Annotated in this window: 51 protein-coding genes and 1 pseudogene (2 of these 52 only partly in view); 18 read left to right on the forward strand and 34 right to left on the reverse strand. The window is 64.3% G+C overall.

The window, feature by feature from the left end; genetic code table 11:
* Positions 1-632, forward strand: partial view of a tetratricopeptide repeat protein gene (locus OSH05_RS15695; RefSeq protein ID WP_104219015.1) — the 3' portion only. Its footprint begins 2692 nt before the window's first position; 632 of the gene's 3324 nt are visible here — the last part of the coding sequence; the start codon falls outside the window, past its left edge; the stop codon is at positions 630-632.
* A gap of 9 nt (positions 633-641) precedes the next feature.
* Here OSH05_RS15695 and OSH05_RS15700 read toward each other — a convergent pair whose 3' ends face one another.
* The 12 genes from OSH05_RS15700 to OSH05_RS15755 form a co-directional block, all read right to left on the reverse strand.
* On the reverse strand, positions 642-1886 hold the full coding sequence (locus OSH05_RS15700) for an MFS transporter (RefSeq protein ID WP_323181459.1): 1245 nt from the start codon (positions 1884-1886) through the stop codon (positions 642-644).
* A gap of 15 nt (positions 1887-1901) precedes the next feature.
* Positions 1902-2891 carry a thiamine-phosphate kinase gene (gene thiL, locus OSH05_RS15705; RefSeq protein WP_104219017.1) on the reverse strand — a complete coding sequence of 330 codons (990 nt, stop codon included), beginning with the start codon at positions 2889-2891 and terminating at the stop codon, positions 1902-1904.
* 2 nt (positions 2892-2893) lie between these two features.
* Entirely contained in the window at positions 2894-3409 is a 516-nt protein-coding gene (gene nusB / locus OSH05_RS15710; RefSeq protein ID WP_104219018.1) for a transcription antitermination factor NusB, read from the reverse strand.
* A 1-nt stretch (position 3410) separates the two neighbouring features.
* Entirely contained in the window at positions 3411-3860 is a 450-nt protein-coding gene (gene ribH, locus OSH05_RS15715) for a 6,7-dimethyl-8-ribityllumazine synthase (RefSeq protein ID WP_104219019.1), read from the reverse strand.
* A 79-nt stretch (positions 3861-3939) separates the two neighbouring features.
* On the reverse strand, positions 3940-4551 hold the full coding sequence (locus OSH05_RS15720) for a riboflavin synthase (protein WP_104219020.1): 612 nt from the start codon (positions 4549-4551) through the stop codon (positions 3940-3942).
* A gap of 3 nt (positions 4552-4554) precedes the next feature.
* Entirely contained in the window at positions 4555-5694 is a 1140-nt protein-coding gene (gene ribD / locus OSH05_RS15725; RefSeq protein ID WP_104219021.1) for a bifunctional diaminohydroxyphosphoribosylaminopyrimidine deaminase/5-amino-6-(5-phosphoribosylamino)uracil reductase RibD, read from the reverse strand.
* A 56-nt stretch (positions 5695-5750) separates the two neighbouring features.
* Entirely contained in the window at positions 5751-6224 is a 474-nt protein-coding gene (gene nrdR / locus OSH05_RS15730) for a transcriptional regulator NrdR (protein WP_104219022.1), read from the reverse strand.
* A 12-nt stretch (positions 6225-6236) separates the two neighbouring features.
* Positions 6237-7544, reverse strand: coding sequence for a serine hydroxymethyltransferase (gene glyA, locus OSH05_RS15735; protein ID WP_407660399.1), 1308 nt, complete (start codon positions 7542-7544; stop codon positions 6237-6239).
* Positions 7545-7694: 150 nt separating this feature from the next.
* Positions 7695-8990, reverse strand: a complete 1296-nt coding sequence (locus OSH05_RS15740; RefSeq protein ID WP_104219023.1) for a L,D-transpeptidase family protein — start codon at positions 8988-8990, stop codon at positions 7695-7697.
* Between the two features lie 372 nt (positions 8991-9362).
* Positions 9363-9875, reverse strand: a complete 513-nt coding sequence (ldtR, locus tag OSH05_RS15745) for a transcriptional regulator LdtR (RefSeq protein WP_104219024.1) — start codon at positions 9873-9875, stop codon at positions 9363-9365.
* A 199-nt stretch (positions 9876-10074) separates the two neighbouring features.
* On the reverse strand, positions 10075-10497 hold the full coding sequence (locus tag OSH05_RS15750; RefSeq protein ID WP_104219025.1) for a DUF6163 family protein: 423 nt from the start codon (positions 10495-10497) through the stop codon (positions 10075-10077).
* Complete coding sequence (locus tag OSH05_RS15755; RefSeq protein ID WP_104219026.1) at positions 10494-11540, reverse strand: enoyl-CoA hydratase/isomerase family protein; 1047 nt, start codon at positions 11538-11540, stop codon at positions 10494-10496. Before OSH05_RS15755 ends, OSH05_RS15750 begins: the two co-directional genes overlap by 4 nt.
* Positions 11541-11792: 252 nt before the next feature.
* On the opposite strand from OSH05_RS15755, the gene OSH05_RS15760 reads away from it, so the two are divergent.
* From OSH05_RS15760 to OSH05_RS15775, 4 genes are all read left to right on the forward strand, one after another.
* Positions 11793-13097, forward strand: a complete 1305-nt coding sequence (locus OSH05_RS15760) for a hemolysin family protein (protein ID WP_104219027.1) — start codon at positions 11793-11795, stop codon at positions 13095-13097.
* Between the two features lie 68 nt (positions 13098-13165).
* Positions 13166-14188 (forward strand): porphobilinogen synthase, encoded by a 1023-nt coding sequence (gene hemB, locus OSH05_RS15765; RefSeq protein WP_104219028.1) that lies wholly within the window; start codon positions 13166-13168, stop codon positions 14186-14188.
* Positions 14189-14216: 28 nt separating this feature from the next.
* Positions 14217-15587 carry a branched-chain amino acid ABC transporter permease gene (locus tag OSH05_RS15770; RefSeq protein ID WP_104219029.1) on the forward strand — a complete coding sequence of 457 codons (1371 nt, stop codon included), beginning with the start codon at positions 14217-14219 and terminating at the stop codon, positions 15585-15587.
* Between the two features lie 16 nt (positions 15588-15603).
* Positions 15604-16839 carry a threonine ammonia-lyase gene (locus tag OSH05_RS15775; RefSeq protein WP_104219030.1) on the forward strand — a complete coding sequence of 412 codons (1236 nt, stop codon included), beginning with the start codon at positions 15604-15606 and terminating at the stop codon, positions 16837-16839.
* A gap of 12 nt (positions 16840-16851) precedes the next feature.
* Here OSH05_RS15775 and OSH05_RS15780 read toward each other — a convergent pair whose 3' ends face one another.
* Positions 16852-18741, reverse strand: coding sequence for a hypothetical protein (locus OSH05_RS15780; RefSeq protein WP_133163106.1), 1890 nt, complete (start codon positions 18739-18741; stop codon positions 16852-16854).
* A 301-nt stretch (positions 18742-19042) separates the two neighbouring features.
* Between OSH05_RS15780 and OSH05_RS15785 the strand changes: the two genes are divergently transcribed.
* Together OSH05_RS15785 and OSH05_RS15790 are read left to right on the forward strand one after the other, a co-directional pair.
* On the forward strand, positions 19043-19540 hold the full coding sequence (locus OSH05_RS15785) for an RDD family protein (protein ID WP_104219032.1): 498 nt from the start codon (positions 19043-19045) through the stop codon (positions 19538-19540).
* Positions 19541-19643: 103 nt separating this feature from the next.
* Entirely contained in the window at positions 19644-20393 is a 750-nt protein-coding gene (locus tag OSH05_RS15790) for an arginyltransferase (protein ID WP_104219033.1), read from the forward strand.
* A gap of 9 nt (positions 20394-20402) precedes the next feature.
* Here the strand turns inward: OSH05_RS15790 and OSH05_RS15795 are convergent, their stop codons facing one another.
* From OSH05_RS15795 to puuE, 4 genes and pseudogenes are all read right to left on the reverse strand, one after another.
* Positions 20403-21491 carry a hypothetical protein gene (locus OSH05_RS15795; protein WP_104219034.1) on the reverse strand — a complete coding sequence of 363 codons (1089 nt, stop codon included), beginning with the start codon at positions 21489-21491 and terminating at the stop codon, positions 20403-20405.
* Positions 21488-23746: a DNA topoisomerase IV subunit A gene (gene parC / locus OSH05_RS15800; protein ID WP_104219035.1), complete on the reverse strand. Its 2259-nt coding sequence runs from the start codon at positions 23744-23746 to the stop codon at positions 21488-21490. Before parC ends, OSH05_RS15795 begins: the two co-directional genes overlap by 4 nt.
* Positions 23747-23953: 207 nt before the next feature.
* Positions 23954-24535 (reverse strand): annotated as a pseudogene (locus OSH05_RS15805) (DJ-1/PfpI family protein); the annotation flags it as partial.
* A gap of 111 nt (positions 24536-24646) precedes the next feature.
* A complete protein-coding gene (gene puuE, locus OSH05_RS15810) occupies positions 24647-25558 on the reverse strand; it encodes an allantoinase PuuE (RefSeq protein ID WP_104219037.1) in 912 nt (303 codons plus the stop codon).
* Between the two features lie 181 nt (positions 25559-25739).
* On the opposite strand from puuE, the gene OSH05_RS15815 reads away from it, so the two are divergent.
* The gene (locus OSH05_RS15815; RefSeq protein WP_104219038.1) at positions 25740-25955 is read left to right on the forward strand and encodes a hypothetical protein; all 216 of its coding nucleotides are present in this window, start codon (positions 25740-25742) and stop codon (positions 25953-25955) included.
* Here the strand turns inward: OSH05_RS15815 and pssA are convergent.
* The 4 genes from pssA to OSH05_RS15835 all read right to left on the reverse strand — a co-directional run bounded on the left by pssA (position 25952) and on the right by OSH05_RS15835 (position 31360).
* Positions 25952-26776 carry a CDP-diacylglycerol--serine O-phosphatidyltransferase gene (gene pssA / locus OSH05_RS15820; RefSeq protein ID WP_104219039.1) on the reverse strand — a complete coding sequence of 275 codons (825 nt, stop codon included), beginning with the start codon at positions 26774-26776 and terminating at the stop codon, positions 25952-25954. The two genes, OSH05_RS15815 and pssA, sit on opposite strands and share 4 nt — an antisense overlap.
* Positions 26776-27477 carry a phosphatidylserine decarboxylase gene (locus tag OSH05_RS15825; RefSeq protein ID WP_104219040.1) on the reverse strand — a complete coding sequence of 234 codons (702 nt, stop codon included), beginning with the start codon at positions 27475-27477 and terminating at the stop codon, positions 26776-26778. The genes pssA and OSH05_RS15825 overlap by 1 nt, the downstream gene beginning before the upstream one ends.
* 66 nt (positions 27478-27543) lie before the next feature.
* A complete protein-coding gene (locus tag OSH05_RS15830) occupies positions 27544-29487 on the reverse strand; it encodes an ABCB family ABC transporter ATP-binding protein/permease (RefSeq protein ID WP_104219041.1) in 1944 nt (647 codons plus the stop codon).
* A 124-nt stretch (positions 29488-29611) separates the two neighbouring features.
* Positions 29612-31360, reverse strand: coding sequence for a LysM peptidoglycan-binding domain-containing protein (locus tag OSH05_RS15835; protein ID WP_104219042.1), 1749 nt, complete (start codon positions 31358-31360; stop codon positions 29612-29614).
* A gap of 221 nt (positions 31361-31581) precedes the next feature.
* On the opposite strand from OSH05_RS15835, the gene OSH05_RS15840 reads away from it, so the two are divergent.
* Positions 31582-32193, forward strand: a complete 612-nt coding sequence (locus OSH05_RS15840) for an LOG family protein (protein ID WP_104219043.1) — start codon at positions 31582-31584, stop codon at positions 32191-32193.
* Positions 32194-32270: 77 nt separating this feature from the next.
* Here OSH05_RS15840 and OSH05_RS15845 read toward each other — a convergent pair whose 3' ends face one another.
* The 3 genes from OSH05_RS15845 to OSH05_RS15855 all read right to left on the reverse strand — a co-directional run bounded on the left by OSH05_RS15845 (position 32271) and on the right by OSH05_RS15855 (position 34650).
* Positions 32271-32612, reverse strand: coding sequence for a hypothetical protein (locus tag OSH05_RS15845; protein WP_104219044.1), 342 nt, complete (start codon positions 32610-32612; stop codon positions 32271-32273).
* 86 nt (positions 32613-32698) lie between these two features.
* Entirely contained in the window at positions 32699-34303 is a 1605-nt protein-coding gene (gene cimA, locus OSH05_RS15850; RefSeq protein WP_104219045.1) for a citramalate synthase, read from the reverse strand.
* A complete protein-coding gene (locus OSH05_RS15855) occupies positions 34300-34650 on the reverse strand; it encodes a hypothetical protein (protein ID WP_266352576.1) in 351 nt (116 codons plus the stop codon). Before OSH05_RS15855 ends, cimA begins: the two co-directional genes overlap by 4 nt.
* Positions 34651-34777: 127 nt before the next feature.
* On the opposite strand from OSH05_RS15855, the gene OSH05_RS15860 reads away from it, so the two are divergent.
* From OSH05_RS15860 to OSH05_RS15870, 3 genes are all read left to right on the forward strand, one after another.
* Positions 34778-36223 carry an MFS transporter gene (locus OSH05_RS15860; protein ID WP_104219047.1) on the forward strand — a complete coding sequence of 482 codons (1446 nt, stop codon included), beginning with the start codon at positions 34778-34780 and terminating at the stop codon, positions 36221-36223.
* A gap of 162 nt (positions 36224-36385) precedes the next feature.
* Positions 36386-37393, forward strand: coding sequence for an aromatic ring-hydroxylating dioxygenase subunit alpha (locus OSH05_RS15865; RefSeq protein WP_104219048.1), 1008 nt, complete (start codon positions 36386-36388; stop codon positions 37391-37393).
* 181 nt (positions 37394-37574) lie between these two features.
* Positions 37575-38420 (forward strand): hypothetical protein, encoded by an 846-nt coding sequence (locus OSH05_RS15870; protein WP_104219049.1) that lies wholly within the window; start codon positions 37575-37577, stop codon positions 38418-38420.
* A gap of 34 nt (positions 38421-38454) precedes the next feature.
* Here the strand turns inward: OSH05_RS15870 and OSH05_RS15875 are convergent, their stop codons facing one another.
* Together OSH05_RS15875 and OSH05_RS15880 are read right to left on the reverse strand one after the other, a co-directional pair.
* Positions 38455-39207, reverse strand: coding sequence for an RlmE family RNA methyltransferase (locus OSH05_RS15875; protein ID WP_104219050.1), 753 nt, complete (start codon positions 39205-39207; stop codon positions 38455-38457).
* The gene (locus tag OSH05_RS15880; RefSeq protein ID WP_104219051.1) at positions 39204-40589 is read right to left on the reverse strand and encodes a Ppx/GppA phosphatase family protein; all 1386 of its coding nucleotides are present in this window, start codon (positions 40587-40589) and stop codon (positions 39204-39206) included. Before OSH05_RS15880 ends, OSH05_RS15875 begins: the two co-directional genes overlap by 4 nt.
* Before the next feature lie 241 nt (positions 40590-40830).
* On the opposite strand from OSH05_RS15880, the gene OSH05_RS15885 reads away from it, so the two are divergent.
* Positions 40831-42372 carry a tryptophan halogenase family protein gene (locus OSH05_RS15885; RefSeq protein ID WP_165801579.1) on the forward strand — a complete coding sequence of 514 codons (1542 nt, stop codon included), beginning with the start codon at positions 40831-40833 and terminating at the stop codon, positions 42370-42372.
* A 12-nt stretch (positions 42373-42384) separates the two neighbouring features.
* On the opposite strand, the gene OSH05_RS15890 is transcribed toward OSH05_RS15885, so the two are convergent.
* Complete coding sequence (locus OSH05_RS15890) at positions 42385-43491, reverse strand: DUF3616 domain-containing protein (RefSeq protein ID WP_165801580.1); 1107 nt, start codon at positions 43489-43491, stop codon at positions 42385-42387.
* 119 nt (positions 43492-43610) lie between these two features.
* On the opposite strand from OSH05_RS15890, the gene OSH05_RS15895 reads away from it, so the two are divergent.
* Positions 43611-44204, forward strand: a complete 594-nt coding sequence (locus OSH05_RS15895) for a LysE family translocator (RefSeq protein ID WP_104219054.1) — start codon at positions 43611-43613, stop codon at positions 44202-44204.
* A 2-nt stretch (positions 44205-44206) separates the two neighbouring features.
* Here the strand turns inward: OSH05_RS15895 and OSH05_RS15900 are convergent, their stop codons facing one another.
* From OSH05_RS15900 to OSH05_RS15910, 3 genes are read right to left on the reverse strand one after another with little or no spacing between them, the layout of a single operon-like run.
* Positions 44207-45310 (reverse strand): M20 family metallopeptidase, encoded by a 1104-nt coding sequence (locus OSH05_RS15900; protein ID WP_104219055.1) that lies wholly within the window; start codon positions 45308-45310, stop codon positions 44207-44209.
* Entirely contained in the window at positions 45307-47085 is a 1779-nt protein-coding gene (locus OSH05_RS15905) for an NAD(P)/FAD-dependent oxidoreductase (protein ID WP_104219056.1), read from the reverse strand. The genes OSH05_RS15900 and OSH05_RS15905 overlap by 4 nt, the downstream gene beginning before the upstream one ends.
* A gap of 59 nt (positions 47086-47144) precedes the next feature.
* Positions 47145-48101 carry a MurR/RpiR family transcriptional regulator gene (locus OSH05_RS15910; RefSeq protein WP_104219057.1) on the reverse strand — a complete coding sequence of 319 codons (957 nt, stop codon included), beginning with the start codon at positions 48099-48101 and terminating at the stop codon, positions 47145-47147.
* Positions 48102-48371: 270 nt separating this feature from the next.
* On the opposite strand from OSH05_RS15910, the gene OSH05_RS15915 reads away from it, so the two are divergent.
* The 4 genes from OSH05_RS15915 (at position 48372) to OSH05_RS15930 (ending at position 52452) form a co-directional block, all read left to right on the forward strand.
* Entirely contained in the window at positions 48372-49199 is an 828-nt protein-coding gene (locus OSH05_RS15915; RefSeq protein WP_104219058.1) for an ABC transporter ATP-binding protein, read from the forward strand.
* Positions 49200-49209: 10 nt separating this feature from the next.
* Complete coding sequence (locus OSH05_RS15920) at positions 49210-50055, forward strand: ABC transporter permease (RefSeq protein ID WP_266352581.1); 846 nt, start codon at positions 49210-49212, stop codon at positions 50053-50055.
* Between the two features lie 79 nt (positions 50056-50134).
* A complete protein-coding gene (locus OSH05_RS15925; protein WP_104219060.1) occupies positions 50135-51295 on the forward strand; it encodes an ABC transporter substrate-binding protein in 1161 nt (386 codons plus the stop codon).
* Positions 51296-51366: 71 nt separating this feature from the next.
* The gene (locus OSH05_RS15930) at positions 51367-52452 is read left to right on the forward strand and encodes a Gfo/Idh/MocA family protein (RefSeq protein WP_104219061.1); all 1086 of its coding nucleotides are present in this window, start codon (positions 51367-51369) and stop codon (positions 52450-52452) included.
* A 68-nt stretch (positions 52453-52520) separates the two neighbouring features.
* On the opposite strand, the gene melA is transcribed toward OSH05_RS15930, so the two are convergent.
* The 4 genes in view from melA to OSH05_RS15950 are tightly spaced (at most 40 nt apart) and all read right to left on the reverse strand, a layout consistent with a single transcriptional unit that may run on beyond the window.
* Entirely contained in the window at positions 52521-53888 is a 1368-nt protein-coding gene (gene melA, locus OSH05_RS15935; protein WP_104219062.1) for an alpha-glucosidase/alpha-galactosidase, read from the reverse strand.
* Between the two features lie 40 nt (positions 53889-53928).
* Complete coding sequence (locus OSH05_RS15940) at positions 53929-55596, reverse strand: ABC transporter ATP-binding protein (RefSeq protein WP_104219063.1); 1668 nt, start codon at positions 55594-55596, stop codon at positions 53929-53931.
* 10 nt (positions 55597-55606) lie between these two features.
* Positions 55607-56719, reverse strand: a complete 1113-nt coding sequence (locus OSH05_RS15945; protein WP_104219290.1) for an ABC transporter permease — start codon at positions 56717-56719, stop codon at positions 55607-55609.
* A 29-nt stretch (positions 56720-56748) separates the two neighbouring features.
* Positions 56749-57671: the 3' portion of an ABC transporter permease gene (locus OSH05_RS15950; protein ID WP_104219064.1), read on the reverse strand. It continues 88 nt past the right edge of the window; the window shows 923 of its 1011 coding nt (coding positions 89-1011); the start codon falls outside the window, past its right edge — the gene reads right to left on this strand; the stop codon is at positions 56749-56751.

Raw genomic sequence — 57671 nt, forward strand, 5'->3', positions numbered from 1 at the left:
ACAATACAGACCTTCTCTTGTCGCGGGCATGGGTTTTCAGACTCAAAGATCAGTTTCAGCAGGCACTCGCAGACACTGACCGCGCCATAGCTATCGACGGGAACAATTCATGGGCCTACTTCGAACGCGGAGCCTCGCTCGAAGGTCTAGAGAGACCGGACGACGCTGCGGTCGCTTATGATCGAGCCATTGAGATCGATCCCGACTATGTGGCTGCACTTCGCAATCGCGGCAATCTCCGCGGCCGTCTCGGAGATCTCCCAGCGGCGTTGGCTGATCTAGACCTAGCAATAGCCAAGGATCCCGAAGATGGGACGGCCTACGCATTCCGCTGTTGGGCGCGATTCAGTGCATATCGTCACACCGAGGCGCTTGCTGACTGCGAGCATGCCATCACAATTGATCCAAATAACGCGGAGGCCCAATATGGCCGCGCGCTGACGCTGCTCAGCCTCGACCAATTCGAAGAAGCTTATGCCAGTGTTGACGATGCCATCCGGCTTGATCCCAATGCTCCTCAGCCCCGACTGCTGCGGTTGGTCTTGAGCATAATTATGGCGGACTGGACCACTGCCGGCTTCGACGCCATCCACCTCTTGACCGTCCGGACGGGAAATGTGGGGAAGGGCTGACCCCTGCCCCTACCCCGCCCGTCGCGACCCGATCAGTGTCGTCCATGCCAGCGCCGCGAGGCAGAGGATGGCGACGGGGAAGACAATCGAGTTGATGAAGCTCCAGCCGGGTCCGTTGATGAGCAGGCCGGCTGCGAGCGAGCTCAAGGCCGATGTGGTGAAGACGAGGAAATCGTTGAGGCCCTGCACCTTGCCCTTTTCCTGCGGCAGGTAGGTTTCGGTCAGCATGGCAGTCGCGCCCATGAAGCCGAAGTTCCAGCCGATTCCGAGAAGCACCAGCGCGCCCCAGAAATGCGTCAGCGACAGCCCGGTCATCGACACGACCGCGCAGGCGGAGAGCAGCGCCATGCCGGCGATGACGATCCTGTCCTTGCCGAACCGCGCGATCAGCCGGCCGGTGAAGAAGCTCGGCGCGAACATGGCGAGCACGTGCCACTGGATGCCGAGCGCCGCGTCGTCCTGCGTGAGGCCACAGCCGACCATGGCGAGCGGCGCGGCGGTCATGACGAGGCTCATCAGCGCATAGGACGACATCGCGCAGAGCACGGCGGCGACGAAACGCGGCTGGCGCGCGATCTCCCGGAGCGAGCGTGCTTCCGCCGGAACTTCGGTGACCGGGCCTTTAGCCGGCTGCAGGTCCACGAGGCGGGACGTCACCAGCGCATTGCCAAGCGAAAGCGCTGCGATGGCGAGGAACGCGCCGGCAAAGGGGATCGGCGCGAACCAGTCCCTCGTGAAGATCGCCGTCTGAGGACCGACGATCGCGGCGAGCACGCCGCCGCCCATGACGAGGCCAAGCGCCTTGCCGCGCACCACTTCGCTGCCGCCATCCACCGCCGCGAAGCGATATTGCTGTACAAAGGCGGCGGAGCAGCCGACCAGCAGGCATCCGAACGTGAACAGGATGAAGGAGCTTTGCAGGATCGCGAGACAGGTGACGATACCGCCGATCACCGCCGGCAGCGATCCGGCCATGAATCCGTAGCGCCGGCCGATCTTCGCCATCAACGCCGCGGCCGGTAAGGTCGCCAGCGCGGAACCGACGGTCAGCGCCGTGACCGGCACGGTGGCGAGGGACTTGTCGGTGGCGAGCAGATAGGATCCGGCGAGACCGGCGAGCGCGACGGCGATAGGCATGAGCGATCCGCCAAAGGCCGTCGCGACGGTCAGCACGATCGCATTGCGGCGGACCGTCTTGTCGACATCGGCCATCGCCTCGCCCCCTGAAACCGGCGCGGCAGTGCTTTCGGTCACGATCGGTGGCCCCCTTCAGAAATGGTCGTGCGATGCGCGGGAAAGCTGGATCGGCTTCCCATCGGCGTCGACGGCGACCGGCGACCCCTCGCCTTCCTCGATGCGGCCGATCACGGTGAGCGGCACGCCCGCGACGATGGCTTCGGCGTGGAAGGCTTCCAGCCGCTCGGGCGGCACAGCGGCCAGGATTTCATAGTCGTCGCCGCCTGTCAGGACGCTGGTGATCTCGGCGGCGTCTCTTGCGAGGACCGCGCTGGCCGCCGGCGATAGCGGCACCAGAGCGGTGTCGACCACGGCCGTGACCTTCGAGGCGCACGTCATGTGGCTGAGGTCGCCCATCAGCCCATCGGAGACGTCGAGCGCCGCATGGGCATGGCGGCGGATCGCCCCGGCAAGCGCTGTGCGCGGCTGCGGGTGCAGATAGCGATCGAAGAGATGCTCGGCACCCTGCTCCGGCGGATCGATGGTGCCAAGCCTCAGTCGAAGCCCGAGCGCCGCATCGCCGATCGTGCCGGAAACGACGATCGCGTCGCCAGGCCGCGCCCCGCTGCGGCGGACCATGCCGCCGCGCGGTACCGATCCGATGGCGGTGATCGACAGCGTCAGCCCACCCGCCGCACGCACCGTGTCGCCCCCCAGCAGCGCGATGCCGTAGCGCGCCTGATCTTCGCCAAGCGCCGCGGAGAATGCCTCCATCCAATCGACTGTCCAGTCGGAAGGAAGCGCCAGGCCGAGCAGGTATCCGATCGGCTCCGCGCCTTTGGCGGCAAGGTCCGAGAGGTTGACGCGCAGGGCCTTTCTCGCGATCGAGGCAGGTGGATCGTCGGCGAAGAAATGGATGCCGGCCGCGACCATATCCTTGGTGAGAACAAGGTCATTGCCCGGCTCGGGGGAGAAGGATGCCGCGTCGTCGGTCAGCCCGAAGGCGGCCGGATCGTCGGCGAGCGGTCGCAGGAAGCGCGCGATCAGCTCGAACTCGCCGGGCCGCGCCTCGCTGACCGCCATGATCAGCCGCGCTCGGCCGTGGGCGAACTCTCGAATTCGTCCGGCCGCAACCGACGGGCCGCCGTATCGAGAACACCGTTGACCATGCGGACTTCGTCGCCAAGGCCGAAGAAGGCCCGCGCGACGTCGACATATTCGGTGATGATCACGCGGGCCGGTACATCCTTGCGGCCCACCAGTTCATACGTCCCACAGCGCAATATGGCGCGCAATGTCACATCGATGCGCGTCAGCGGCCAGTCGGAGGTAAGCGACGTATGGATCGCCGGATCGAGGTTGCGCTGCTCGCGCACCACCCCGGCGATAATGTCACGGAAAAAGGCGGCGTCGGCATCGCGGTACTGGTCGCCGTCGAGTTCCTTGCCAAGGCGCAGATTCTCGAATTCGGCGACGACTTCGGTCAAGGACGCGCCGCCGACGTCCAGCTGATAGAGCGCCTGTACGGCAGCGAGGCGCGCCGCGCCCCGCTGGTTGGCAGGTCGGGTGGCGCGCTCGACAGGCGCGCGGTCGCCGGTCACGTCAGAGACCGAATTTCTTGCGCAGCTGAATCATGGCAAGCGCAGCCTCGGCCGCCGCCCCGCCCTTATTCTTTTCGGCGACGCGGGCGCGCGCATAGGCCTGCGCATCGTTCTCGACGGTCAGGATGCCGTTGCCGACGGCTAGCGCCTCGATAACCGCCATATCCATGATCGCGCGAGCGGATTCACCGGCGACGATGTCGTAATGCGTAGTCTCGCCACGGATGACGCAGCCGAGCAGGACGAAGCCGTCATATTCGGCCTCGCCATCTTCCATGGCGGCGAGCGCCATCGACATGGCAGCGGGAATCTCCAGCACGCCCGGAACCGAAATGCGCTCGAAGGTAGCCCCGGCCTTCTCGATGGCCAGCCGGGCGCCAAGGAACAGCTCGTCGGAGATGTCTTCATAGAAGCGCGAATCGATGACGAGTAGATGCGGGGCGTCGCTCATGGCGGGACTCTTTTCGAACGGAATGGGCCGCAGGTGAACCACGCACGCCCGGCCCTGTAAAGGAAAAAGACGGATCGCCTCAGGCGGCTTCCGTCAGCCGCGCGACGTAGCGGGCCATCTGGTCGACTTCGAGATGGACAGGATCGCCAACCTTGCGTGTTCCCCAGGTTGTGACGTCCTCGGTCAGCGTATGCGGGATGAGGAGCACCGAGAAGCGGTCGCCCTCGACCCAGTTCACGGTCAGCGACGTGCCATCGAGGGCCACGGAGCCCTTGGTAGCGATGAATTTCGCGAGACGATGGGGCGCCTCGAAAACGAAGCGCGTCGTCTCGCCGAGGTCCTCGCGCGAAACGATGGTGGCGATGCCGTCGACATGTCCGGAGACCATATGGCCGCCGAGCTCATCGCCGAGCTTCAGCGAACGCTCCAGATTGATGCGCTTGCCCGGCTCCCAATGGCCGACATCGGTCAGATCCAGCGTCTCCGGTGCGGCCTCGACATCGAAGCGCACCCGTCCATCCGGCTGCGGATCGAGCGAGATCACGGTCAGGCAAACCCCAGCGCAGGCGATCGAAGCGCCGATGGCGATCGTCGACGCGTCATAGGCGCTGTCGATGGTTATGCGGTTGACGTCGTTGCGGCGCTCCACTGCGGTGACACGCCCGACATCGGTGATGATTCCGGTGAACATTGCTCAGTTCTTTCTTTCAAAGCGAACCATACGGTCCTCGCCGAGAAGGGCCTCGTCAACGATGCGGTAGCGCGGATTGCGGTCGATCGTCGAAAGGGCGCCGCCGGCGAGTGCGCGCACGCCATCCGGCCCGATGATGACCGGTGCGCGATAGAGCACGACGGCGTCGGCAAAGCTCTGCGAGACGAGCGATGCCGCGACGCGCGCTCCACCCTCGACGAGAAGATTGTTGATGCCGCGTTCGCCAAGGGTCCGCAACGCCGCTGAAAGGTCGAGGCCGCCCGAGCCGCCGCCGATCTCGACCACTTCGGCACCCGCGCCCCGAAGCGCCGCGCATCGCCCGGGATCGGTGCCCTCGCGCACGAAGATCGAGAGCGGGATCTCGCGCGCCGTCGCGACCAGCGCACTCCCCACCGGAAGACGAGCCTCGCTATCGAGCACGACGCGGGTCGGCGACATGCGCGCGAGGCCCGGGACGCGCACGACGAGGCGCGGATCATTGGCGATCGCGGTCCCGATGCCGATCATCGAGGCGTCGGCTTCGATCCGCAGGCGCTGCAGGTGTTCGAACGCCTGAGGCCCTGACACCAGCATCCGCTCGCCGCTCTTCCGCCCGATCATCCCGTCCGCCGAGACGGCGAGCTTCAGCGTCACATGTGGACGCCCTGCCGTCACGCGCATCACGAAGCCGGCATGATCGCGCCGGGCCTCCTCGCCAAGGACGCCTGCCGTTACCTCAATTCCCGCCTCACGCAGGCAAGCGAAGCCAGCTCGTGTATGGCCAGGGCGAGGATCCTCCAGAGCGGCGACAACGCGTGAAATGCCAGCGCCTATAATGGCTTGGGTTTCAGACGAACCATCTTGATGGCGCAGCGCCGGCTCCAGGGTCGTGTAGAGCGTTGCCCCGCGCGCGGCCTCGCCGCTGCCGGCAAGAGCGAACGCCACGGCGTGACCTGAGCCGCCCTCGGCGGTTACGCCGCGTCCCACGACGACAGGTGCGCTGTCATCAAAGCGCACGACAAGCGCCCCGACCGATGGTGCCGGATGGGTGCGGCCGAGTTGGCGCCGGCCAAGCCGAAGCGCCGCCGCCATTAGCCGACGGTCCATTTCCGGATCGACGGCGAGCTTCTCGTCCTTCACCATTGCCGTCCCCTGCCGACCGGTTGGAAGCCCTGCCAGAGCAGCGACCCCGGCGGTCTCTAGACCTTGCCTTCGGCCGCTTCCGTGGCGGACAGTTCGTCGAGCACGGCGGAGAAGTCCTTGGCCTCGCGGAAGTTGCGATAGACCGAAGCGAACCGGACATAGGCGACGTCGTCGAGGCCTTTCAACCCTTCCATGACGAGAACACCCACCTGCTCGGACGGGATTTCATTCTCACCAAGGCTTTCGAGCTGCCGCACGACACCATTAACCATGCGCTCGATGCGATCGGGATCCACGGCGCGCTTGCGGAGCGCCACCTGAACCGAGCGCATCAGCTTGTCACGGTCGAAAGCAACGCGCCGTCCGCTCTTCTTGACGACGACGAGCTCGCGAAGCTGGATCCGCTCGAAGGTCGTGAACCGGCCGCCGCAATCGGCACAGACCCGGCGCCGCCGGATGGACGTATTGTCCTCCGACGGGCGAGAGTCCTTCACCTGGGTATCGTCGCTTCCGCAATAGGGGCAGCGCATGGCGGCCCCCGCTCAAGCGTAGATCGGGAAGCGAGCCGTCAGGGCGTGCACACGCTCCTTGACCGACGCCTCAACCAGCGGCGCCGAACCATCCTCCGACTGCGACACCGCGCCGAGCACCTCGGCGATCAGCCGCCCGACTTCCTGGAATTCGGCAACGCCGAAACCACGCGTCGTCGCCGCAGGCGTGCCGAGGCGGATGCCCGAGGTCACGAACGGCTTCTCCGGATCATAGGGAATGCCGTTCTTGTTGCAGGTCAGGCCGGCACGGACGAGTGCCTTCTCCGAGACGTTGCCCTTGACGTGCTTGGGACGAAGATCGACCAGCATCAGATGGTTGTCGGTGCCGCCCGAGACGATGTCGAAGCCTGAGCCCTTCAGCGTTTCCGCAAGCGCGCGAGCATTTTCGACGACGTTCTTCGCGTAAATCTTGAAGTCGGGACGCAGCGCCTCGCCGAACGCCACCGCCTTGGCAGCGATGACATGCATCAGCGGACCGCCCTGCAGGCCCGGGAAGACCGCCGAATTGATCTTCTTCGCGATCGCCTCGTCATTGGTCAGGATGAGGCCGCCGCGCGGACCCCGAAGCGACTTATGTGTCGTCGAGGTGACGACATGAGCATGCGGCAGTGGCGAAGGATGCTGGCCGCCCGCCACGAGGCCGGCGAAATGCGCCATGTCGACCATGAGATAGGCGCCGACAGAATCCGCAATCTCGCGGAAGCGGCGGAAATCCCAGATCCGCGAATAGGCGGTACCGCCGGCAATGATGAGCTTTGGCTTCTCGCGCTCGGCAATGGCCGCGATCTCTTCATAATCGAGAAGCTGGTCCTCGCGGCGGACGCCATAGGGCGCGACCTTGAACCATTTGCCCGACATGTTGACGGAGGAACCATGGGTCAAATGGCCGCCGGCCGAAAGGTCGAGCCCCATGAAGGTGTCTCCCGGCTGCAGCAGCGCCAGGAAGACGGCCTGGTTCATCTGGCTGCCGGAATTCGGCTGCACATTGGCGAACGCGCAGCCGAACAGCTTCTTGGCCCGCTCGATCGCCAGCGTCTCGGCGATGTCGACGAACTCGCAACCGCCATAGTAGCGCTTGCCCGGATAGCCTTCCGCATATTTGTTGGTCATCACCGAGCCCTGCGCCTCGAGCACGGCGCGGGAGACGATGTTCTCCGATGCGATCAGCTCGATCTCGTGCTGCTGGCGACCGAGTTCCTTCGCGATCGCATCGGCAATCTCCGGATCGGAGTCTGCGAGGCTACGGTTGAAGAAAGCGTTGGTCGGCGAGGCGCTCGGCGCGCTATGCGTCACGGACATGGGGCATCCATCCTTTTGGGGGAGCCGGGCTCACGAAAGCTCAGACTCGGCACCTCGGCGGAGTACCACATATGGTGACCCCGCGCCAAGAAAGCACGAGGCATAAAGGAGGCCTGCGGCGATGAAGCCGCCGCCGGGCCTCACCTGTTCCTATTGCTGGAGCGCGACCTGATCGGCGCTGTCGCGATTATAGATATCGTTGCGGAAATACACGCCACCGTCCGACGTCGCCCAAGCCGTGATGTACTGGAGATAGACCGGCATTTCGGGTTTCAGATTGACGTCGACCTGTTCGCCGCTCTTGAAGATCTCATCGATCCGAGAGCGCGGAAATTCCGGATTGTCCCTAAGCAGCCAGCCGATGACCTGACGGATGTTCTGGACGCGGATGCAACCTGATGAATCGAAGCGCTGTTCGTTGCCGAAAATATCCTTGAGCGGGGTGTCATGCATATACACCTGCTCGTCATTGTGGAACGAGATGCGCACAGTTCCGAGCGAATTGAAATCGCCCGGATCCTGCCGGAACATGTAACCCTTGGTGGCCTGATCCGTGGTCCAGTCGATCGAGGTCGGCGGCACTTCGACGCCGGATGCGTCGTAGATCCGGATGTGCTTCTTGGTCAGGTAGTCCGGACTCTTCTGCATCAGCGGGATCAGATCCTTGCGGATGATCGAGGCCGGCACCGTCCAATTCGGGTTGAAGCTGATGCGATAGATCTTCGAGGCCAGGATCGGCGTCTCGCGGTCGATCTTGCCGACCACGGCGGTATGGCGGGATACGACGCGGCCGCTTTCGACCACTTCGATCGAGGCCGCCGGAATGTTGACCATCACGAAGCGGTCACCCAGCGGGCCGGACATCGACCGGATGCGCACCAGATTGGTCTGAAGCTGCGCGAGACGGAACGTTGCCGGCACGTTCATCATGCTGATCGTCGAGCCACCCGCTACACCGTCCGCCGGCAGGCCATGCCGCGCCTGGAACCGGCGCACAGAGGCATCGACATAGGAATCGAAGGTCTCGGAACTGGGAACGCCGGGCGCAAGATCACCGCTTATGGCGAGGCGCTGGCGCAGCACCACGACATTGGGATCCTTCATACCGAGAGAGAGCTTCTTGTCCGGCGGGATCACCGGCCAGCCGCCACGGGCGACGATGTCGGAATATTGCGCGATAGCCACCTCGATGGCCGCGGCGGTTGCAGGCGAGAGAATGGGTTCCGACGTACGAACGGAAGCGGCGCCGCTCGATGCGGCATCGAAACCGTCGGACCAGGAGCCCGACTTGCTTTGCAGCATCTGCATGACAGGATCGTCGCTACCGGCGGCAAAAGCCGCCGTCGAGGCAAAGGCGCTGGCCGCGACGCCGCCAAGCAGTGCACGGATCACGCCGCGCCGCGATATTCCGCGCTCAAGAGGAGAAGTCTGGTTCGATCCGGTCATCGCGCTTCTGATCCGCACTTCTGTTGTTGCATCCGCAGGGGCAATCGCCCCAAGGGCCGCCATCATTTGCTAGTCACCGCGAAAACCCTGAATGAAACCACTCCTCCCACGGCTTCATCGGCTCTCGAGATGAACGAATCGGCGGTCCGAACAAACATGGCCCCGCCTCGACACCACCACCGACCAGTGGCCATTGCACTATGGCGCTTTGATGTCCAGCCCCCGTTGAAGGGACGAACCGGGCGGCGACGAGACACCTTCCGGAATGGCCTTCACGCCAGCAAAAGACCGGGACCAAAAAGAAAAAGGCCCCGGCGGATTGCCGGAGCCCTGTGCGCATGTGGGGTGGGGTGGAGGTCGGTCAGGCCTGGATCAGAGCCGATAGAGGATCTGGTCGGTCCAGAAGCGCTCCAGGCGCTGGAGCGACTTGTTCAGGACCTGGAAATCATCCGCCGCGATGCCGCCGACCTGCTGGATCGACTTGATGTGGCGCTCATAAAGGCGGCTGACGATGTCCGCGATCTCCTGGCCCTTCGGCGTCAGGCTGACGCGCACCGAGCGACGGTCCATCCGGGAGCGCTGGTGATGGATATAGCCCATCTCGACCAGCTTCTTCAGATTGTAGGAGACGTTCGAGCCGAGATAATAGCCACGGGTCCGCAACTCACCCGCCGTCAATTCGGCGTCGCCGATGTTGAACAGTAGCAGCGCCTGAACGCTGTTGACGTCGGACCGGCCCGAACGATCGAATTCGTCCTTGATTACATCGAGCAGCCGACGATGCAGTCTTTCGACCAGCGTCAGAGCTTCCATGTATAGTGGCTTCAAGTCCGGCGTCGTCTGCGGTTGATTGAGCGCATCCACTGCCCGCTTCGCGTTGATCATCTTTCAGGCCTCTCTGTTGCGTGGACGGTGTTCTTCCCGCCTCATGAGAACGGACCTTAGAGGGTTGATTTGAAAATCACCTTAAGCATCACGCTTAACGCGGACTTACCTCGCCTTTTCGAATTCGAAACGAATCTTATCGTTAAAGAGTCGCTATGCGGGGAGCCGAAAAGCCGGGCGTATCGTCGAAAGCCAAGGCCTATCGCGCCTTGGCGTCGAAGCGCCGCTCCATGACGATGAGCGCTGCGAAGCCGGCGAGCGCGAGCACGTGGAACAGGACGATGATCAGGTCCAGCCCGAAGGTTTCGGCGAAGGCCGTATGCAGCGCGATCTCGAAAACCGCGGCGTAGATCCACAGCACGTTGCCCCACGAGACCCGCATCCAAAGTCCGACAGCCGCTACGAGATCGACGACGGCGAGATGGATCGTGACGAACTGCCACTGCGTCGTCATCGTCTCGAAGTTCCAGCCCGGCTCCTGGAAGATACCGGCGATGTAGATCCATTGCCGAAGGCCGAGCAGCATCAGGATTGCCGCGATGCCGCGCAGATAGATGGTAAGCGCCAGCGCATAGGGATTGTCGGGCTCGCTCGGAAGCTGGGTGACGCCGCTATCGATCATGTGAGTTCGAGATCTCCCTCGGGCGGGGCCAGGAAATGGGCTTCGACCGCACGCGGATCGACCTCGGCAAGCTTACCCGGACGCCAGCGCGGCTGGCGATCCTTGTCGACCAGGGCCGCCCGCACGCCCTCATAGAAGTCGTGCCCGGTCAGGATCTCGCTGGCGATGCGGTAGTCCAGGCGGATGCAATCGTCAAATTCCAGCTCGCGCGCGGCGCGGATCTGGCGCAGCGCGATCCGAAGGCTCGTCGGCGACTTGGTGCGGATTTCGGCAGCGGTCCTCTCGGCGAACAGCGCATGCGGGCCCTCGACCGCATCAAGGCGAGAGAGGATGGTCTCGACGCTGCCATTGGCGAAGATCCGCCCGATCTCGGCCTCGACCCCGGCCAGTGCCTCGGCTTTCACGTCAGCTGGACGATAGGCCTGAAGTGCCGTATCCGGGTCGCCCGCATCGGCGATCGCCTCGACGATCGCGTCGAAATCGGCAGCCGGGGCGGCATGCGTCGCAATGCCGACATGAAGCGAATCGGCTCGCCCGAGCCGGGCGGCGGCAAGGCCGCAATAGAGCCCGATCTCGTTCGGCAGCCGTGCGAGGAAATAGGAGGAGCCCACATCCGGGAAGAAGCCGATCCCGGCCTCGGGCATCGAAAAGACCGCATTGTCCGCGAAGACGCGGTGCGAGCCATGCACCGATACGCCCGCGCCGCCGCCCATCACATAGCCGTCGATCAAGGAGACATAGGGCTTCGGAAAATGCTTGATCGCGGCATTCAGGCGGTATTCGTCGCGGAAGAACTCAAGCGCGGGCGGCCCCTCGCGGCCGGCATCGTAGACACGGCGTATGTCGCCGCCGGCGCAGAAGGCCCGGCCGCGGCCACGAACGACCACCGCCGCCACATCGTCATCGTCACGCCAAGTCGCGAGCCGCGCTTGAAAAGCCTGCACCATGGCGCTCGTCAGCGCGTTCAGCGCCGAAGGACGGTTCAGTGTCACGAGGCCGATCCTGCCGCGCCGCTCGAATTCGATTTCCGATTCGCTATCCATTCCCGTCTCCATGGCGAGGCGATCCTAGAGGCTGTTGGCGATCTTGGAAGGGGCCGGCGCTGCAGCAGTTGCGCGGACGGTACCATGCCCTCTGGCGGCGCAGCCGGGGGTTCGGTATCATGGCGCCATGTCCGCATATACTCAGAATGTTTCTCCCGGCGCCGCCTCGTCGAGCGCGTCGCGCCTTACCATGCATCCGCCGCCGGTGAATTTCGCCGCGTTCGTGTGCTCTCTCGCCGCCCGGGGGGTAAAATGATCTGGGTCGATCTTCTGATCGTCGCCGTGCTGATCGCCCTCAACGCCTTCTTCGCACTCTCCGAAATTGCCGTCGTCTCGTCGCGACCGGCCCGCCTGCAATCCATGGCGACCGAAAAAATGCCGGGCGCCGCCGCGGCGCTCCGTCTCACCGAGGATCCGACGGGATTTCTTTCCGCCGTGCAGATCGGCATCACGCTGGTCGCCATTCTCTCCGGCGCCTTCGGCGAAGCGCAGCTTGCCGATCCGTTGACGGACGAACTGCTTCACTTTTTCCCGACCCTCGGCGCCAATGCCGCCACGATCGCGACGGTTATCGTCGTCTTCGGCCTTGCCTATTTCTCGCTGATCTGCGGCGAACTGGTCCCGAAGCGCCTCGCGCTGACCAATCCTGAGCGCGTTGCTTGCCTGGTATCGCGGCCCGTCACCATCATCGCGCGAATCGCCTATCCGGTCGTCCTGCTGCTGCGGGTCACGACCGAGGCGATCCTGCGCCTGCTCGGCCGGCATGTGAACGATGAGCGGGCCGTCACGGAAGAAGAGGTGAAGACGCTGATCGCCGAAGGTACCGAGGCCGGCGTCTTTCATCAGGCCGAGCGCGACATGATCGAAGGCGTCCTGCGCGTCGCCGACCGCTCCGTGCGCTCGATCATGGTGGCCCGTCCCGACGTCGTCTGGCTCGACGCCGACGATACGCCGAAGGAGATCGTCGAGACGATCGTCGGCTCCGGCCATTCCCGCTTTCCGGTGAGCCGCGGCGAGATCGATGCGGTGCTGGGCATCGTCCATGCCAAGGACCTGTTCGAGCAGATCCGCAACGGCGATCAGGTCGATCTAACGCCCTCGATCCGCGAGCCGCTCTATGTCGACGAGCGCATGCCGATCCTCCGCATGCTCGACCGCTTCAAGACTTCCAACGTCCATATGGCGATCGTGCTCGACGAGTATGGCAGCTTCCAGGGCGTGGTGACGCCGATGGACATCCTGACGGCCATCGCCGGCGACCTGCCGGAGCGCGCCGAGGATGAGGAGCCGGACGCGGTGCAGCGCGATGACGGCTCATGGCTTGTCGATGGCAGTGCCGCCATCGACATCGCCGAGCGGACGCTCTCGCTCAAGGGCATGGCCAATGACGAGGACTTTGCCACCGTCGCCGGTTTCTGCCTCCACCATTTCGGCCATATCCCCACCCCCGGCGAATCGTTCCTCTATGAGGGATGGCGCTTCGAGGTCGTCGATCTGGATGGCCGGCGCATTGACAAGGTGCTGGTGGCCCGCGTCGATCCGACACTCTCCGGCTAGCCCGCCGCCGTCTTGCCACACGCGTCGGCGGTGCTAATTTCCGCCGGCCCGCCGATAAGGAACGCCCCATGACCAGCCATGTACCTGCTCCGAAATATCATCTGGAGGGCGTGCTTGGCGGGGTGCGCATGCGGCGCAATCGACGCGCCGACTGGTCGCGGCGCCTCGTGCGCGAAACGACGCTGACGCTGGACGATCTGATCTGGCCGATCTTCCTGATCGACGGCGACAAGTACCGCCAGCCGGTGGCGTCCATGCCCGGCGTCGAGCGGCTTTCGGTCGACCAGGCCGTCGTCGAGGCGGAGCGCGCCGCCAAGCTCGGCATTCCGGCGATCGCCCTCTTCCCGTTCACCGAGCCGTCGCTGCGCGATCCGACGGGCTCGGAATCGCTCAATCCGGACAATCTGGTCTGCCGGGCCGTACGCGCGATCAAGGCTGCCGCGCCGGAGATCGGCATCATCTGCGACGTGGCGCTCGACCCCTATACGAGCCATGGCCATGACGGCGTGCTGCATGGCGAGACCATCCTGAACGATGAGAGCGTCGCGCTGCTGGTTCGCCAGGCGCTCAACCAAGCGGCAGCCGGTGCCGACGTAATCGCCCCCTCCGACATGATGGACGGCCGCGTCGGCGCCATCCGCCAGTCGCTGGATGCCGCCGGCTTTCTCGACACGCAGATCATGGCCTATTCGGCGAAATATGCCTCCGCCTTCTACGGGCCCTTCCGCGACGCTATCGGAACCTCGAAGACTCTGGTCGGCGACAAGCGCACCTATCAGATGGATTTCGGCAATTCCGACGAGGCATTGAGAGAGGTCGAGCTGGACCTTGCCGAGGGCGCCGACATGGTCATGGTGAAGCCCGGACTGCCTTATCTGGACATATTGCGCCGCGTGAAGGACGAGTTCGCCATGCCGACCTTCGTCTACCAAGTGTCCGGCGAATACGCGATGATCCGCGCGGCGGAGAAGAATGGCTGGATCGACGGCGAGCGCGCCATGATCGAGAGCCTTTATGCGTTCAAGCGCGCCGGCGCCGATGGCATCCTGACCTATTTCGCCCCCTTCGTCGCGCCGCTGCTGCGCCGATGAACGGAGCAAGACCGGCCGGTAGGCGCAGATGAGGTTCAGGCAGGCCGTCGCGGCGATCTGGCTCGCGGCCGCCTGCCTGCTTCTCTCCGCCTGCAGTTCCGTCGACAGGCAGCAAGCCGCCGTCTGCGTCGCCGTCGCGACGGCGATCGCTCCGCAGGGGCAGCCCATCGCCATCCGCTCCGTCGCGCCGCTCTCGGGCATCGACAACGCGGTACGGGTCATCTTCCTGCCCGACAAGGACGTCTACCCACTGTTTGCCGATTGCGTCTTCGGGGGCGGTCCGCTCGAGTCCGGCCGCGCCGAGGTCGTGGGCGTTCGCGGGCGGGACGGCGTTCTGACCGAGCGGGAGATCCTCGATTTGCATCGATGGTTCCTCGACCAGCCGGGAGCCATCGCCGCCGCCATCGCCGAGACCGACTGGCAGGCGCCCTCCTTCGCCGTTCTCGACATTGCACCGCCGAAGGCTGTCGGCTTTGCCCTGCAGCAGGCGACCAACACGCTGAACGTCGCGGCCTTCTACGTCCCGCTCGCCCTCGCCTATGCCCTGATCTACGGACTGATCGGGCGCATCAACATGGCCTTTGGCGAGATCGCCATGATCGGCGCCTTTGGGGCCGTCTTCGGCATCGAGACAGCGATATTGGCGCGGCTGCCGGGAATCGGGATCGCCATCCTGCTGGCCTTCGCCGCCGCGATCTCGCTTGCCGCCCTTTGCGGGTGGCTCGTCGGCCGCCTCGTGGTGACGCCGCTCGCCGACGCCCCGCCAAGGCCCTTCATCGTGGCCACGGTCGGTCTCGCCCTTGTTCTGTCCGAGGGCGTCCGCATCGCGCAAGGCGCACGCGAAATCTGGCTTCAGCCGATGATGGAGACGCCGATCGTGCTCACCGGCGGCGACTTCCCGGTCGTTGTGACGCAGATGCGGCTCACAATCGTTGCCGCCACGTTGATCATCCTGCCGCTGATCCTCTGGTTCATGCGCCGTTCCAGCTTCGGCAAGGCCTGGCGTGCGGTCGCCGATGACCGCCTGATGGCGCGGCTTTCCGGCATCGATCCACTCGCCGTCACTGCCGCGACCTTCGTGCTCGCCTCGGCGCTGGCCGCCGGCGGCGGCACCGTGATCGCCCTCTCCTATGGCGGCACGTCCTATTCGATCGGCTTCCTGATCGGCCTCAAGGCACTTTTCGCCAGCCTCATCGGCGGCGCGGGCTCGCTTATGGGCGCCGTCCTGGGCGGCTTCCTCATCGCGCTGCTGGAGACCGGTTGGTCGGCCTATTTCGGAAGCTCGGACCGCGATATCGTGGTGCTGGTCGTGATCACGCTGCTCTTCGTCCTGAGGCCGAACGGACTTCTGGGTCGCGGCCACGCCCTTGAGGAAGGCCGCATCCCGCGCCTTTCCTAAGCCGAGCGAGCCGAGCATGGACGCTGTCTTGCCACCGATCCCAACCCTCGACGACATCCGCGCCGCAGCGCGGCAGATCGAGGGCGAAGTGCTTCGCACGCCGATCCTGCCGGCGCCGCGCCTGTCGCGCCTGACCGAGGCGAACATCGCGGTCAAATATGAAAATCTGCAGGTCACCTCCTCGTTCAAGGAGCGCGGCGCCCTGGTGAAGCTGCTATCGCTCAGCGAGGCGGAACGGCGGGCTGGCGTCGTCGCCATGTCGGCCGGCAATCACGCCCAGGCCGTCGCCTATCACGCCGCGCGGCTTGGTATTCCGTCGACGATCGTGATGCCGAAGACGACGCCCTTCGTGAAGATCGAGGCGACGCGCGCCTTCGGCGCCAAGGTCATTGTCGAGGGCGAGACGCTGGTCGAATGCCAACGGATCGCCGGCAATATCGCCGATACGACCGGTGCTGTCTGGGTTCATCCCTATGATGATCCGCATGTGATCCGTGGCCAGGGCACGATCGCGCTCGAAATGCTGGAAGACGGGCCGCCGCTCGACTGCCTGCTAGTGCCCATCGGCGGCGGCGGCCTGATCTCGGGCATGGCAATCGCCGCCCGGGCGCTGTCGCCGACGATCGAGATCATCGGCGTCGAGACCGAGCTATACCCATCGATGCGCGCCGCGCTCGACGGCACCGAGGCCCGCTGCGGCGGCAACACGCTCGCCGAAGGCATCGCGGTCAAGGATGTCGGCCGGCTGACGCTGGAGATCGTCCGCCGCCTTGTCGACGACGTCGTGCTTGTTCCGGAGAGCGCCATCGAGCGGGCGGTGAACGCCTATCTCACCTTGCAGAAGACGATGGCGGAGGGTGCCGGCGCTGCCGGCCTTGCCGCGATCCTGGCCGATCCGCAGCGCTATGCCGGCAAGCGCGTCGGCCTCGTCCTGTGCGGCGGCAATATCGACCCGCGCCTTGCCGCCTCGATCATGGTGCGCGAACTCGCCCGTTCGGAACACATTGTCGGGGTCCGGATCGTGATCCCAGACCGCCCCGGGGTTCTCGGCGACATCGCGGCAACGATAGGCTCCTGCGGCGGAAACATCCTGGAAGTGATGCATCATCGCACGCTGCTGTCCGTGCCAGCCAAGGGCGCCAGCGTCGACGTCACTATCGAAACCCATGGTCATGACCATGCCCTGGAGATCATCTTCGCGTTGGAAGCGAGAGGCTATGGCGTGCGGCGTCTCGACGGGCCGGAGGGGTGAAGGCGACGACGGCTAAAACGGCGTCGCAACGCCCGGCAGGCAGGCGCTCTTCAGAAACAACCAGACAGGCGCGCCCTGGATATCGCCAATCCGCTCGCCGGTCCAGGCGCTGTCGTGCTTGAGCCGATCGAGTGTCGCGGCGCCGAATGCGCTGCCCGGGAACCATGTATCGAGGCCTGGAACCGCTGGATCGGGGATGAGCACCAGATCGGCATTGGCCACGGCCTGACGGACTTCGTCATCGCTGCGCGCGAGAAAGCTGATGCGGTAGTCGAGCGGCTTCCCGCGGGCGGCGAGCTCGAACAACACCGCCTCCGGCGTCACTGGCTCGGGATTGGTCGCCAACAGGATCGGCGTGCGCCCTGAACATGCACCGCCTACCGGCCGTTGCTCCGCGAATTCGGCGATGCGCTCGGAGACGCGCTGAAGCAACGGCGGCATGTCTTGGGCGTAATTCGGGAGCGGGGTGAAGCTCGAGGCGAGCGGCTGCGTCGCGAGAAGTACCAGCCCGACAATCGCCAGCGCCCCGCCAGGAACCCAGGCCGGCCTTAAGTAAGCGCGGGTCACGATGGCGATGCGTACCGTTGCCAGCGCTGCCGCCAGCAGGAACGGAAGATAGAACAGACTTCCCTGAAACGCCGTCTTCTCCGCCGAAAGCGCCATCGCCGCATAGAGAACGGCGAGCGTTCCGTAGAGGCTGTACGCGGCTGCGCGCTCCCTCGCCTCGGCACGAGTAAGCAGCAGGACATCCGCCGCGATCGCGACCAGACCGATCCATTTGAATGGACCAAGCGCCATACGGCCGCCCAGGCCGAACAGATGATAGCTCCAATGAAACTGCCAATCGCCATCCGTCCGCCAGACATCGGCATTGCCGACAAGCGCCTGATAGATATAGGCGATCGTCTGCGGGCCCCAGACGGCGGCGAAGGGCGCCAGCAGCACCAGGTAGGCGGCGACCGGCAGCAGGGCGCGACGCAGCAGCTGGAGAATCGGGACCTCGGCGGCCTGAGCCTGGAGAACTGTTGAGAGCAGGAACGCAATCCCCAGGCCGGGGATGACCACCACCGCGCCGCTGGGCTTGACGATCGTCGCCGCCACCGCCAGCGCGGCGACACCGATCCGCGCCCAGCCGCCGGCCTTCAACAGATCGATTTGGCAGATCGCGGCGAGCGCCACGGCAAAGACGAGACCCGCCGCCATGTCGGGCCGGAACTCTGTGATCATCGCATGGCAGACTGGCGCGACGAGGAAGGTGGCAACGAAGAGCAGCCGCGCCGAAACGCTCGCCAGCGGCCGGCTGACAACCGCGAGCACCGCAACATAGGCAGCCAGGATCCAGCCATTGGCGATATAGGCGGACGATATCTCCTGTCCGAACAGCGCGAAGCCGAGCATGGCCGTCAGCGTGCTGACCGGCGCATGGGGCGGGCTGGCGAGAACATTCGACCAGAAGTCGCCGAAGCTGTTCGCGAGATGGAAGTTGAGCCGCGAGATGCCGTCGAGCAGATAGCCGACATCGTCATAGCGCGGGATGGTCGCAAGCCTGGACTGGAGAAGGCTGAAGGCGAGGTTGCGTTCGAGCACGAAGGCGAACAGGACCACGAGGCCGAGGACCAGCGCGATCTCCCGAATGAAGTCCATGCCCCAGAGCCGCGCCATCCAGGCGGGCATGGCGCGGTCGAACGACCGCAAACCATCCCCTGCGTCCTCGGCGCCGAATCCAGCAGCCAGATGAGGCTGGAAGCGGCGAGGGATGATGGTCGATCCATCGCGACGCTCCGCACCCACCTGTGAACGGCCAGACCAGAAAGGGCGTTCGGCGCGCGGACTGCGGACGGAATTCGGGCTGGAATAGGAATAAGCCGATCCCATCCACGATACATCGATATCGTAGCTCATGACGTTTGCAGCGATGTCCACTATGCGCGAATGAATACCTTATGAATCGCTCGAGAAACGCGCGAACATGAGCGATCTATTCTTCGATACACGAGGTTCCGAAGTCTATTTTCGTTCCGTTGCTTCGACGGTGGCGCAGCGGGGGAGTTCGTCCCGGCTGCCAACCGATGCCTCAACACTAAGTGGGAATATTTCCCACGTCAAGTGTGGATGGTTCTTCTCCCGCGATTGTGGGTGCCCACCTTGCGAGCCACAATGCGATGTCCCACCTGTGGATGGCACCGACTTATGGAGGGCGGAAATGGCGCAGCGCGACGTGGCCTATTTCAGCGAAGACACTTTCGACCCGGCCCGAGAGCCGGAGCTGTTTGCCGGCGTGCTGTCGAAGCGCGTGCTGGCTTTCATCGTTGATGTGATCCTGCTGGGCATTTTCGAGCTGCTGGCGGTGCTGGTTGTATTCGCGCTCGGCATATTCACATTCGGCGTTGCCTGGCTGCTCTTCGCCCTGCCCTTCTTTGCGATCGTCGCGGTGCTCTATGTCGCGCTGACCATGGGCGGGCCGAAGGCGGCGACGCCGGGCATGCGGCTGGCCGGCGTCACGATCCGCTCCACCAATGGCGAGCGCATCGGCTTCTTCGTCGCGGCGGCACATGTCATCCTTTACTGGGTGCTGCTCTCTTTCCTGACCCCGCTGGTGCTGATCGTCGGCCTCTTGTCGAACCGCAAGCGGTTGCTCCACGACATGCTGCTTGGCACCGTCGTGCTGAACACCGATCCACTGATCCGCAGCCGCCGCTGAGGCAACCGAGGAGCGGCCTGACGACACTCCGCGAATTCCCCTTTCGATCCGGCGCGTCGGCGTATTATCGTTGGTGCCTCGGTGCGCGCCGACGACGGGATCGATGACTCATCACTCGACGGAAACCCCACAGTTTTTCCTGACGGCTCCATCGCCCTGCCCCTATCTGCCGGGACAGATGGAGCGGAAGGTGTTCACCCATCTGGTGGGTGGCCGTGCAACGTCGCTGAACGAGATCCTGACTCAGGGCGGCTTTCGTCGCAGCCAGAACATTGCCTATCGGCCTGCCTGCGAGACCTGCAAGGCCTGTGTCTCGGTGCGCGTCCCTGTCGATCGATTTCGAATGACCAGAAGCTTCAGCCGCACCCTCGATCGCAACCGCGACATCATCGGGACGCGCGCCGAGGCGGCACCGACGTCAGAGCAGTATTCACTGTTCCGCGCCTATCTCGACGCCCGCCATGCGGAAGGTGGCATGGCCGATATGTCGGTGCTCGACTATGCGATGATGGTCGAGGACAGCCATGTCGACACCATGCTGGTCGAATATCGCTTCCGGGGTCCGGATACCGCGTTTACCGGACGCGGCGAGGGCGATCTGATCGGAACGGCGTTGACCGACATCCTCTCCGATGGCCTGTCGATGGTCTATTCCTTCTACGAGCCGGATCTGCCGGAGCGCTCGCTCGGAACGCTGATGATCCTCGATCACATCGCCCGCGCACGGAAGATGGGCCTTCCTTACGTCTATCTCGGCTATTGGGTCCGCGGCTCGCGCAAGATGGGCTACAAGGCCCGTTTCCGGCCGCAGGAACATCTCGGCGCACAGGGATGGGAGCCGGCGGAGGATTGACGACAGGCCTCAGTCTCGGATCGCACCAAACTGGCGGCCAAGCCGGCGGATCTCGCGGCGGATCTTCTGCGGGACCGACAAGGCAGCTGGCGCGACGGGTGCCGGGGCTTCGATCGCTTGCTGTTCCTGGACGTCCCAGGAAGGCAACTGCACAACGGGTCCTTGCGGGAAGTCGGCGGGGGCCGTTGGCTCGTCATCAGCTTCGCTTGGCGCGCCGATATCCATGAAAAGATCGGGCGCGCCTGCGGCGTCCACCTCCTTGATCGGGTGATGCAACCGGCCCAAATCGGGGAACGCTTCCGGCGCTTCGTGGAAATACTGGAAGCTGAAAGGTGGCCTATAGCCGAAGCTGGTCGACAGGACCGTAACGTCCCGCGCCGCCTCGTAATGGCGCCCGGCCCACCCCTTCGGTACGAAGCGGCCGCTGCCGCCGAGATCGACGACCGACAATCCGCGATGGGCCGCGACGCTGGGATAGAGCGCCTCGGTATGGCCGGACCAGCCATGGCGCTCCACAGCGTCGACATGGGCGTCGCGGAACCGGCGCGAGAAGCGGGCGATAGGGTGGAATGAAGCTAATTGTGCACCTGCATCGATGGTCGCCGGCGGATCGAAGCTCTGCCAATGCGGCCAGTTCGGATCCTCGGATCGCGCGCGGACGTGGGTGGCGAGATAATCGCCGGGCATGTTCTGCGCTCGTCGGAAGAACTCGCTCCAATCGCCCGAATAATCGACATCATATTCGAGAAACCAGATGTGATCGAAACCGCGCAACGGGCCCATCATGGCCGGAAAGCTGAACCGATCCGCCGACCCGGTCCAGTTGCCGAAGCGCTCGGCATAGGCGACCCGGTTCGGCAGGACGGCCGAGGCGTCGGAGGGGCGGATGACGATGTCGGGATCGCAACCCTCCGGGATGGGTTCGTCATCATGCCCGAGGCTGTAGGCGAGATAGACCGGCATCACCGAACCGGCCTCTGCCCTGAGCCGGGCGAAATGCGCCGCGATACGGAGCGACCAGCGATGCACCATCATCATCGTCGCCTGATCGGTGGCGGCGGCAAGAAGCGCATGCGTCGTCGCAGCCAGACCCGTCATGGCAGTGCCGGCGTCCCGAAGCTGTTCGATTTGGGGAATTTCTCCGGCGGCAACCGGCCAGCCTGTCCGCGCTCGGCGACGAAATCCTTCAATTCCTCCATCGAGCGCGTGAAGGAGCGGCCGGAGGAATCGATCCAGGTGAGGCCGGCCGCCTTCGAGAAGACGCGGACATCCGCCGGTCCGCCATCGCGATAGCGCTGCAGACGCACGCCCTTGCCGCGCGTCATCTCCGTCACCTGCTCCAGCGGAAAGATCAGGAATTTACGGTTCTGACCGATAATGGCGACCATATCGCCCTTCGCCTCGACGCAGAGCCGCGCTTCGTCCGGTGCCTCGACATTGAGGACCTGCTTGCCTTTGCGCGTATTGGCGACGAGCTCGGCCTCGGGGACAACAAAGCCGCGCCCGTCCGTCGCGGCGATCAGGAGCTTGCGCTCCGGCTTGTGGACGAAGACCGAGACGATGTCCTGCTCATTGTCCATGTCGACCATCAGGCGGATCGGCTCGCCATGGCCGCGCCCGCCCGGCAATTTATCGGCGGTCAGCGTATAAAACTTGCCGCCTGTCGAAAACACCAGGATCTTGTCGGTCGTCTCGGCACGCAGCGCGAATTTGAGCTGGTCGTCGGTCTTGAAGGTCAGCGTCGACAGATCGGCAACATGACCTTTCAGCGCCCGGATCCAGCCCTTTTCGGAGACGACGACCGTTACCGGCTCGCGCTCGATCATCGATTGCTGGATATCTTCGATGTCATGCGTCGGCGCATCGGCGAAGGAGGTGCGGCGCTTGCCGAGCGGCGTCTCCGGCCCAAAGGTCTTGCGGATCTCGCCGATCTGCCAGGCGATGGTTTGCCATTGCTTTGGCTCGGACGCCATCAGCGCGTCGATCTGCGCCTGTTCTTCCGTGAGCCCGGCATGCTCGCGGCGAAGCTCCATCTCCTCCAGCTTGCGCAACGAGCGCAGCCGCATGTTGAGGATCGACTCCGCCTGGAGGTCGGTAAGTTCGAAGGTGCGTATCAGTTCGGCCTTCGGCTCATCCTCCTGGCGGATGATGCGGATCACCTCGTCGAGGTTCAGATAGGCGATGATATAGCCGCCGAGCACCTCGAGCCGGTGCCGGATCTGGCCGAGGCGGAACTCGGACCGGCGCAGTAGCACCTCGCGGCGATGGTCGAGCCATTCGCGCAGCACTTCGCCAAGGCTCATGACCTTGGGTACGACGCCCCTGGAGAGCACATTCATGTTGAGTGAAATACGGCTCTCCAGATCGGAAAGCTTGAACAGCGATTCCATCAGCAGCGCCGCATCCACCGTACGGGCGCGCGGCTCCAGAACGACGCGGATATCCTCGGCCGATTCGTCGCGCACATCGGCCAGCAGCGGCACACGCCGCGTCTGCACCAGCTCGGCGAGCTTCTCGATCAGGCGCGATTTCTGCACCTGATAGGGAATTTCGGTGATGACGATGAGATAGGTGCCGCGTCCCTGGTCCTCGACATGCCAACGCGAGCGCACGCGAAAGCCGCCGCGCCCCGTCCGATAGGCTTCCGTGATCGTGGCGTGGTCGTCGACGATGATGCCGCCGGTCGGAAAATCCGGACCGAGCACTATCTTCGTCAAAGCCGCGGCGTCCATGTCCGGAGCCTTGATCAGCGCCAGCGCCGCGTCGCAAAGCTCCGCGACATTGTGCGGTGGGATCGACGTCGCCATGCCGACGGCGATGCCTGATGAGCCATTGGCGAGAAGGTTCGGGAAATTGCCGGGAAGGACGACCGGCTCCTGCTCGGTGCCGTCATAGGTCTCGCGAAAATCGACGGCGTTCTCGTCGATGCCCTCCAGCAGGAGGGCGGCGACCTCTGTCATCCGCGCTTCGGTATAGCGCATGGCCGCCGCGCTATCGCCGTCGATATTGCCGAAATTGCCCTGCCCATCGACGAGCGGGAAACGGACGGCGAATTCCTGCGCAAGGCGGACCAGCGCGTCATAAACCGACTGATCGCCGTGCGGATGATATTTGCCGATCACGTCACCGACGACGCGGGCCGACTTCTTGAAACCGGTATTGGGGTCCAGCTTGAGCTGGCGCATCGCATAGAGGATGCGCCGGTGCACCGGCTTCAGCCCGTCGCGCGCATCCGGCAGCGCGCGGTGCATGATGGTGGAGAGCGCATAGGCGAGATAGCGCTTCTCCAGCGCCTCTCGCAGATTGATGCCCTCGATGTCGCCACCCGACGGTGGAATCAGCGCTTTTCCCATGCTCTACCGGACTAAAGGCCGGAGCGCGTGGTTTCAAGGCATCGCTTCGATCTCGCGCTTGCGGGTTTTGCGCGACGGAGTGGCTCCCGTCTCGGATTCGGGCGCGATACGGCGTTTCACGGGCTTTGCTGCGACTGCCACAACCGCCGCCTCGGCCTTCGCCGCGCGCTTCTTGCTGGGCGGAGCGGCCTGAATCGCTACGTTCTCATGGACGATCCGGGTTCCGAGCACGGCTAGACATTCGCGCATGAAGGCAGCGAGCGCCGTCCAGCCCTTGGCCGAGACCATCGTACCGTCGACATAGGCCTCGGTTGGCGAAAGGTCGATATAGGTGCCGCCGGCCAGCGTCACTTCCGGCTCGCAGGCGCCGAGCGCCGCCACCTTCTTGCCGCGCACCACACCGTCGACCGCGACCAGGATCTGCACGCCATGGCAAATCGTGAAGATCGGCTTGCCCGCCTCATGGAAGTGGCGGACGAGCGCCTGCACCCGCTTGTCGGTGCGGATATATTCCGGGCCGCGCCCGCCGGCACAATAGACGGCGTCGTAGTCCGCCGGATCGGCCTTGGCGAAGCTCTTGTTGAGCGTGAAATTATGGCCCGGCTTTTCGGTATAGGTCTGGTCGCCCTCGAAGTCGTGCAGCGACGTCTTCAGGATCTCGCCCGACTTCTTGTCGGGGCAGACGACGTGGACGGTGTGACCGACAGCCTCCATCCCCTGCTGGAACACGAAGATCTCGTATTCCTCGGTAAAGTCGCCGACGAGCATCAGAATCTTTTTGCCGGACATGCCGGTCTCCTCCCTTTGTTCACCTCTCCGCCGCGATCACTTCACGGACCTTGGGCTGGTCCATGATGTTCATCAATCGTCGTAGGAAACAATGGGAGAGAGCCAGCTCTCTCAGGCCGGCTTGTGGTGCGCGTGCCAGTGCCAGGCGATGTCGATGCGGCGGGGCATCCAGACCCTGTCCTTGGAGGCGACATAGTCGACGAAGCGCTCCAGCGCGGCAATGCGGCCCGGGCGGCCGACGAGGCGGCAATGGAGGCCGATATTGAGCATCTTCGGCGCGCCAGCCTCGCCTTCGGCATAGAGCACGTCGAAAGCGTCCTTCAGATAGGTGAAGAACTGATCGCCCGAATTGAACCCCTGCGGCGTCGCGAACCGCATGTCGTTGGTGTCGAGCGTGTAGGGGATGATGAGATGCGGGCCGTGCGGGCCCTTCACCCAATAGGGCAGGTCATCGGCGTAGCTGTCTGACGTATAGAGAAAACCGCCCTCCTCCATCAGGATCTTCAGCGTGTTGTCGGAAGGCTTGCCCTGGTAGAAGCCGAGCGGGCGCGAGCCGGCGACTTCGGTATGCAGGCGGATCGCCTCCAGGATGTGGCGCCGTTCCTCCTCCTCGGGGAAATCCTTGTATTCGAGCCAGCGGAGACCGTGGCTGGCGAGTTCCCAGTCGGCTTCCTTCATCGCCGCGACCGCTTCCGGGTTGCGGGCCATGGCAAGCGTCACGCCGTAGCAGGTGACCGGGATCTTGCGGTTCGCAAACAGCCGCCACAGCCGCCAGAAACCGGCGCGTGAGCCATATTCGTAGATCGATTCCATGTTGAGATTGCGCTGGCCCGGCCAGGACTGGGCGCCGACGATCTCGGAGAGCAGCGCCTCGGAGCCCTTGTCGCCGTCGAGGATGCTGCTCTCGCCGCCCTCCTCATAGTTGACGACGAACTGCACCGCGATATGGGCGCCGCCGGGCCATTTCGGATCGGGCGTAGTCCGGCCGAAGCCGACGAGATCGCGCGGATAAGGAGTCGTCATGGCGGATTCTCTTCCTGGAAGGACGTTTGGCCGTGAGAGTGCCGCAGGCAGGCGTCGCGCGACAAGGGCTGTCGCGGAACATGTCGCCGCAGGCGGCATGCTTTACGTGGCATTAACCTACATGGATCAAACTTTAATCAATGGAGAATGAATCGCCGATCCCAGCGCGAGGAGAGACCCGATGAGCGCCCTGCATGCCGGATTTGAGGCCAACCCGCTTCCCGCCGACGACCCCCGCTTCATCGCGGCGCTCGACCTGCAGATCGCGCAGATGCGTCGTGTCCTCGACCTGATGGCTCCCGTGACCGGCGCCGAGGCGATGCGCTCGCTACGGGACGCTTTCCCGGAAGCCCCGCTGGCAGAGCGGACCCTCGCCGTCGCGGGCATGCGGGCCTAGCTCTCCCTGGCCTCCGCCACCCGGTCCAGGGCGGCGTAACGGCGCCATTGCCGCCAGCCGAAAGGCAGCGCGACCAGATAGACGATCGCGCCGGCTGCCAGCACGTGCCATGGGTACGAGACGAGCAGTGCCGCGATCACCACGACGAGGACGAATAGCGGCAGAACGGCCTCGCGCGGAATGCGCGAACCAAACTTCTTGCCCGACCAGGTCGGCAGCCGGCTGACCATGAGCAGCCCTACGGCAATCGTATAGACGAGGACGATCGGCAAGGTGAGAATGCCCACCGGAACGTCGAGATTGTCGAGATAGACGGGCAGCAGCACGACCAGCGCACCGGCTGGCGCCGGAATTCCCGTGAAGAAATTGGCATGCCAATCCGGCTTGCCGGGCGCATCGATCGAGACATTGAAGCGCGCCAGTCGCAGCGCGGCGCAGATGGCGAAGACCAGCGCCGATATCCAGCCGAGCGATCGCGCGCCGTCCAGCACCCAGACATAGAGCATCATCGCCGGGGCAACGCCGAAATTGACGAAATCGGCCAGCGAATCGAGTTCGGCGCCGAAGCGCGAGGTCGAGCGCAGCAGGCGCGCGACGCGGCCGTCGATCGCATCCAGCACCGCCGCGGCGACGATCATGCCGATGGCCTCGCCATAGCGCGCCTCGATCGACATGCGGATCGCCGTCAGTCCGGCGCAAAGGCCGAGCAGCGTGATGAGATTGGGCAGGATGACGCGGATCGGGATCTGCCGAACCTGCCGGAGCCGTGGCCGGCGGGCGCCGTCCTCGTCGGGATCGAAGGGGGGAAACAGCGTTTCCATTATTCGACCCTGACGGACCGGTCAGCCGGCGCGCCATCGAAGCGGGCGATCACCGTTTCGCCCGCGATCGCCGTCTGCCCGACCGCGACGAGGGGCTGTGCGCCCTCGGGCAGATAGACGTCGAGCCGTGAACCGAAGCGGATCAGGCCGAAGCGCTGGCCGACGGCCAGCGGCTCGGCTTCGCGCGTGAAGCAGACGATGCGTCGCGCCACCAGCCCGGCGATCTGCACGACAGCGATCGTCCCATGACCGCTCTCGATGACGACGCCATTGCGCTCATTGTCCTCGCTCGACTTGTCGAGTTCGGCGTTGAGGAACTTGCCGGGCTTGTAGGCGATGCGGCGGATGCGGCCGCCGACCGGCGCTCGGTTCACATGGCAGTTGAAGACATTCATGAACACCGAGATGCGGAGCCTCGGTGCCGGCCCGAGTTCGAGTTCCGGCGGGGGAACGGCCGGGCCGACCTGCGAGACCTTACCGTCGGCCGGCGAGATGACGAGATCGGGATCGAGCGGGGTGACGCGGGGCGGATCGCGGAAGAAATAGACGCACCAGAGCGTGATGACCAGGCCGACCCAGAACAGCGGCGCCCAGAGCCAGCCGAGGAACAGCGCCACGAAGGCCAGGATGGCGATAAAGGGATAGCCTTCGCGGTGGATGGGCACCAGCGACGCCCGGATGGATTTGAGAACCGAATCCATGCCTTCACCTCTTCACGCAAACCGGAGGCGCCCATTAATCATGGATGGGCGCCGGTGTGAAGCCGCTCAGCCGACCGTAGCGAGGCCAGCCGTCGCCTCGGCCGTCGGCCCGCGCACCACCACACCGAGGCTATCTTCGTCCTGGACCTGCTTGAGCCGCTCGGCCGCCTCCGCCGCCTCGCGCTGCCGGTTCCACATGGAAGCATAGAGCCCGCCCAGCGCCATGAGCTCGTCGTGGCGGCCACGTTCGACGATGCGCCCTGCCTCCAGGACCAGGATCTGATTGGCCTGAACCACCGTCGACAGGCGATGCGCGATGACCAGCGTGGTGCGGCCGGTGGAAACGCGGTCGAGCGCCTCCTGGATCTCGCGTTCCGTGTGTGTGTCGAGCGCCGAAGTCGCCTCGTCGAGGATCAGGATCGGCGGCGCCTTGAGGATGGTGCGGGCGATGGCGACACGCTGCTTCTCGCCGCCGGATAGCTTCAGTCCGCGTTCGCCGACCTCCGTGTCGAAGCCCTCCGGCAAAGCCTCGATGAGCGGCGCGATCTGCGCCATGCGCGCCGCCTCGCGCATTTCCGCATCGCTCGCCGCCGGGCGGCCATAGCGGATGTTGTAGGCGATGGTGTCGTTGAAGAGCACGGTGTCCTGCGGGACCATGCCGATCGCCGCGCGCACGCTCTCCTGCTGCACGTCGCGAATGTCGACCCCGTCAATGGTGATCCGCCCGCCGGTGACGTCATAGAAGCGGAAGAGCAGGCGCGAAATGGTCGATTTGCCTGCCCCCGATGGGCCAACGATCGCCACGGTGTGGCCGGCGGGAACGGCAAAGGAGATGCCCTTCAAGATCGGCCGCGACGGCTCGTAGTGGAAGGCGACATCCTCGAACCGGACTTCACCCGGGCCGACCACCAGCGCCGGGGCGTCCTCCTTGTCTTTCACTTCCTCGTCGGAGCCGAGCAGATCGAACATCGCCTCGACGTCGGCGAGGCCCTGCTTCAATTCGCGATAGATCATCCCGATGAAATTCAGCGGGAAGGCCAGCTGGATCAGCAGCGCGTTGATCATGACGAAGTCGCCGAGCGACTGCTCACCGCGAAGGATGGCGAGGCCGGAAAACACCATGCAGGTCGTCATGCCGATGGTGAAGATGACGGTCTGGCCGATATTGAGCCAGGCGAGCGACGTCCAGGTCTTGATCGAGGCGGCCTCGTAGCGCGCCAGCGACAGATCGTAGCGCTCCGCCTCCATGCGCTCATTGCCGAAATATTTGACCGTCTCGTAGTTCAACAACGAGTCGACGGCCTTGGAATTGGCCTCGGTGTCGGACGCGTTCATCTCGCGGCGAAGCGCAATGCGCCAGTTGGAGGCGACGATGGTGAACCAGACATAGGCGACGATCGTCACGACGATCACCGCCAGATAGGTCAGGTTGAACTGCCAGGCGATGATGACGGCCGCGAAGATGAATTCCAGCAACGTCGGCACGGTGTTCAGGATGATGTGGTCGACGATCGAATCGACGCCCTTCATCCCGTGGTCCATGGTCCGCGACAGCCCGCCCGTGCGCCGCTGCAGGTGGAAGCGTAGCGACAGGCGGTGCATATGCACGAAGGCGCGATAGCCGAGCTGGCGGATCGCATGTTCGCTGACACGGGCGAACAGCGCGTCGCGCAACTGGTTGAATAGATTGAGCAGGACGCGGCCGACGCCATAGGCGACCACCAGCATGATCGGGATGGTCAGGACGGTGGCAAGGCCCGCGTCAGCGTTGGCGCCCCGCCCCGCCGTCAGCGCATTCGTTGCCCATTTGTAGAAGAACGGCACCATGACGGTAACGATCTTGGCGGCGACGAGCACGACGAGCGCCAATGCTACGCGCAGCTTAAGATCCGGCCGGTCCGACGGCCAGATATAGGGCCAGAGGCGACGAATCGTGGCGAGGGCTGGCCGCTCGTCGGATGCTTTCTTTCCTGCCTTGGAGGCCGGATCGGCGCTGTTGACCGCGCTCATATTGAATGTCTCCCCGCGGATCGACCCGGGAAGACCCGATCGACGACGAAAACCGCCCCGCGCTGGCGCGGAGCGGTCACTAGAGGCGGCTCAAGGCCACCATTACCAAGATGGGGTGTCGCGCTCAGTTCGTCCAGCGGGCGTCGCCGGCCGGCAGCACGAAAATCTGACCCGGGTAAATCCAGTGCGGATTGCGGATCTGGTCGTTGTTCGCCTCGTAGATGGTCGAATAGCGCACGCCCTTGCCATAAAGCCGGCGCGAGATCGTCCAGAGATTGTCTCCGCGGCGGATGATGACGTTCTGCGGCGAAGGCAGGGCACCGGAGCCGCTCGCTCCTTCGCTGGCCCCGCCACCGGCCGTCACCGGAGCCAGAACGGCGACATCGACGGTCTGCTGGAACGGCACTTCCGCGCGGACGATGACCTCACCCGTACCCTTGTTGATCTGGTCCGCCCGAACCGTGTGCTCGCCCGGCTTGATGTCGTGCTTGGTCTCGAGCAGCCAGCGGCCGCCCTGGCCTGCCTCTGCGTCGCCGATGGGCACGCCGTCGACATAGATCCGCACGGTCCCGCCAATCGCAGCCGATCCAGCGATGTAGATCGTACCATCTTCGAACTCGACGGCATCAACCGTAACCTTGGGCGGCAATGCCGGAGCCGTTGCGGTCTCGGTCTTGTCAGCCTCGCCCTTGCTAGCCGTGGCTTCGGCAGCGGTCGCCGCATTGGAGGCGGCTGTCTTGTCCGCCTCGGTATTGGCAGCTTCCGATTGTGGCGCTGCCGCAGTGCCAACAGCCGCCTCGGCTGTCTTGGCGGCTTCTGTCCCGGCGGCATCCGTCTTCGTGCCATCTTGGGACGCTACGCCATCCTTTGCTGCCGTCTCACTGGCCGCATCCTGCGCCGCCGCCGGCTCCTTTGCCGGATTGGCACCGGACGCAGGCACCCCGCCCTTGGCGCTGGCATCGGCATCAAGGCTCGCAGCCGGATTGCCCGGCGCGATTGCCGGCGCTGCCGTGCCGCCATCGTTGCCTGAAGCGTCCGCGGCAGGCGCCGCCGGATTGGCCGTGGGCTCGGTAGAGGCAATCTTGGTCTCGCCCGGCACTGCTGGCTTCGGCTCCTCAGGCAGCTGAATAACGCGGCTCGGCTCATTCGGCGCGTTGAGCACGACGAGCGCCTCGCCCTTGCCAGGCTTCGGCACTTCGATAGCGACACGTTGCTCGGAAAGCGCCTGCGTCTTGCCGTCCGGCGAAGTGGTGCGGATCGAAAGGTCGTGCGTTCCCGCGCCGAGCGGCTTCTCGATCACGATCGCCCATTCGCCGCGCTCGTTCGCCGCGCCCTTGCCGATCGCTTCTGAACCGTCGAGCACCTCGACCGTCGCCTTCGGCTCGGCAAGGCCGGCCACAACCGCTTCGCCCGTCGGCTCGACGCGCACGACATCGAAACTCGGAGCGCCGGAGGCGTCGCCAGCGGCAGCCTTGGCGTCCGGCTTGGCATTGGCATCCGCGGATGCCTGCTGCTGGGTCTTGTCACCCGCGGCCGATCCGCCTTCCGCCGACTTCGCGGCATCGCCGGCGGCCGTCGCGGCGGCCGCGTCCTTCGATTCGGTCTTGGCTGCGTCAGAGTTGCCCGCTTCCGACTTGGCAGCAGCGGTATCCGCCGACTTCGCCGCCTCGCCCTGTCCGGCAGCTTCCGTCTTCGCAGCTTCCGTCGATCCAGCGGCAGGGGCTCCCGCCGCGGGAGCGGCAACCTCATCGCCGGCAGGCGGCGCCTGGCGAGCGATGACAGCGTAGTAGCCACCGAGTACCAGGGCGACGACGGCGATCACCCCCGCGATGCGGCCGGATGCGGTAGGTCCCGGCGGTGTCTGGTCAGCCATTGATGCTCGAACCTGTCATTCAAAGGGCCTCGGCCCATCGCCCCAACGGGCAGATCGTCTTCGGCAGGGATCGACTTTCAGCGACGTTTTCCCGAGCCAATGCTGTCAAGTCTATACGAGTATTCCGCGGCGCCACAAGGCTTGGAAATGGCTGATTCCCCGACAATTTGCCCCGGACCGATGCGCTTGACGCTGAACGCGGCGGATGCGAGGAAGGTCCAATGTCCAACATATCTTCGATTTGCGTCTATTGCGGCTCCTCCGCAGGCGGCGACCCGCTTTATGCAGAGGCCGCGGAACGGCTCGGCCGCTCGATGGGAGCTGCCGGCATCGGCCTCGTCTATGGCGGCGGCTCGATCGGCCTCATGGGAATTCTCGCGCGTTCCGTCATGGCCGCCGGCGGCCATGTCACTGGCATCATCCCGAAATTCCTGCAGGAGCGGGAAGTGATGCTGGAGACGGCCCACGAGCTCTTCGTCACTGGCGATATGCATGAGCGCAAGCGCGCGATGTTCGATCGAGCCGATGCGTTCGTCGCGCTTCCCGGCGGCATAGGTACGCTCGAGGAACTGGTCGAGATGATGACCTGGGCTCAACTCGGCCAGCATCGCAAGCCCGTGCTCATGGCCAATATCAACGGCTTCTGGGATCCGCTGGTCGCCCTATTGCGCCACATGAGCGACGAGGGCTTTATCCGCGAAGGTTTTGAAGTCAGCTACCTCGTCGCGGACCGGGTAGAGGACGTCGTTCCGATGCTGCAATCGGCCGCGACCGTGGCTCCGGCTCGGCCCAAGGCGTCACCGAGCGTCTCGATCCCAATCGCTGATCTCTGAACGCCGCATAGTCCTTTCACCAGTCCGGCCGAGGCAGGCTTCGCTTCGGCCGGACGGTATAAAAGCCTGAACGAGCGTCAGCCTTCCGTATCGAGGAGAATGTGCGGCATGGGCCCTGGTGGCGGCGCGGCCAGGTCGACGCCGTGGATATTCTTCACCTCGGAGCGGAACCATGTCGAGAAGGCGTCCGTGCCTTCACCGAACTTCGCGAATGCAGCGGCCGGATTGTCTCCCTCCAGCGTAACAATCACGATTTCGCCCATCGGCGTATGCTGGTGAAACGTTCGCTCGCGGACGCCCAGTTTCTTGCGGCTCGCGAGGAATTCCGCCTTCTTGTCGCCGTTCAGCTGCTCAATGAAGTTCTCGAAATGCGCCATCTTTCCGGGCGCGATCGGGATCGCAATCGCAAACAAGGCCATTCTTGGCTCCTCCCAGCCGGACGGCGTCAGGTGGCCGCCGGACCTTGGAACCATACTCTTGTATGCAATCTACGGAAACGGGACAGTCAGGCCGGCTGAACGCCGGCCCGAACGAGCTTGTAGACGATCGAATCGATGAGCGCCTCGAACGAGGCGTCGACGACGTTTTCGGAGACGCCAACCGTCGACCAGCTGTCGCCGCTGCCGTCGCGGCTTTCGATCAACACGCGCGTCACCGCCTCCGTGCCACCATTGAGGATACGCACCTTGTAGTCGATCAATTCCAGATCGGCGATCACGTCCTGATAGACCCCGAGATCCTTGCGCAGCGCCCGGTCCAGCGCATTCACCGGGCCGTTGCCCTCCCCCACGGTCAAGAGGCGCTGCCCGCCGACGACGAGCTTCACCACCGCCTCCGACTCGGAAAACTGCCGCTGACGGCCGGTTGCATCGAACCGGCGTTCGACGGTCACATGGAAGCTCTCGACGGTGAAATAGTCCGGCACATTGCCGAGCGTGCGCCGGGCCAGCAATTCGAACGAAGCGTCGGCGCCCTCATAGGAATAGCCGATCGCCTCGCGCTCCTTGACCGCGTTCAACAGCGTGTCCAGCCGCGCGTCGCTCTTCTCGACGGCAATGCCGAGACGCGAGAGTTCGGCGAGCAGGTTGGACCGCCCGGCCTGATCCGAAACCAGCACGCGGCGGGTATTGCCGACGGACTCGGGCGGGACATGCTCGTAGCTGCTCGGATCCTTGACGATCGCCGAGGCGTGGATGCCGGCCTTGGTCGCGAAAGCGGATGCGCCGACATAGGGCGCCTGCCGGTTCGGCGCCCGGTTAACGATCTCGTCGAAACGGTGCGACAGCGCGGTCAGGCCCTTCAGCGCCTCCAGCGATACGCCGATCTCGTAGCGCTCGGCATAAAAGGGCTTCAGGAGCAGCGTCGGGATGATCGAGACGAGATTGGCGTTGCCGCAGCGCTCGCCAATGCCGTTCAGCGTCCCCTGGATCTGCCGCACGCCGCCGCGCACGGCCGCCAGCGAATTCGCCACCGCCTGTTCCGTGTCGTTATGCGCATGAACGCCCAGATGGCTCCCCGGCACATGCGCCGTCACCGCGCGGACGATCGCCTCGATCTCTTCCGGCTGACTGCCGCCATTGGTGTCGCAAAGCACGACCCAGCGCGCTCCGGCGGCATGGGCCGCCTTCGCGCAGGCCAGCGCATAGTCCGGATCGGACTTGTAGCCGTCGAAGAAATGCTCGCAATCGACCAGCGCTTCCTTCCCGCTCGCGATCGCCGCCGCGACCGACTGCCGGATGCCGTCGAGATTGTCTTCAAGGCTGGCGCCGAGCGCGAAGCGAACCTGATGCGCCGAGGTCTTGGCGACAAAGCAGATCGCATCGGATTTCGAGGCCAGCAGCGCGGCGACGCCCGGATCATTGGACAGGCTCACGCCTGCGCGTTTGGTCATCCCAAACGCCGTGAATTGCGCCTTCTGGGTCCGCTTCTCGGAAAAGAAGCGGTTGTCGGTCGGATTGGCACCGGGATAGCCGCCCTCGACATAATCGATACCGAGTCCGTCCAACAGGCCGGCGATCAGGACCTTGTCCTCGACGGAGAAATCGACGCCATTGGTCTGGGCGCCGTCGCGCAAAGTCGTATCGAACAGAGTGATGCGTTCACGGGTCACGGCGTTTCCTCCCCCTCGGGGCGCACGTCCCACGTCGTCCAGAACTCGCCCGTCTCCTCATCCTTGCCATCGATAATGATGAGGCCCATCGCGTCGAGTGTCTGGCGAATGCTGTCGGCCTTGGCGAAATCGCGTGCGCGGCGCGCATCGATGCGGTCGAGGATCAGCTGTTCGATCAGGGCTTCGTCGAGGGCGGGGTTGGTCATGGCGTGTTCTTCAACTCTTTCGCGCCGCTTTGGCGCGCAACGGGAGGCGACGGTCATACTCTCGCCCCATGCCCGCACCAAAGCTTTTTTGCGGGTCCCGCTTCGATGGCGCGACGGAACGGCGATCACAACTGCGTTCATGCCTGTATCAAGCCTTGCGTTTTGATAAGGCTGCAATAGTTATCCGGTCGATCCGGCGACCGCCGACACCCCGGCCGTCCGCTCGACCCTGGCGAGGCATCCCCTGCCGCGCCATCCGGAATTCGCCATGCCCACCCGCCTGCTTCCCGACCGCATCCTCCTGCCCCTGATCGTCGCCTGCGCGCTGTTCATGGAGAATCTTGATTCGACGGTGCTCTCGACGGCGCTACCGACGATCGCGCGCGATTTCGGCGTCAGCCCGATCAACATGAAGCTGGCGCTGACCTCGTACCTCCTGACCATCGCGGTCTTCATCCCGGCCTCGGGTTGGCTCGCCGACCGCTACGGCGCGCGTACGATCTTCCGGCTCGCCATCGTGCTTTTCACGGCCGGCTCGATCTGCTCCGGCATCTCACACTCGATCGGCGAGATCGTCGCCTCGCGCGTGCTGCAGGGCATTGGCGGCGCCATGATGGTGCCGGTCGGGCGGCTGGTGATCCTCAAATCCGTTTCCAAGACCGAACTCGTCGGCGCCCTCGCCTGGCTGACCGTGCCGGCGCTGATCGGCCCCGTCGTCGGCCCGCCGCTCGGTGGTTTCATCACCACCTATTTCGATTGGCGCTGGATCTTCTGGATCAATGTGCCGATCGGCATCCTCGGCCTGATCCTGGCAACACTCTATATTCCGGACGTGCGCGGCGAGGAGCGGGTCGCCTTCGACACGATCGGCTTCCTGCTCTCCAGCATCGGCATTGCCGGCTTCGTCACCGGCTCGACCTCGCTCGGCCTCAATCTGATGCCCTGGCCCTATGTCGTGACGATCCTGGCGGCCGGTGCGGCGCTGCTCGTGACCTATTTCTTCTATAGCCGGCGCATCGCCAACCCGATCCTCGATCTGTCGCTGTTCACGATTCCGAGCTTCGCGGCGAGCGTCGTTGGCGGGCTGCTGTTCCGCATCGGCATCGGCGCCCTGCCCTTCCTGCTTCCCCTGATGCTGCAGCTCGGCTTCGGCCTGTCGCCGTTCCAGTCCGGCTCGATCACCTTCGTCTCGGCGATCGGCGCCATCGCCATGAAATTCGTCGCGCCGCCGCTGCTGCGCCGCTTCGGTTTTCGCACCGTGCTGATCGCCAATTCCTTCATCGCGGCGGTGTTCATCGCGGTTCCGGCGATGTTCCATCTCGGCACGCCGGTATCCGTCATGACGGGACTGCTCTTCGTCGGCGGATTCTTCCGCTCGCTGCAATTCACCAGCGCGAACGCGCTGTCCTATGCCGACGTGCCGCAATCTCGCATGAGCCGCGCCACCAGCCTGACCAGCGTGTTCCAGCAACTCGCCATGTCGATTGGCGTTTCGATCGGCGCCATCTCGCTGGAACTGACGCTGCATTCGACCGGCGGCCAGATCGAGGTCGCGACATTCCACCCGGCCTTCATCGCGATCGGCCTGATCTCGATGAGCTCGGCGATTTTCTTCATCCGTATGCCGCGCAGTGCCGGCGAGGAAATGGCGGGCCGCAACCGGCAGAGGCCGCTCGCGCCAGATCCGGTCACCGCCATGCGCGAAAGGGCGTAAGAGCCGAACAAGCCACGGCGTGGAGCCGGATCAGCAGTCGATTGCCTATCGATCGTTCAGCCGGCCCGTTGGCGTTGTCAGCGTTTCGCGTTGCCCCGGCTGGCATTGGAATTGCTCTTTGTTCCCGGACTGATAGAGTTCGGCAATGCGGAAAATGACCCGATGCGAGTGACCCAAGAGCCGCTGCTGCGGAAGTTCTGGTATTGCGTGATGCCGATGTCGGCGCTGGCCGACAAGCCGGTCGGCATGAAGCTTCTTGGCGAGCCGATCGTTCTCTGGAAGGACCAAAATGGCGACCCGCGCGCCGTGAAGGACCGCTGCCTCCATCGCACCGCCAAGCTCTCGCTGGGCACAGTCGAGGGAGGCAACATCGTCTGCCCCTATCATGGCTGGGCCTTTGACGGCACCGGCGCCTGCGTGAAGGTTCCGCAGGACGTCGTCGAGAAACCGCATCCCTTCGGCGTGCCCGGCTATCGCTGCGTTGAGCGCTACAATCACGTCTGGGTCGCGCTGGAAGAGCCCGTCTCCGATATTCCGGAAATCCCGGAATTCGGCGCTGCCGGCTACCGGCAGGTCATCGAATTCTGCGACGATTGGAACTGCGCGCCCCTACGCATTCTGGAGAACGCCTTCGACAACGCGCATTTCGCCTTCGTCCACAAGGGCAGCTTCGGTGACAGCGACCCGATTCCCCCGCCCTTCACCCTGGAAGATACCCCGGACGGGTTCATCATGCGCACCGAGGTTCCGGTGCGCAATCCGGAAGGCATGCGCGACGCCATCGGCATGACCAGCGAGCGAACGGTGCGGCGGACGGCCAACCGCTTTTTCACGCCGTTCTTCCGCGCAGGTAAGATCACCTATCCGAACGGCCTTGAGAACATCCTCTGCACCGCGGCGACGCCGATGGACGAAGCCCGCACGCGGTTCGTCCAATGGGTGATCCGTAACGACACCGAGGAACTGGTGCCGTCCGCGAAGGTCATCGCCTTCGACAAGCTGGTCAGCGAGGAGGACCGGCTGATCCTCGAATCGACCGACGAGAACGTGCCGCTCGACGCCTCGGAGGGACGGGAGTTGCACATGGTCTGCGACCGACCGGGCATGATGATGCGCAAGAAGATCCGCGAATGGCTACGCCCGCGCCCCGAGCGCTCGGACGCAGCCTGAGCGCCCTGTTATCATTCGCTGGCGACCCGAAAAGTCCCCGGACGAGGTCGGGGAGGCGCAGAGGTGGTATAGCGCATCGTCCTCCGCATCGGGTCAATCCGCAAAAACGCAACCTATGCTTGCTGTTTCCCTTGTTGCGCGTATATTGGCTTGGACGATTTCATTATGGTGGGAGGTCACCATGTTTCGATCCATCAGCGCTGTTGCCCTTTTGCTGGCGTCGATCTGCGCTCCGTCTTTCTCCGAAGCGGCAACCGAAATGGACGCCATCGTCCAGATCGCGCGCGGTTCGAAGTGCATATCTCATGAATGGCCGTACCGGCGCGGCACAGCGCCCAGTTCCTATATCGAGGGCATGGCGCTGGTTTTCGCACGGGCCGCCTGTCACCCTGATCGAACGGACGTTCGGATCGTGTCCGGCCCCGAGAGCGGGCAATTGGCCGCCGATGCGTTGACTGTCTACCGACAGGAGTTCAGCAAACTCGGAATGGCCAACGATACGGCAGGTGTCGCCACACTCCGTCATACATATGTCCTACTGATCGGCCTCGGTATGATGGAAAGTTCGGGCAAGTTCTGCGAGGGGCGCGATATTAGCCAGTGCTTTGCCGAGGCGAACAGTGCCGAGTCCGGTCTGTTCCAAACGTCCTACGGAGTCGGAAGATCGAACCCAGTCCTGATGTCACTCTTCGCGGACTACAGCGCCGGCAAGAGCGATTGCTTGCTGTCGTCATTCCAGGGTCATCTGACGTGTAGGATTCATAAAAGTCAGAATGCCAAGTGCCCCAACGAGACGAGTGACGTCACTGGAACTGGTCCGGGCGCCGATTGGCAACGGCTAACCAAGATTTGCCCGGCATTCGCGGCGGAATATGCCGCCGTCGTGCTGCGCCAGCATGGCGGCTCTAGCGGCGAGTTCAATCCGATCCGCAAGCGGCAAGCCGAGGTCTTTCCAGCATGCGACGGCATGCTGAAGTCGGTTCAAGATTACGTGCAGGCTCACCCGGACGTTTGCGTGGGCCTCTAGCAGTTGAACGATCGACGGGCAGCCTGAGCCGCATTCAGGGCTGCCAGGCTTCGTCTGCTTCCGGCTCGTCGCTCTCCGGTTCGACCACGTCCGGCTTCTTGCCCTTGAAGCCCTTCGCCAGCACGAAGAGCTCGACCGAGCCGGCGCGACTGGCCGGTGGCTTGATGTGGTGGACGGTGCGGAAATTCTGCTTCAGCGTTGTCAGCAGTTCGCTTTCCGCGCCGCCGCGAAACACCTTGGACAGGAAGTGCCCGCCCGGCCGAAGGACTGAAATGGCGAAATCGGCGGCGACTTCCGAAAGATAGATGGTGCGCAGATGGTCGGTCTGCTGATGGCCGGTCGTCGGCGCCGCCATGTCGGAGAGCACGACATCCGCCGGCCCGCCCAGCGCCTCGCGCAGCAGGGCCGGCGCATCCTCGTCGAGGAAATTCTTCTGGAACAGGATGACGCCCGGCAATTCGTCCATTTCGAGATAGTCGATGGCGACCACGCGCTTGTCCGCGTCGGTCGAGTTGACGCGCTCGACGGCCACCTGAGACCAGCCGCCCGGCGCGGCGCCGAGATCGACGATCCTCATGCCGGGGCCGAGAATATGATGCTTGTCGTCGATCTCGGTCAGCTTGTAGGCGGCACGCGAGCGATAGCCCTCACGCTTCGAGCGCGCGACATAGGGATCGTTCAGCTGACGCTCCAGCCAGCGCGTCGAGGAGGCGGTACGTCCTCGCGCCGTCTTGACGCGAACGGTCAGCTCGCGCCCACCCGAGCCCTTCTTCGGTGGTACCTTCATGACGGCCTCTCCATTCGCGGTCCCGAACGCCGCCAGACGCCGTCCTCGCTCATCATCTCGACCAGAATTCCCTCGCGCAATCCCCGGTCGGCGACGCGCAGCCGTTCGCAGGGCCAGCGCCGACGGATCGCTTCCAGAATCGCGCAGCCCGCGAGCACCAGATCGGCGCGCTCGCGCCCGATGCAGGGATTGGCGATCCGAGCCTCATAGTCCATGCCGGTGACCAGCGTCATCATCCGGTCGACCTCGCCGGCCGACATCCATGTGCCGTCGACCTTGCGGCGATCATAGCGCGGCAGGCCTAGATGGACGCCGGCCAGCGTCGTGACGGTTCCCGACGTGCCGAGCATGTGCAGCGAACCTGCCGCAACAGCGCGGTCCAGCGCCGCCGCCTCGGGGAAAGCGAGCAGCATGTCGGTGACCTCGGCGACCATCGCCTCGAACACTTTCGGCGTCACCGTCTCGCCGCCATGGCGCTCGCTGAGCGTCACGACGCCGACGGGCAGCGACGCCCAGGTGCGAATGCGGTCGGACATGCGGCGCCGATGCCGCTCCGCCTGCCGCGTCAGGTCGATCCACACCAGCTCGGATGAGCCGCCGCCAATATCGAAGAGCAGGGCGCCATTCGTGGTCGGGTCGATCAGCGAAGCACAGCCCGATACGGCTAGGCGCGCCTCGGTCTCGCGCGACACGATCTCCAGCGCGAGGCCAGTCTCGCCATGGACGCGGTCCAGGAAGGCCGGGCCATTGTCGGCGAGGCGGCAGGCCTCTGTCGCAATCAGGCGCGCGCGCTTGACGCCGCGATCGGCCAGCTTGGCACTGCAGATCCGGAGGGCATCGACCGCCCGCTCCATCGCCGCTTCGCCGAGCCGCCCGCTGGACCCGACGCCTTCTCCGAGCCGGACGATCCGCGAAAATGCATCGACGACGCGAAACCCGCGCTCGCGCGGCTGCGCAATCAGCAGCCGGCAATTATTCGTTCCAAGGTCCAGCGCCGCATAGAGCCCGTCACGCTCTATCGCTGCCCTCGGCGCGGCCGGATAGCGGGATATGGCGGAAGGCGCAGCGGGTGAGGCATGGGCGACGTGTGAGACCTTGCCGTTTCCATGGCCCTTCCCGCTGCCATGACGGGGATCCGGATGAGATGGCTTGCGCGATTCGACAGGCGGACGATTTCGCCCGTCGGGCGCAGCCCCGCTGCCCGCGAAAACAGGCCCGCGCTTCTTGCGTCGGCGCCCCTTGCGCTTGGCCGGCTGGCCGGCTCCGCCTTCCGGCGGACGCAGCTTTCCTGCATTCCCGACAAGGCCCACCGGCTCAGCCGACGGTCCTTTGGCGGGCGCACTGGAATCCGCACGAAGCGGATCCTCGCCCGAACTGTCCAATTCTCGATCCTCGGCTGCGCCGGCTCGAACCTGCAACGCGGCTCGGCGCGCAGCTCATCGCGTGCCTTTGTTGAGGCAAGTGTAAGCATGCGGACCGCGCCGCACAAGCGAAGGCAGCCAACCAGGTGCGTTTCGCCGAAGAGCGGCAGGCCTGAGCGCCGCGTTGACAAGCCTCTGCCCGGAAATGGAGAATGGCGCCCAACGGCCCAGGCACACAACGAGGCCGAACAGGGGATGCCCGATGCCGGAACCGGCTCGTTTCATCGTGGTCGGCGGCGGCACGGCCGGCTGGCTGGCGGCGTTTGTGCTGCAGGACAAAATCCGCCGCCTGAAGCTCGATGCGCGGGTCGTCGTGGTCGAATCGTCGAAGATCCCGACCGTTGGCGTCGGCGAGGGCAGCACGGCGGCGCTCCGCGTGCTGATGCAATATTTCAACCTGAACGAATTCGAATTCTTCCGCGAGACGGGCGCGACCTTCAAGCTCGGTATTCGCCACAAGGACTGGCGGCGCAAGGGCTTCACCTATGACGGTCCGATCGACGACCCGCACCAGGTCGTGAAGGCGCCGGATGGCGCGCCCTCGGATTATCTAAACGTCTTCTGCGTCGCCGCCGGCCGCAAGCTGCAGGACATGCATCTGTTCGGCCCGCTGCTCGAACAGAAGAAGGCGCCCTATGCGCTGAAGGAGGATGGCGGCCTGGTGCCGCTCGGACCGTTCCACCATGCCTTCCATTTCGACCAGGCTCTGGTGGGGCGGTTCCTGAAATCGAAGTCGCGCGGCGTCCATGTGGTCGATGCCGCGATCGACGGCGTCATGCGCGACGGCGAGAGCGGCCACATAACCGCGCTGAAGCTCGACACCGGCGAGACGCTCGAAGGAGATTTCTTCGTCGACGCCTCAGGCTTCCGCAAGAGGCTGATCGTCAAGGAGCTGAACGCCCCCTGGATCTCCTACGCCAAGGAGTTGCCCGTCAACCGCGCCCTGCCCTTCTGGATCGACATCAAGCCCGGTGAGGAGATTGCCAACTATACACTGGCCTGGGCGCAGGAAGCCGGCTGGATGTGGCAGATCCCGACCCAGACCCGCTATGGCTGCGGCTATGTCTATTCGGACGAGTTCAAGACGCCGGAGGAGGCGAAGCTCGAAATCGAGCGGGCTCTGGGTCACGAAATCGACGTCCGCGACGACATACGCTTCCAGATCGGCCGCCTGGAGACGCCCTGGCTCGGCAATTGCCTGGCCGTCGGCCTCGCCTCCAGCTTCCTGGAGCCACTGGAGGCGACCTCGATCCACGGCACCGTCGTCCAGCTCATGCTGTTTGCCGAGCGCTATCTGAAGCATCCGGACCGGATGAACAACGACGACCGCGCCGACTACAACCGGCGCATCGGCCGGCAGGTCGACGACTTCCGCACCTTCATCAATACCCACTATGTGACGCAACGCGACGACACGCCGTTCTGGCGCAATGTCCGCGCCGAGCGCCTGCACTCCGAGACCCGCGAGCGCCTCGCCCGCTGGAAGAAGGAAATGCCGCGCCGCGAGCATTTCCCAACCTTTCTGGACGGGCTGCCGCATGTCGAGACGCAACTGCACTATCCGGTGCTCGACGGGCTCGGCCTGCTCGATCCGGCCGTCGCCCGCGCCGAGATGGCAAAGGACCCGGCGCTACGGGCCTTCGCCCGCGACACCGTCGACAGCTTGGTCAAGGAATATCGCTGGGCCGCCGACCGCGCGATCGGCCACGCGGCGTTTCTGGAGCATGTCCGGCGCATGGCGTGAAGCCGCACCGTTTCAGGGTGCGTCGATCGTGTCGGCTCGGGCGGCGCGGTTCGCTGGAGCGCCGTCGAAAAGGATGAGAACCTCGAGCTTGCCATCCTTCGGTCCCAGCGGCAGTAGCGCCTCGGGCTTCGCCCAATCCTTCGGACCGATTTGGTTGCCAGCGATAGTGCCGAGTTTTGTGAGCCTTTTATCGCCGTCCCAGAAGAAGACCGCGTAGTCGTTCGGGCCAATTGGATCGCTCTTGTCGGGATCGGCGGACGGGCCGGCGAGGATCAGGAAGCCGCCGGAATAGGCTACGAGATCGCGCACGCCTCGCCCTTCAAGTCTAAGCTTGGATAGTCGGGCGTCGGCAGCCTTAGTGTCAAATATCGCGTCGAGATTGACGGCGAATACGACAGCAAGCTTGGGATCTTTAGGAGCCAGGGCATCTTCGACGATCGGCGCACGGAGACCTGCATAGAGAACATTGTCTTTAATGGCGACGCCCTCGATGGTCAGGCCATTCTGCTCCAGTCGTTGACCATAGTGGGGCTGCAGTGCTGGATCGCTACTAAGCAGCGGACCCAGATTCACGCTCGGCGTCCCCGTCAGATCTTGATCACGCCTGCAATCGCCGCTTGCCTTCCCAGCATCTTCAACCGAAATCCGGCGCACGATGCTCGACGCCTTGAGCTTGGCCTGGTTTTCGTTCTCGCTGTTCTCTTTTTCCTTGTCGCGCGGATGGCCATGCGAGCCGATCACATAGAAGGCGCCCTTGAAATAGGCGACACCTTCGCCGTCAAGTTCCGCCGGCTTCGTCTTGCCCTTCTTGCTGATGTAGGTCGCGTCGGTCACGCGGATGCAACCGCCGACCGTGATGGAGCCGGTCTCGATCGTGACAGATTGCGCGAACTGGGATTCGTCGTCGACGAGCAGGCAATGACGGGGAAATCCGGCCTCCTCGGCGCAAGCGATGCCACTCAGGTCCTCGCCATCCTGAATGGTACCATCGTCGGTCTTGCCGAGCAGTTTGCCCGTCACGTTGAAGAACGGCCCGCTTTCGGCGACTGCCGGGCCAGGGATGGCGGTGACGAGCGGCATCGCAGCCAAACAGGCAATGATGAGCAGAAAATGCTTCATGACAGCCTCCCAATTTTCACGAATAATACTACGGTCGATTGCATAATAAAATAGATGCTCGTCAGTAGCGTGCTGCATCGCCCAAGGACACCGTCGGCAGATCATGCGAGAAGAGCCGCATGAACGATCCGCTTGCTTTCGCCCTCGCCGTTCTCGCCTTGCTCGCCGTGCCGGGGCCGACCAACACCTTGCTAGCCGCGTCAGGCGCCACTGCCGGGTTTCGTCGCTCCTTGCGGCTGCTGCCGGCGGAGCTTGGCGGCTACTGGGTCGCGATCGGCGTGCTGCTCCTGGTCATCGGTCTGCTGGCGGCGGCTCATCCCTTCGTCCCGATCCTGTCGAAGCTGGTGGCGAGCCTCTATCTGGTCTATTCGGCGATTTCGCTCTGGCGCGATGCTGGGCGAGGCATGATGGAAGGTGCGGGCCCGATCACCTTCGCTCGCGTCTTCACGACGACGCTTCTGAATCCGAAGGCGCTGATCTTCGCCTTCGCGATCTTCCCGCGCGGCGACATCGCCACGCTGTTGCCTTTTGCCGGATTGTTCTCGGTGCTGGTCGTCATCGTGGCGCAAGGCTGGATTGTCCTTGGCAACGCGATAGCACGTCATGCGGCAGGCCTCGTCACGCCTGCGCGGATCGCCCGCGCCGCGGCACTGGCTCTGGCCGTATTCGCGCTCTGGATCGGTGGATCAGCACTCGCCGCTGCGCTGTCCTGACGTCAGAGCCCGGCGAGGATCGTCCGGTAGATCGCGACGCTCTCGGCGATCCTGACCGTCTCGCAATATTCATCGGTCTTGTGCGCCATATCCGGATCGCCCGGCCCGCAAATCAATGTCGGCGGGAATCCGAGGGCCGGGGTGAAGACGGAGGCATCCGTGAAGTAATTGGCGCTCGCGGCCTCAGTTGGCCGGCCGGTAGCCGACGAGACGGCGGCCGCCATCTTCGCCATGATGGCCCCAGCCGGATCGGACCAGACCGAAGGCAGATCAATGATCGTCTCGATCGCCGTCTCCGCGCCCGCCTTCGCCTGAACCTCGCCGCGCACGCTCTCATGGACCAAGCCGGGGATCGAGCGGATATCGACGGTGAATTCGGCACGGTCCGGCACGGAGTTGATGTTCTGACCGCCGGATATCGTGCCGATATTCAGCGTCGGCTTGCCCATGATCGGATGGTCGTCGATCCCGAAATCGAATGTCTCCAGCCGAAGCACGCTGCGCGCTGCCTTGTAGATGGCGTTGTCGCCCAGATGTGGCGTCGAACCATGGGCTGTGACGCCGCGACAGCCGCAGCGCAGCCAGAGCGCGCCCTTGTGGCCGGCGAGGAAACGGTTCGCGGTGGGTTCGCCGACAACGATCGCGCTGATTTCGCCAAGCTTCCCTTCGGCCACCAGATACTGCGCACCCTCCGAACCCGTCTCCTCGCCGCCGGTGAAGGCCAGGACGAGCGCGCCGCGCTCCCGAATGCGATCCGCTTCGGCGATCGCCGCCGCTACCATCGCCGCGACGCCGGCCTTCATATCTGTCGTGCCGCGGCCATAGATGCGCCCGTCCCGGATTTCGCCGCCGAAGGGATCGACGCTCCAGTCCACCGTTCCGAGCGGCACCGTGTCGACATGGCCGGTGAAGAGCGTGGCCGGCCCCTCGTCGCCGATGCGGGCCACCAGATTGGTTCGCCCCTCGCCGAAACTTTGGACGCGGACGGAAAAGCCGGCATCGCTGAGAGTGTCGGCGAGAAGCGTCGTCGCAGCGGCCTCATGGCCCGGCGGATTGCGCGTGTCGATGCGGACGAGATCGCGCGTGAGAAGGACGGGATCGATCAAAGCGGCGCTCCATGGACCGGCGTCGGGATGCCTTCCATCCGCGCCTTGATCTGCAGCGCCAGGAACTTCGAGAAATAGCGCTGCAGTGCCAGATTGCCGCCCTGGAACCAGAGCGCTTCCTGAACGGTCGGCTTGTACATGTTGCGCGGCTCGCCATGCCACGGCCCCGGATCGCCGCGCGTGCCCGAGCCGAGGCCCCAGCAGGTGCCGATGCGGTCGGCAATGTCGCGGTTGACGATCCTGGCTACCACCTCATGCATCGACTGGAAGCCCGTCGATTGGATGATCACGTCGGCGTCGATCTCGGTTCCGTCGGCGAAGCGGATGCCCGTAGGCGTCAGCCCCTCGATGGCAACGCCGCTCTTCACCTTGATCTCGCCGTCGATGATGAGCTGCGAAGCGCCGACATCGACATAGTAGCCCGAGCCGGTGCGATAGGCCTTCATCATCAGCCCGGTCTCGTCCTCGCCGAAATCGAGCAGGAATCCAGTCGCGGCGAGTTTTGCGTAGAACTCGGCGTCATAGGCACGGATCTTGTCATAGAGCGCGCGCTGCGCGGCCGGCTGGAGGGCGAAGGGCGTCGCCATGGCGAGGAGATCGGCCTTGTCGACGGAGAGGCCGCTATCGGCGGCTTCCTGCGAATAGATGTCGAAGGCAAAATCCGTCAGCGTCTGCGAGCGCACGACCGTCGTCGGCGAGCGCTGCACCATGGTCACGTCGACGCCGGCCTCCCAGAGATCGACAGCGACGTCATGGGCTGAACTGGCGGCACCGATCACGACGGCGCGTTTTCCCGCATATTTCGCAGCTTCCGAATACTCGCTCGAATGGATCAGCTCGCCGCCGAAATCCTCAGCGCCAGCAAGGCTCAGGCGCTTCGGCGGGCCATAGGCCCCGGTCGCGAAGACGAGTTGCGCGGGGTGGAGCGTCACCTTCATGCCATCGCGGATCAGCTCGACGGTCCAGCGCTTGGCCTCGGGGTCGTACACCGCCTTCTGCGCCTCGGTGGAGCCCCAATAGGTCAGCTCCATCGCGTTCACATAGAATTCCAGCCAGTCGCCCATCTTGTCCTTGGGCGTGAAGATCGGCCAGTTCTCGGGAAATGGCATATAGGGCAGGTGATCGTACCAGACCGGGTCGTGCAGCACGAGCGAGCGGTAGCGGTTGCGCCAGCTATCGCCGGCCTTCGGGTTCTTCTCGACGATGATGGTCGGCACGCCGAGCATCTTCAGCCGCGCGCCGATCATGATGCCGCCCTGCCCACCGCCGATGACGAGGCAATAGGGCTGGACGCCGGCGCCGAGCTCCGCTTCCTCGCGGGCGCGCTTCTCCGTCCAGGTCTCGCGGCTCCGGTCGGCGCCGTGGCGCACGCCCTTCGGCCTCCGCGCGCCGATCGGCTCCTCGAAGCCCTTGAGCTCGGTCAGCGTCGTCAGGATCGTGCGGCCCTTGCCGCCTTCGAGGCGGAAGATGCCCTCCCCGCGTCCGGTCTTCGTCTCGAAGGTGAACCAGGCCTCCACCATGCCGGAGGGCTTGCGATCGGCGCGGGTTACCTTCCATGCAGATGGTTCGGTCCCTGGCAGCGTCGCAGCCAGGAAGTCGCGGATCGCCGCCTTGCCCTCGAAGGTCTTCACGTTCCAGCTGAAGGCGACGAAGTCGCGCCAGTAGCAATCCTCGCCGAACAGGGCGAGCGCCGCGTCGATGTCTATTCGGTCGAGGGCGCCGGCGAGCGCAGCCATCCAGCTCGCCGCATCGGTTTCCGGAGCCGTGTCGTGCATGCGTCTTTCCTCAATGCGTGGCCGGCGGGGAAGCGCCGCCTGAAATGATAAGCCGGCTCTCAGTCGCCAAGCGGCTCAAGAACGCGGCCCTTGCGATGGTTGAGCACGTTGTACTTGATCCGCCGCAGCGTCTCGCGTGCCGACGGGTCGAGCCGGTAGCCGACCGCGACCGAGACGAGGTCGATGATCGCCAGGAAGGCAAATCGCGAGGCGGTGGGCTTCAGCGCATCGGGATATTCCGGCACCTCGGCGGTGAGCGCAATATCGCAGGCGCGGGTGAGATCCGTGTCCGGCGCCGTGATGGCAATGACGTGGGCGCCGTAATGCCTTGCAAGCTCCACCGCCTCAACGAGTTCGCGCGTGCGGCCGGTGGCGGAAATCGCGATCACCACGTCATTCGGCTTCAGCGTTGAGGCCATCATCAGCATTGCATAGGGATCGGATTGGGCCGAAACGACGACGCCATACCGGAACAGGCGGTTTTGCGTTTCACTCGCGAGCGACGTCGAGCTACCGCCAAGTCCGAAGACGGCGACCTGATGCGCGGCGGCAATCATTTCGGCCGCGCCGACGACGAGTGCCGGATCGAGCTGCCGCTCGACCGCATCCAGCGCGTTCCGGGCCTCGCCGAAGACGACGTTCCAAAGCGGCGAACCATTCTCCGCCGGCAACGGGCGCGGACCCGTCTGGAGATAGAGCTGGCCGACGACGACGCTCTGCGCCAGCTTCACCTTGAAATCGCGTACGCCCTCGCAGCCGATTGCGCGGCAGAAGCGGGTAACGGTCGGCTCGCTGACGCCGGCCTGCCGGGCAATGTCGGCATTCGAAGCGTCGACGCAGAAACCGACATCGGCGAGCACCGTATCGGCGACGCGGCGCTCGGCCGGGCGAAGGTCGTTGTAACGATCCTTGACGCGGGAAAGGATGTCCGGGATCGGCTTCGACGGAGCGGCGACACCCCGGCCGGACCTACGCCGGCGCTTGCCTTCCTCGGAAGGATCGGACCTGGATTCCATCGTCGTCCCCTGCCCCTCCCCGCCGGGATTATGGAGCCGGCCAAGGCGACAAAATCGGCATTTTCTGCCGTTATGGATGGCAGGATGTCGGAAACTTACAAACCCCGCAAGCGTCAATTCGCTCAAAAAATCAGCAAGATCGATGGATGCCCCGAATGTCGTCGCCGCCTCTTGACTTGCGATGTAGGTTACTCACAGATTTAGCCTACGCGACGTTATAACGAGCGCGTTCCGCCGGAAAAATGGCGGGCCAGGGAATGTGGGGGTGCCATGACAGGACCAAGTCCGGCCATGCCGAAGCTGCGCGTGCGCGGCGCGACCAAGGTCTATGAAACACGGTCCGGCGACCTGATCGCGCTCGATCGCTGCTCGCTCGACGTCATGCCCGGCGAAATCGTTTCGATCGTCGGCCCCTCCGGTTGCGGCAAGACCACTTTGCTCTGGTCCATGTCGGGACTGCATGGCCTGACCGGTGGCGACGTGCTGCTGGACGGCAAGCCGATCACCGGGCCGAGCCCTTCGATCGGCATGGTGTTCCAGGAAGCCAATCTGCTGCCCTGGCGCAATCTCGATTCCAACATCCATTTCCCCTTCGAGATCAAGGGTGAGAAACCGGACCGCGAATGGATCGCGAGCCTCGTCGCCCGCGTCGGACTAGACGGGTTCGGCGGGCGCTTTCCGCGCGAACTTTCCGGTGGCATGCAGCAGCGCGCCGCGCTGGTCCGCGCCCTCTCGTTCAAGCCCTCCGTGCTGCTGATGGACGAACCCTTCGGCGCGCTCGATAGCTTCACCCGCGAGGAGATGAACCATCTCGTCGAGGAAATCTGGCTCGATACGCCGACAACGATCGTGCTCATCACCCATTCGATCGAGGAGGCGATCTTCCTTTCGGACCGCGTCGTGGTGCTGTCGCCGCGCCCCGGCCGCGTAGCCAATATCTATGAGGTGCCGTTCCCGAGGCCGCGCTCGATGGAGATCATGGAAACGAAGGAGGTGTTCGACCTGACCAACGCGATCAAGCGCGAGATCGTCGGCGAGCAGAAGAGCCGCTATGCCGCGCGGGCATCGTCTCTCGCTATTTCCGAACCGACAAGCTGAGGGCCCGAGCGTGAGCGAAGACGCTATCCCCGAGTTCAAATCCGCAAAATCGGGCGACGGTTCCGAGGTCGGGCTCACCAATCTCTCCGCCTTTTCCAGCGGTCCCGGCATCAAGTCCGCCCGGGAAGTTCTCGCGATTGTCCTTGTCGCCGTGATCGTGATCGGCGGCGCCGAGTTCCTGATCCGCGCCTTCAAGGTTCCGCCCTATGTGCTGCCGACGCCGAGCGCTGTGGCCGTTGCCTTCTACACCGACATTCACCTGATCCTGCCGCATCTGGGCTACACGCTGGTCGAACTCTTCGCCGGCTTCGCGATCGGTGCCACGGTCGGTCTGGTCATGGCGGCGGTGATCACGCAGTTCCCCTTCGTCGAGAAAGTGGTGACGCCCTACATCCTGCTGCTGGTGACGACGCCGATGCTGGCGCTGGTGCCGCTTTTGATCCTGCGCTTCGGCTTCGGCTACACGCCCCGCATCATCGCGGTGGCGTTGGCCGCCGGGCCGATGGTGATGATCAATGCCGCTACCGGTTTTCGCCGGGTCGATCGCGGCAAGATCGCGCTGGCCCGCTCCTATGGCGCCTCGACATTGCAGATCTTCTGGAAGATCCGCGCCCCGATGGCGCTGCCGATGATCCTGGTCGGCTTGATGATCGGATCGATCTTCGGCCTGCTCACCGCTGTCGGCGCAGAAATGGTTGGCGGCGGTTTCGGCCTCGGCAACCGGCTGACATCCTATTCCTCGATGATCCAGATGCCGCAGTTCTTCGCCGTGGTGCTGATCCTCTCGATCCTCGGAATTCTCATCTACGTCCTCTTCTTCTGGATCGGGAAGAAGTGGGCGAGCTGGGAAGCATAACGTCACGAAAAAACAGGGACTTCCGGACATCCAACCAGTCCGGCTGAACGCAAGAACGACAATCAGAGGGGTAACTGCCATGATGAAGCGACCGACGACCGGCGGCATGAGCCGCAGGACCTTCCTTCAGGTTTCCGCCACCGGTGTCATCACCGTGTCTGCGCTTGGCGGTTTCGCGGGCCGGGCTTCGGCCGCGCCCTATGACAAGGCGTTCACCTGGATCTCGCCACGCGGCACGCTGGAAGTCCTCGACGACTTCCCGTTCTGGGCCGGCAAGAAGCAGGGCTATTTCGAAGGCCTCGACGTCGAGATGCAGCCCGGCCCGTCCGACGGCACGGCGACCGTGAAATTCGTCGATGTCGGCCAGGCCGATATGGGCTTCCCCTCTCCGGGCGTCTTCTCCTTCGCGCTGCAGAACGGGATGAAGCTGAAGTCCGTGTTCCACATGGGCGCGCTCGACACCTTCTCCATCGCCTTCCGCAAGGGCGAAGGCTCGAACGATCTGAAGAAGCTCGAAGGCAAGACCATCCTGCTCGGTTCGGCCGCCTGGCAGTCGATCGTCGACCCGATGCTGTTCGCTCAGGGCGTCGACGTCACGAAGGTTAAATATGTCGAGGCCGGCTGGCCTACCTGGGCGACAGCACTGCAGGCGGGACAGGGCGATGCCGCGCTTTCCTGGGAAGGGCTTCGCGCCGAGTGGATCGCAAAGGGCCTCGACTTCGAATATTGGCTCGGCGTCCAGCACTCCAAACTCCCGGCCAATACGTTCGTCGTCCGCGCCGCAGATCTCGAGGATCCGGACAAGAAGGCGTACCTGGAGAAGTATCTCAAGGGATGGGCAATGGGCCTGCAGTTCGGCTATCTGAATCCGCGCGCCGCGGTCGAGGCGGTGTTCGAGCAGTTCCCGACGCTGGCCACCAATCTCGGCCCCGAACTCGGCACCTCGTCGATCCTCGAGCAGATCAACGTCTTCCGCGGCGACATGGCGAAGCGCGGCGGCTGGGGCTGGCACGACATGTCGAGCTGGCAGGATTTTTTCAACGTCGTCTACAAGCTCGGCCAGATCAAGACCGAGGTGAAGGCCGAGGATGTCTGCACCAACGAGCTGATCAAGCCCGCCAACAGCTATGACGCCGCCAAGGTCCAGGCCGACGCCGATGGCTACAAGCTGACCGACGCCTTCCAGAAGGTCGACGTCGAGAAGATCAAGTCGACCATGTTCGACCAGGCGATCAAGTAACGCGGCTCCCGAAGAGTCCGGGGCGAGCGGCGTTCGCGCCGCTCGCGATCCTATGTTGAAGGGAGGAATGAATGCCTGCACCCGTGAAAGTTCTCGTCGTCGGCCTCGGCAATATGGGCGCCTCGCATGCGAGCGCCTATCATCGCAATCCCGGCTTCGAGATCGTCGGCCTGATGAGCCCGACCATGAAGAGCCGGTCGATCCCGGCGGAACTCACCGGCTATCCGCTGTTCGAGGATTTCGACGAGGCCTTAGCGGCGACCAAGCCGGATGCGGTCTCGATCAACTCCTACCCGGACACCCACGCGGAATATGCGATCAAGGCGATGAATGCCGGCGCCCATGTCTTCATGGAAAAGCCGATCGCGACCAATATCGCCGATGCCGAGGCGGTCGTCGCCGTGGCACGGGCGAAGAACCGCAAGCTGGTGCTCGGTTATATCCTCCGCGTCCACCCATCCTGGATCAAGTTCATCGAACTTGGTCAGACGCTCGGCAAGCCGCTGGTCATGCGGCTCAATCTCAACCAGCAGAGCAACGGTCCCGCCTGGACCTGGCACAAGAACCTGATCGACTCGCTGATCCCGATCGTCGATTGCGGCGTCCACTATGTCGACGTCATGTGCCAGCTCACCGGCGCCAAGCCGGTGCGGGTCCACGGCATTGGCGCCAAGCTCTGGGCCGACGCGGCGCAGCAGAATTACGGCCATCTCCACGTCACCTTCGATGACGGCTCAGTCGGCTGGTACGAAGCCGGCTGGGGTCCGATGATGAGCGAGGAAGCCTTCTTCGTGAAGGACGTCGTCGGTCCCAAGGGCGCTGTCTCGATCGTCGCGGATCATTCGAAGGACAAGGACCCGCTGACCGACGTCTCGGATTCTGCGGATATCGACCGCCACACGAAGACGGACGCGATCCGGTACCACCATGCCGAGGTGGGCCCCGACAAGAACTTCATCCGCAAGGACGAGACCTTCTCAATGACCGACGAGCCGGGGCACCAAGAGCTCTGCGACCGCGAGCAGGCCTTCTTCCTGCAGGCGATCCAGGAGGATCTGGACCTCTCGGAATCGATGGATGCGGCCGTGAACAGCCTGCGCATCGTGCTTGCCGCCGAGCAGAGCATCAAGGAACAGCGCTCGATCGACCTCGCGTAAGAACAGCCCCCAACGCCACGGGCGACCCCGGTCCGGGAGGATGACCGGGGCCGTCCGGGCTGCCCGCCTCAGGCGGCCGCCTGGCGCTTCGCGCCGCGGGCCCAGGCCGGCAGCCAGTCGCCATGCGCGGCGATGAGGTCGTCGACGAGATTCCAAATCTGGTCGAGGTCGAGTTCGGCCGCCGTGTGCGGATCGAGCATGGCCGCGTGATAGATGTGATCCCGGTTTTCGTTGAGCAGCGCCGAGACGGTCAGTTCCTGGACGTTGATGTTGGTACGCATCAGGCCCGTCAATTGCGGCGGCAGCGCGCCGATATGGGTCGGCTGGATGCCTGACGCGTCGACGAGGCACGGCACCTCGACGGCGCATCCCTCCGGCAGCGACGTGATCAGGCCACTGTTGCGAACGTTGCCGTAGATGACCGAGGGCTCGCCGGTCCAGACCGAATTGACGATCGACGAGGCGTATTCGTGGCTCGCCTTGACCTCGATCGTATTGGCCTTGCGGTAATCGTCCGCCGTCTGCTGCCAGCGCGCGATCTGCTCGACGCAGCGCTTGGGATATTCGTCGAGCGGAATGCCGAATTTCTCGATCAGATCCTCGCGCCCTTCCTTGATGAAATAAGGCGTGTATTCGGCGAAATGCTCCGAGCTCTCGGTGACGAAATAGCCAAGCCGCGTCAGCATCTCGTAGCGCACCTTGTTGGGGCAGCGCGGATTCCAAGTCGGCTTCGGCGCCCTGCCCTCGCGATAGGCACGCAGGAGATCAGGATAGAGATCGCGATAGGAGCCGTCGGGCTGCCGGTGCTCGAAGGATAGATAGAACGCCATGTGGTTGATGCCGGCGGCGCGGTAGCGGATCTCGTCATAGGGAATATCGAGATCGTGAGCCAACTCAAGAGCGGTGCCCTGCACGGAATGGCACAGGCCCACCTGACGGATGGTCGGGAACTTCGCGGTGATCGCCCAGGTGTTGATCGCCATCGGGTTCACATATTGCAGCATGATCGCGTTCGGGCAGACGGCGAGAATGTCCTCGCAGATCTTCCAGAGATGCGGCACGGTCCTGAGGCCGCGCATGATGCCGCCGACGCCGAGCGTATCGGCGATCGTGTGGCGGAGGCCGTATTTCTTCGGCACCTCGAAATCGGTGACCGTCGCTGGCTCATAGCCGCCGATCTGGAAGCAGACGACGACGAAATCCGCTCCTTCCAGCGCTTGCCTCTGGTTGCCATAGGTTTCGACCTTGGCACCCACGCCCAGCGTCGAGATCAGTTTGTTGGCGATGACGGCGCTCATCTCCAGCCGCTCGGGGTTGATGTCCATGAGCGCGATGGTGGCCTCTCCCAGCGCCGGACGCTGCAGGATGTCACCGACGATGTTCTTCATGAAGACCGACGAACCGGCGCCGATAAAGGTGATCTTGGGTTTGGACATGGACAAGTCTCCGAGCGTTACGGCCGCCGGGCCGGGAGGATCAGGCGGCGATTTCAAAGGCGGCCCGCACGAGGCGAGCGGTGTAGTCGTTCTTGGGACGCGTGAGGACCTCGGCGACGGGACCCTCCTCGACGATTCTGCCGTGCTGCATCACCATCACGCGGTGACAGAGCGCGCGCACGACCTTCAGATCATGCGAGATGAACAGATAGGAGAGGCCTTTCTCGTCCTGCAGCTTGCGCAGCAGATCGATGATCTGGGCCTGAACCGAAAGGTCGAGCGCCGAGGTCGGCTCGTCGAGCAGGATGAATTCCGGCTCCAGAGCGATGGCGCGGGCGATGGCGATGCGCTGGCGCTGGCCGCCGGAGAATTCATGCGGAAAGCGCGACAGGATCGTGTCGGGCATGCCGGAATCGCGCAGCGCCTGCTTGACCCGTTCGAGCCGATCCTTGCGGCCGTCGCCGATCGAATTGACGATCAGCCCTTCCTCGATGATCTGGCCGATCGACATGCGCGGATTGAGCGAGGCCAACGGGTCCTGGAACACGATCTGCATGCGCGAGCGCAGCGGCCGCATCTCCTGGCGCGTCTTCTGGTCGATGCGCTCGCCGTCGAAGATCACCTCGCCGCTCTGCATGGAGAGCAGACGGATCAGCGCCTGGCCGAAGGTCGTCTTGCCAGAGCCGCTCTCGCCGACGAGGCCGAGCGTCTCGTGCTTGCGCAGATCCAAGCTGAGCCCGTCGACGGCGACCAAGTTGAAATAGTCGGGCTTGAACATGCCGCCGCGCTTCAGCGTGAAGGCGACGCGGACATTCTTGCCCTCCAGGATCACCGGCGTATTCACGGGCAGCGGATTGGCGATGCCCTTCGGCTCGGACGCCAACAGATGGCGCGTATAGCTGTGGCGGGGATCGGCGAACAGCGACTCGGTGGTATTGTGCTCCTTCACCTCGCCGGACTGCATGACATAAACGTAATCGGAGAACTGTCGGACGATCGTCAGATCATGCGTGATCAGGATCACCGCCATGCCGTGGCGGGCTTGCAGGTCCTTGATCAGGTTCAGGATCTGCGCCTGCACGGTGACGTCGAGCGCCGTCGTCGGCTCGTCGGCGATCAGCACGTCGGGCTGGTTGGCGAGCGCCATGGCGATCATGACTCGCTGGCGCTGGCCGCCGGATAACTGGTGCGGGAACTGGCGCAAACGCGCGTCCGGCTCCGGGATCTGCACTTCCTCCAGCAGGTCGCGCGCCCGCTTGATCGCCTCGACGCGGCTGACCTTGTTGTGGAGATGGATGACCTCGGTGATCTGCTTCCCGATCGAATAGACCGGGTTCAGCGAGCTCATCGGCTCCTGGAAGATCATCGAGAACCGATTTCCCCGCAGGTTCCGCATCTGCGCCTCGCTGAATTCGAGGATGTTCTTGCCCTCGAATTCGATGCGCGCGCCCTTCGCGATCGTGGCACGTTTCGAGAGCAGCCCCATGAGCGTGCGCGCCGTCACCGACTTGCCGGAGCCGGATTCGCCGACGATGGCGATCGTCTCGCCGCGATGGAGCTGGAAGGAGACGTCCTTCACCGCCTCTACCGTGCCGCCCTCGACCCTGAAATTGACGGCGACGCCGCGGGCATCGAGCATCAGCCGGCGGCCGTGCTGGTTCAGGTCGTAGCGTTCGGTCGGCGCGAAGGGATTGGCGGTCTCGCTCATGGCCGGCGCCTCAATAGGGGTCGATCGCGTCGCGCAGACCATCGCCGAGCGCGTTGAACGCGAAGACGGTGAGCAGCACGAAGCCGACAGGGGAAAGGATCCAGGGATAGGAGCCGATGACGGAGAAGGAGCCGGTATCCTGAAGCATCAGGCCCCAGGAGATCAGCGGCGGCTTCACCGCGAAGCCGAGGAAACCGAGGAAAGATTCGAGCAGCACGATCGCCGGAATGGCGAGCGTGACCGACACGATGACATGGGAGAGTACATTCGGCAGGATATGGCGGAAGATGATGCGCCCGTCGCCGGCGCCGACAGCCATCGCCGCCCGCACATATTCGACGCGCGCCAGCGCCAGCGTCTTGCCGCGCACCTCGCGCGACAGCTGCGCCCAGCCGAGCGCCGCCATCACGGCGATGACGAAGGCAAGGAAGATGTTGGACGGCGCCGTGATCGGAATCAGCGAGGTCAGCGCCAGGTACAGCGGCAATTGTGGGAAGGCGAGCACGAGATCGACGAAGCGCTGCACCCAGCCATCGACGCGCCCGCCGAGATAGCCGGAGGTGATGCCGATCGAGGTGCCGACGCTCGTGGTGATGAACACCACGACGAGCGCGATCATCAACGAGATGCGCGATCCGACGATGGCGCGCGAAAGGATGTCGCGGCCAAATTTGTCGGTGCCGAGCAAGTGCACCGAACGGCCGTCGACCGAGCCGAAAAGATGCCGGTTCGCCGGGATCAGGCCGAGGATGCGATAGTCGAAACCCTTCACGAACAGGCCGAGAAGATGCGGATTGGCGAAATCCGGTCCCGTCATCGGCTGGAATGTTACCGGATCGAACTCGCCGGTTTCAACCACGGGATAGATGCGCGGCACGAAGGTGAAGGCGCCATCGGCGGCGCGGAAGCTGACCGTCTCCGGCGGGGCGAAGCCGATGCCGTTCTCCTTCGGATTGACCGGAGCGACGAAGTCGGCGAACAGCGCCATCAGGATCAGCCCGACGACCATGACGAGGCCGATCATGCCGATCACCGAGCGACGGAACCGCCGCCAGACCAGCGCGAAATAGCCTTCATTGCCATGGGCGAAGCGAGCCTGGACTACGACGGGCGCGGCTTCCATTTCGGGGCGGACTTTGCCGGCGATATCGGTCATGCCATCGCTCCACCAAGGCGCACGCGCGGATCGAGCAGGGCGAGCAACATGTCGGCGATGATGTTGCCGACGATCAGCGTCGCGGCCAGCACCATCATGAAGGTCGCGGTGACATAGACGTCGCCGACAGCCATCGAGCCGACGATGGCCGGACCGATGGTGGCGAGCGAGAACACGATGGCGACCTCAATCTCGCCAGTGAGCATGTAGGGCAGCACCACGCCCTGATACATGACCAGCGGATGCAGCGCGTTGGGCACGGCATGGCGCATGATGACCGCCGATTCCCTGAGCCCCTTGGCCCGCGCCGTTTCGACATATTGGGCGTTGAGCGTGTCGAGCAGGTTCGCCCGCATCACGCGCATATTGTAGGCAAGGCCGCCGAAGGTCGCGATCGCGACGACCGGCCAGATATGCTTCACGAGATCGACGAACTTCGCCCAGGACCAGGGTGCACCGCCATATTGCGGCGAGAAAAACGAGCCGATCTCCTGAACGTTCCATTTGAAGGCCAGGAAATAGACGATGACGATCGCGATCAGGAAGCGCGGGATCGTCGTGCCGAGGAACGAGACGAAGGCGAGCGTCGAATCGATCCAGCTGTATTGTCGCGTCGCCGCGATGATGCCGAAGGTGATGCCGATCAGCGACGCCAATATGTGGCAGGTCAGCGCCAGCAGCAGCGTGCGCGGCAACCGTTCCGCGACCACCGTCGAGACGGGCTTGTTGTAGAAGAAGCTGTCGCCGAAATCGCCACGGGTGATGATGCCGCCGACCCAATTGAAATACTGGACGATGATCGGCTTATCGAGGCCGTGCGACTTGCGATAGGCGTCGGCCTGGGCTTCGGCAACGACGGCGGAAGCGCCGCCCTGGTTCATTAGCTGGGAGCGGATGTAGTCGCCATAGTCGCCCGGAG

Origin of the sequence: Kaistia algarum (assembly GCF_026343945.1) — a bacterium.
Lineage (GTDB): Bacteria > Pseudomonadota > Alphaproteobacteria > Rhizobiales > Kaistiaceae > Kaistia > Kaistia algarum.

Bases quoted from the DNA above. Each gene is read 5' to 3' on its own strand.
- OSH05_RS15915 (WP_104219058.1), top strand. From the start codon at position 48,372: ATGACAGGACCAAGTCCGGCCATGCCGAAGCTGCGCGTGCGCGGCGCG.
- OSH05_RS15870 (WP_104219049.1), top strand. From the start codon at position 37,575: ATGTTTCGATCCATCAGCGCTGTTGCCCTTTTGCTGGCGTCGATCTGC.
- OSH05_RS15930 (WP_104219061.1), top strand. From the start codon at position 51,367: ATGCCTGCACCCGTGAAAGTTCTCGTCGTCGGCCTCGGCAATATGGGC.
- OSH05_RS15785 (WP_104219032.1), top strand. From the start codon at position 19,043: ATGGCGCAGCGCGACGTGGCCTATTTCAGCGAAGACACTTTCGACCCG.
- OSH05_RS15875 (WP_104219050.1), bottom strand. From the start codon at position 39,207: ATGAAGGTACCACCGAAGAAGGGCTCGGGTGGGCGCGAGCTGACCGTT.
- OSH05_RS15895 (WP_104219054.1), top strand. From the start codon at position 43,611: ATGAACGATCCGCTTGCTTTCGCCCTCGCCGTTCTCGCCTTGCTCGCC.
- OSH05_RS15760 (WP_104219027.1), top strand. From the start codon at position 11,793: ATGATCTGGGTCGATCTTCTGATCGTCGCCGTGCTGATCGCCCTCAAC.
- pssA (WP_104219039.1), bottom strand. From the start codon at position 26,776: ATGGAAACGCTGTTTCCCCCCTTCGATCCCGACGAGGACGGCGCCCGC.
- OSH05_RS15855 (WP_266352576.1), bottom strand. From the start codon at position 34,650: ATGAACGCAGTTGTGATCGCCGTTCCGTCGCGCCATCGAAGCGGGACC.
- OSH05_RS15825 (WP_104219040.1), bottom strand. From the start codon at position 27,477: ATGGATTCGGTTCTCAAATCCATCCGGGCGTCGCTGGTGCCCATCCAC.
- OSH05_RS15835 (WP_104219042.1), bottom strand. From the start codon at position 31,360: ATGGCTGACCAGACACCGCCGGGACCTACCGCATCCGGCCGCATCGCG.
- OSH05_RS15795 (WP_104219034.1), bottom strand. From the start codon at position 21,491: ATGACGGGTCTGGCTGCGACGACGCATGCGCTTCTTGCCGCCGCCACC.
- thiL (WP_104219017.1), bottom strand. From the start codon at position 2,891: ATGGCGGTCAGCGAGGCGCGGCCCGGCGAGTTCGAGCTGATCGCGCGC.
- OSH05_RS15910 (WP_104219057.1), bottom strand. From the start codon at position 48,101: ATGGAATCCAGGTCCGATCCTTCCGAGGAAGGCAAGCGCCGGCGTAGG.
- OSH05_RS15790 (WP_104219033.1), top strand. From the start codon at position 19,644: ATGACTCATCACTCGACGGAAACCCCACAGTTTTTCCTGACGGCTCCA.
- ldtR (WP_104219024.1), bottom strand. From the start codon at position 9,875: ATGATCAACGCGAAGCGGGCAGTGGATGCGCTCAATCAACCGCAGACG.
- OSH05_RS15755 (WP_104219026.1), bottom strand. From the start codon at position 11,540: ATGGATAGCGAATCGGAAATCGAATTCGAGCGGCGCGGCAGGATCGGC.
- OSH05_RS15815 (WP_104219038.1), top strand. From the start codon at position 25,740: ATGAGCGCCCTGCATGCCGGATTTGAGGCCAACCCGCTTCCCGCCGAC.
- OSH05_RS15770 (WP_104219029.1), top strand. From the start codon at position 14,217: ATGAGGTTCAGGCAGGCCGTCGCGGCGATCTGGCTCGCGGCCGCCTGC.
- nrdR (WP_104219022.1), bottom strand. From the start codon at position 6,224: ATGCGCTGCCCCTATTGCGGAAGCGACGATACCCAGGTGAAGGACTCT.
- OSH05_RS15775 (WP_104219030.1), top strand. From the start codon at position 15,604: ATGGACGCTGTCTTGCCACCGATCCCAACCCTCGACGACATCCGCGCC.
- OSH05_RS15945 (WP_104219290.1), bottom strand. From the start codon at position 56,719: ATGGAAGCCGCGCCCGTCGTAGTCCAGGCTCGCTTCGCCCATGGCAAT.
- parC (WP_104219035.1), bottom strand. From the start codon at position 23,746: ATGGGAAAAGCGCTGATTCCACCGTCGGGTGGCGACATCGAGGGCATC.
- OSH05_RS15865 (WP_104219048.1), top strand. From the start codon at position 36,386: ATGCGAGTGACCCAAGAGCCGCTGCTGCGGAAGTTCTGGTATTGCGTG.
- OSH05_RS15750 (WP_104219025.1), bottom strand. From the start codon at position 10,497: ATGATCGATAGCGGCGTCACCCAGCTTCCGAGCGAGCCCGACAATCCC.
- OSH05_RS15860 (WP_104219047.1), top strand. From the start codon at position 34,778: ATGCCCACCCGCCTGCTTCCCGACCGCATCCTCCTGCCCCTGATCGTC.
- OSH05_RS15940 (WP_104219063.1), bottom strand. From the start codon at position 55,596: ATGAGCGAGACCGCCAATCCCTTCGCGCCGACCGAACGCTACGACCTG.
- OSH05_RS15925 (WP_104219060.1), top strand. From the start codon at position 50,135: ATGATGAAGCGACCGACGACCGGCGGCATGAGCCGCAGGACCTTCCTT.
- OSH05_RS15780 (WP_133163106.1), bottom strand. From the start codon at position 18,741: ATGAGCTACGATATCGATGTATCGTGGATGGGATCGGCTTATTCCTAT.
- ribD (WP_104219021.1), bottom strand. From the start codon at position 5,694: ATGGTGAAGGACGAGAAGCTCGCCGTCGATCCGGAAATGGACCGTCGG.
- OSH05_RS15890 (WP_165801580.1), bottom strand. From the start codon at position 43,491: ATGAAGCATTTTCTGCTCATCATTGCCTGTTTGGCTGCGATGCCGCTC.
- puuE (WP_104219037.1), bottom strand. From the start codon at position 25,558: ATGACGACTCCTTATCCGCGCGATCTCGTCGGCTTCGGCCGGACTACG.
- OSH05_RS15905 (WP_104219056.1), bottom strand. From the start codon at position 47,085: ATGCACGACACGGCTCCGGAAACCGATGCGGCGAGCTGGATGGCTGCG.
- glyA (WP_407660399.1), bottom strand. From the start codon at position 7,544: ATGTCCGTGACGCATAGCGCGCCGAGCGCCTCGCCGACCAACGCTTTC.
- OSH05_RS15720 (WP_104219020.1), bottom strand. From the start codon at position 4,551: ATGTTCACCGGAATCATCACCGATGTCGGGCGTGTCACCGCAGTGGAG.
- OSH05_RS15740 (WP_104219023.1), bottom strand. From the start codon at position 8,990: ATGACCGGATCGAACCAGACTTCTCCTCTTGAGCGCGGAATATCGCGG.
- ribH (WP_104219019.1), bottom strand. From the start codon at position 3,860: ATGAGCGACGCCCCGCATCTACTCGTCATCGATTCGCGCTTCTATGAA.
- OSH05_RS15885 (WP_165801579.1), top strand. From the start codon at position 40,831: ATGCCGGAACCGGCTCGTTTCATCGTGGTCGGCGGCGGCACGGCCGGC.
- OSH05_RS15840 (WP_104219043.1), top strand. From the start codon at position 31,582: ATGTCCAACATATCTTCGATTTGCGTCTATTGCGGCTCCTCCGCAGGC.
- melA (WP_104219062.1), bottom strand. From the start codon at position 53,888: ATGTCCAAACCCAAGATCACCTTTATCGGCGCCGGTTCGTCGGTCTTC.
- hemB (WP_104219028.1), top strand. From the start codon at position 13,166: ATGACCAGCCATGTACCTGCTCCGAAATATCATCTGGAGGGCGTGCTT.
- OSH05_RS15845 (WP_104219044.1), bottom strand. From the start codon at position 32,612: ATGGCCTTGTTTGCGATTGCGATCCCGATCGCGCCCGGAAAGATGGCG.
- OSH05_RS15830 (WP_104219041.1), bottom strand. From the start codon at position 29,487: ATGAGCGCGGTCAACAGCGCCGATCCGGCCTCCAAGGCAGGAAAGAAA.